At 38.7% G+C, this 46,973-nt stretch carries 39 protein-coding genes; 20 read left to right on the top strand and 19 right to left on the bottom strand.

Annotated elements, in window-relative coordinates; genetic code table 11:
• Positions 1-120 precede the first annotated feature (120 nt).
• Together B4N43_RS14435 and B4N43_RS14430 are read left to right on the top strand one after the other, a co-directional pair.
• On the top strand, positions 121-1,929 hold the full coding sequence (locus B4N43_RS14435) for a glycoside hydrolase family 2 protein (protein ID WP_286735408.1): 1,809 nt from the start codon (positions 121-123) through the stop codon (positions 1,927-1,929).
• A gap of 110 nt (positions 1,930-2,039) precedes the next feature.
• The gene (locus B4N43_RS14430) at positions 2,040-2,222 is read left to right on the top strand and encodes a DUF6496 domain-containing protein (RefSeq protein WP_145330741.1); all 183 of its coding nucleotides are present in this window, start codon (positions 2,040-2,042) and stop codon (positions 2,220-2,222) included.
• 51 nt (positions 2,223-2,273) lie between these two features.
• Here the strand turns inward: B4N43_RS14430 and B4N43_RS14425 are convergent, their stop codons facing one another.
• The 7 genes from B4N43_RS14425 to B4N43_RS14395 form a co-directional block, all read right to left on the bottom strand.
• Positions 2,274-2,681, bottom strand: coding sequence for a hypothetical protein (locus B4N43_RS14425; RefSeq protein ID WP_139145018.1), 408 nt, complete (start codon positions 2,679-2,681; stop codon positions 2,274-2,276).
• Between the two features lie 166 nt (positions 2,682-2,847).
• The gene (locus B4N43_RS14420) at positions 2,848-3,462 is read right to left on the bottom strand and encodes a DUF417 family protein (protein ID WP_286735407.1); all 615 of its coding nucleotides are present in this window, start codon (positions 3,460-3,462) and stop codon (positions 2,848-2,850) included.
• Positions 3,463-3,529: 67 nt separating this feature from the next.
• A complete protein-coding gene (locus B4N43_RS14415) occupies positions 3,530-4,369 on the bottom strand; it encodes a helix-turn-helix domain-containing protein (RefSeq protein ID WP_145330745.1) in 840 nt (279 codons plus the stop codon).
• Between the two features lie 32 nt (positions 4,370-4,401).
• Entirely contained in the window at positions 4,402-5,136 is a 735-nt protein-coding gene (locus tag B4N43_RS14410) for a YoaK family protein (protein ID WP_286735406.1), read from the bottom strand.
• Between the two features lie 49 nt (positions 5,137-5,185).
• Positions 5,186-5,998 (bottom strand): glycoside hydrolase family 16 protein, encoded by an 813-nt coding sequence (locus B4N43_RS14405; RefSeq protein ID WP_286735405.1) that lies wholly within the window; start codon positions 5,996-5,998, stop codon positions 5,186-5,188.
• 197 nt (positions 5,999-6,195) lie between these two features.
• Entirely contained in the window at positions 6,196-7,047 is an 852-nt protein-coding gene (locus tag B4N43_RS14400) for a universal stress protein (RefSeq protein ID WP_286735404.1), read from the bottom strand.
• 226 nt (positions 7,048-7,273) lie between these two features.
• Positions 7,274-8,299: an NAD(P)-dependent alcohol dehydrogenase gene (locus tag B4N43_RS14395; RefSeq protein ID WP_286735403.1), complete on the bottom strand. Its 1,026-nt coding sequence runs from the start codon at positions 8,297-8,299 to the stop codon at positions 7,274-7,276.
• A gap of 219 nt (positions 8,300-8,518) precedes the next feature.
• Between B4N43_RS14395 and B4N43_RS14390 the strand changes: the two genes are divergently transcribed.
• From B4N43_RS14390 to B4N43_RS14370, 5 genes are all read left to right on the top strand, one after another.
• Entirely contained in the window at positions 8,519-8,743 is a 225-nt protein-coding gene (locus B4N43_RS14390; RefSeq protein WP_286735402.1) for a YdeI/OmpD-associated family protein, read from the top strand.
• Positions 8,744-9,089: 346 nt separating this feature from the next.
• Positions 9,090-9,512, top strand: a complete 423-nt coding sequence (locus B4N43_RS14385; RefSeq protein ID WP_070566908.1) for a hypothetical protein — start codon at positions 9,090-9,092, stop codon at positions 9,510-9,512.
• Between the two features lie 105 nt (positions 9,513-9,617).
• Complete coding sequence (locus B4N43_RS14380; RefSeq protein ID WP_145330755.1) at positions 9,618-10,703, top strand: efflux RND transporter periplasmic adaptor subunit; 1,086 nt, start codon at positions 9,618-9,620, stop codon at positions 10,701-10,703.
• A 16-nt stretch (positions 10,704-10,719) separates the two neighbouring features.
• Entirely contained in the window at positions 10,720-13,881 is a 3,162-nt protein-coding gene (locus B4N43_RS14375) for an efflux RND transporter permease subunit (RefSeq protein WP_088162530.1), read from the top strand.
• Positions 13,874-15,313 carry a TolC family protein gene (locus tag B4N43_RS14370; RefSeq protein ID WP_145330757.1) on the top strand — a complete coding sequence of 480 codons (1,440 nt, stop codon included), beginning with the start codon at positions 13,874-13,876 and terminating at the stop codon, positions 15,311-15,313. Before B4N43_RS14375 ends, B4N43_RS14370 begins: the two co-directional genes overlap by 8 nt.
• A gap of 73 nt (positions 15,314-15,386) precedes the next feature.
• On the opposite strand, the gene B4N43_RS14365 is transcribed toward B4N43_RS14370, so the two are convergent.
• Positions 15,387-21,386 (bottom strand): alpha-2-macroglobulin family protein, encoded by a 6,000-nt coding sequence (locus B4N43_RS14365; RefSeq protein ID WP_286735401.1) that lies wholly within the window; start codon positions 21,384-21,386, stop codon positions 15,387-15,389.
• A 137-nt stretch (positions 21,387-21,523) separates the two neighbouring features.
• Complete coding sequence (locus B4N43_RS14360) at positions 21,524-22,096, bottom strand: hypothetical protein (protein WP_286735400.1); 573 nt, start codon at positions 22,094-22,096, stop codon at positions 21,524-21,526.
• A gap of 369 nt (positions 22,097-22,465) precedes the next feature.
• On the opposite strand from B4N43_RS14360, the gene B4N43_RS14355 reads away from it, so the two are divergent.
• A complete protein-coding gene (locus B4N43_RS14355; RefSeq protein ID WP_145330761.1) occupies positions 22,466-22,963 on the top strand; it encodes a DinB family protein in 498 nt (165 codons plus the stop codon).
• A 105-nt stretch (positions 22,964-23,068) separates the two neighbouring features.
• Here B4N43_RS14355 and B4N43_RS14350 read toward each other — a convergent pair whose 3' ends face one another.
• From B4N43_RS14350 to B4N43_RS14340, 3 genes are all read right to left on the bottom strand, one after another.
• A complete protein-coding gene (locus tag B4N43_RS14350; RefSeq protein ID WP_286735399.1) occupies positions 23,069-23,659 on the bottom strand; it encodes a dihydrofolate reductase family protein in 591 nt (196 codons plus the stop codon).
• A gap of 118 nt (positions 23,660-23,777) precedes the next feature.
• On the bottom strand, positions 23,778-25,847 hold the full coding sequence (locus B4N43_RS14345) for a M48 family metallopeptidase (protein WP_286735398.1): 2,070 nt from the start codon (positions 25,845-25,847) through the stop codon (positions 23,778-23,780).
• A 152-nt stretch (positions 25,848-25,999) separates the two neighbouring features.
• Positions 26,000-26,926 (bottom strand): 2-hydroxyacid dehydrogenase, encoded by a 927-nt coding sequence (locus B4N43_RS14340; RefSeq protein WP_145330767.1) that lies wholly within the window; start codon positions 26,924-26,926, stop codon positions 26,000-26,002.
• Positions 26,927-27,094: 168 nt separating this feature from the next.
• Between B4N43_RS14340 and B4N43_RS14335 the strand changes: the two genes are divergently transcribed.
• From B4N43_RS14335 to B4N43_RS14320, 4 genes are all read left to right on the top strand, one after another.
• Positions 27,095-28,633: an ArnT family glycosyltransferase gene (locus tag B4N43_RS14335; RefSeq protein ID WP_286735397.1), complete on the top strand. Its 1,539-nt coding sequence runs from the start codon at positions 27,095-27,097 to the stop codon at positions 28,631-28,633.
• A gap of 166 nt (positions 28,634-28,799) precedes the next feature.
• Positions 28,800-29,357: a hypothetical protein gene (locus B4N43_RS14330; RefSeq protein ID WP_145330772.1), complete on the top strand. Its 558-nt coding sequence runs from the start codon at positions 28,800-28,802 to the stop codon at positions 29,355-29,357.
• A gap of 138 nt (positions 29,358-29,495) precedes the next feature.
• Positions 29,496-30,350, top strand: a complete 855-nt coding sequence (locus tag B4N43_RS14325; protein WP_145330774.1) for an AraC family transcriptional regulator — start codon at positions 29,496-29,498, stop codon at positions 30,348-30,350.
• Positions 30,351-30,553: 203 nt separating this feature from the next.
• Complete coding sequence (locus B4N43_RS14320; RefSeq protein ID WP_145330776.1) at positions 30,554-30,955, top strand: hypothetical protein; 402 nt, start codon at positions 30,554-30,556, stop codon at positions 30,953-30,955.
• Between the two features lie 13 nt (positions 30,956-30,968).
• Here the strand turns inward: B4N43_RS14320 and B4N43_RS14315 are convergent, their stop codons facing one another.
• On the bottom strand, positions 30,969-31,760 hold the full coding sequence (locus tag B4N43_RS14315; protein WP_145330778.1) for an NIPSNAP family protein: 792 nt from the start codon (positions 31,758-31,760) through the stop codon (positions 30,969-30,971).
• A gap of 210 nt (positions 31,761-31,970) precedes the next feature.
• Here B4N43_RS14315 and B4N43_RS14310 point away from each other — a divergent pair, with 210 nt between their 5' ends.
• The 3 genes from B4N43_RS14310 (at position 31,971) to B4N43_RS14300 (ending at position 33,845) form a co-directional block, all read left to right on the top strand.
• Positions 31,971-32,330, top strand: coding sequence for a response regulator (locus tag B4N43_RS14310; protein WP_115050104.1), 360 nt, complete (start codon positions 31,971-31,973; stop codon positions 32,328-32,330).
• 287 nt (positions 32,331-32,617) lie between these two features.
• Complete coding sequence (locus B4N43_RS14305; protein WP_286735396.1) at positions 32,618-33,130, top strand: GNAT family N-acetyltransferase; 513 nt, start codon at positions 32,618-32,620, stop codon at positions 33,128-33,130.
• Positions 33,131-33,260: 130 nt separating this feature from the next.
• On the top strand, positions 33,261-33,845 hold the full coding sequence (locus B4N43_RS14300) for a hypothetical protein (RefSeq protein ID WP_145330782.1): 585 nt from the start codon (positions 33,261-33,263) through the stop codon (positions 33,843-33,845).
• A gap of 51 nt (positions 33,846-33,896) precedes the next feature.
• Here the strand turns inward: B4N43_RS14300 and B4N43_RS14295 are convergent, their stop codons facing one another.
• The 3 genes from B4N43_RS14295 to B4N43_RS14285 all read right to left on the bottom strand — a co-directional run bounded on the left by B4N43_RS14295 (position 33,897) and on the right by B4N43_RS14285 (position 37,652).
• Positions 33,897-35,729 (bottom strand): cytochrome-c peroxidase, encoded by a 1,833-nt coding sequence (locus B4N43_RS14295; RefSeq protein ID WP_286735395.1) that lies wholly within the window; start codon positions 35,727-35,729, stop codon positions 33,897-33,899.
• A 34-nt stretch (positions 35,730-35,763) separates the two neighbouring features.
• On the bottom strand, positions 35,764-37,110 hold the full coding sequence (acpA, locus tag B4N43_RS14290) for an acid phosphatase (protein WP_115050095.1): 1,347 nt from the start codon (positions 37,108-37,110) through the stop codon (positions 35,764-35,766).
• A 158-nt stretch (positions 37,111-37,268) separates the two neighbouring features.
• Complete coding sequence (locus tag B4N43_RS14285) at positions 37,269-37,652, bottom strand: winged helix-turn-helix transcriptional regulator (protein ID WP_145330786.1); 384 nt, start codon at positions 37,650-37,652, stop codon at positions 37,269-37,271.
• A gap of 308 nt (positions 37,653-37,960) precedes the next feature.
• On the opposite strand from B4N43_RS14285, the gene B4N43_RS14280 reads away from it, so the two are divergent.
• Positions 37,961-38,644 (top strand): YceI family protein, encoded by a 684-nt coding sequence (locus B4N43_RS14280; RefSeq protein ID WP_115050093.1) that lies wholly within the window; start codon positions 37,961-37,963, stop codon positions 38,642-38,644.
• Positions 38,645-38,702: 58 nt separating this feature from the next.
• Here the strand turns inward: B4N43_RS14280 and B4N43_RS14275 are convergent, their stop codons facing one another.
• Positions 38,703-39,380 (bottom strand): ATP-binding cassette domain-containing protein, encoded by a 678-nt coding sequence (locus tag B4N43_RS14275; RefSeq protein ID WP_286735394.1) that lies wholly within the window; start codon positions 39,378-39,380, stop codon positions 38,703-38,705.
• Between the two features lie 450 nt (positions 39,381-39,830).
• Entirely contained in the window at positions 39,831-41,561 is a 1,731-nt protein-coding gene (locus tag B4N43_RS14270) for a tetratricopeptide repeat protein (RefSeq protein WP_286735393.1), read from the bottom strand.
• A 280-nt stretch (positions 41,562-41,841) separates the two neighbouring features.
• Here B4N43_RS14270 and B4N43_RS14265 point away from each other — a divergent pair, with 280 nt between their 5' ends.
• Positions 41,842-42,333: a GNAT family N-acetyltransferase gene (locus B4N43_RS14265; protein WP_145330793.1), complete on the top strand. Its 492-nt coding sequence runs from the start codon at positions 41,842-41,844 to the stop codon at positions 42,331-42,333.
• A gap of 15 nt (positions 42,334-42,348) precedes the next feature.
• Here B4N43_RS14265 and B4N43_RS14260 read toward each other — a convergent pair whose 3' ends face one another.
• On the bottom strand, positions 42,349-43,878 hold the full coding sequence (locus tag B4N43_RS14260; RefSeq protein ID WP_286735392.1) for a DUF2931 family protein: 1,530 nt from the start codon (positions 43,876-43,878) through the stop codon (positions 42,349-42,351).
• A gap of 362 nt (positions 43,879-44,240) precedes the next feature.
• Between B4N43_RS14260 and B4N43_RS14255 the strand changes: the two genes are divergently transcribed.
• The 3 genes from B4N43_RS14255 (at position 44,241) to B4N43_RS14245 (ending at position 46,954) form a co-directional block, all read left to right on the top strand.
• Positions 44,241-44,816 carry a GNAT family N-acetyltransferase gene (locus B4N43_RS14255; RefSeq protein WP_286735391.1) on the top strand — a complete coding sequence of 192 codons (576 nt, stop codon included), beginning with the start codon at positions 44,241-44,243 and terminating at the stop codon, positions 44,814-44,816.
• 248 nt (positions 44,817-45,064) lie between these two features.
• Positions 45,065-46,228 (top strand): PepSY-associated TM helix domain-containing protein, encoded by a 1,164-nt coding sequence (locus B4N43_RS14250; protein ID WP_145330799.1) that lies wholly within the window; start codon positions 45,065-45,067, stop codon positions 46,226-46,228.
• 6 nt (positions 46,229-46,234) lie between these two features.
• Positions 46,235-46,954 carry a hypothetical protein gene (locus B4N43_RS14245; RefSeq protein WP_286735390.1) on the top strand — a complete coding sequence of 240 codons (720 nt, stop codon included), beginning with the start codon at positions 46,235-46,237 and terminating at the stop codon, positions 46,952-46,954.
• Positions 46,955-46,973 lie beyond the last annotated feature (19 nt).

Here is a 46,973-nt window from a genome sequence, read left to right as displayed (position 1 = left end):
ACCAACCAACCAACCAACCAAGCCCAATATCGAAAGCCCCAGTAGTAACATTTCGTTTATAATTCACTAAATCTTTTTAGTATACTTATATTCATATTCTGAAAAACCAAGAAGTATACCATGATAAAAACCAAAACCTCAATTTTTGTGCTGGCACTATCGCTCTTCGGTTGGCTTAATGCTTTGGCACAACAGCCACAGCTTTCAACCCCATGGACAGCAATAGCCAAGCAAACAGAAATCCCACTTTCCGAATATCCACGTCCCCAAATGGAAAGGAATGAATGGCTATGTCTCAACGGTAAATGGGATTATATAGGTGGAAAGGATGCTCCGAATGCACTAAATCCTGCTGTCCCCATTTCCTTTGACCACAACCGAGAAAGCATTCTTGTCCCCTATTGTCCAGAGTCCTATTTATCCGGAATACAACGCAAACAAGAAATTAATCTGTGGTATCGTAAAAATTTCGAGCTACCTAATCATTGGAAAGGGAAAGATATTATACTCCATTTTGGTGCAGTGGATCACGACGCGACCATATTTGTAAATGGGAAAAAAGCTGGTACTCATTCAGGTGGCTACGACTCCTTCTGGATCAACATCACTGAGTTTTTAAAGGCCGGTCCAAATAACATTGTCGTTGCAGCGCATGACAAGAACGAAGGTAAGTATCCTTCGGGTAAAAATGGACCTCGAGGCGACTATACATTTTCTTCTGGCATATGGCAAACTGTGTGGATGGAACCAGTAAGCAAAAACCATATACAGGGCATCAAATTGTTACCTCAAGTAGCAGAAAAACAACTAAAAATACAGGTCACTAGCACAGCGAAGGCAAAAGTTACGGCCATCGTTTCTTCAGAAGGAAAAGAAATTTCAAAAACGGTAATTCAGTCGGGCATGGAATTTAATATCCCGGTAGAAAATCCAAAACTTTGGTCTCCTGACTCCCCCTTTTTATACGATTTAAAATTAAGTATACATGGGAAGAATGGAGAAATCATCGACGAGGTTAAGAGTTATTTTGGTATGCGTGATATTAAACTTGGTAAGGTAAACGGAATTGTAAGGCCGCTATTGAATGATAAATTTGTGATGCAGCTCGGTCTTCTGGATCAGGGGTACTGGCCCGATGGTATTCTAACAGCACCTACGGAAGAAGCTCTCAAATATGACATCGAGTTTACCAAAAAAGCTGGCTATAACCTTATTCGTAAGCATATGAAAACCGAACCCCAACGGTTCTATTATTGGGCAGATAAAATGGGACTGCTCGTGTGGCAAGATATGCCCTGCCTTTGGTATCCCGATGAAGACACTACGATTTATCGAAAAGCATTTCGTGATGAATACAAGGCCATCATTGACGACCACTACAACTCCCCATCCATTATCGCCTGGGTTCCTTTTAACGAAAACTGGGGCGCTTTCGATGTACGCAATATTACCGACTGGACCAAACAATATGACCCTTCACGTTTAGTGAACGGTAATTCGGGATTTAACAACAATCCATCTTACCAAAAAGCTTATGGTGATCCCGGAAATGGAGATTTTGTTGACACCCATATCTATGTTGGCCCCAAGGGTGCCTCAGAACCTGATTCGAAACGGGCAGCTTCCCTTGGAGAGTTTGGTGGCGTAGGCTTATTTGTCCGCGGTCACATGTGGCCTGTCGAAAACAATGCCTATGCCTACGAACCCACTATAGAGGCACTCACAGACCGTTATATATTCCTAATGGATAATGTCGAACAATTGCTCCGATACAAAGGACTGAGTGTTGCTATTTATACGCAAACTACCGATGTGGAACATGAAGTCAATGGTCTATTGACTTACGACCGTAAAATACAAAAAATGGTTCTTGAAAGAATAAAAGCCGTCAACCAAGCCGTGATTAAAGCTGGAAATGAATTGAATTAGCGAATACAGATGTTCGCTATTTCGCTCTCAAAGAATTTTCAAACGATTCAACTGAAACAGCTGTTCTTTTTGCAGAAGTGTTTAATAACAGATCAAGGTGTAACACTATTATGGCAAAATATTCAGAAAAAGCATCTGAGAAAGTTGAAAAGACGATGCACGAAATGAAAGCGGGAAAATTAAAATCTGGTAGCGGAAAAAAGGTAACATCACGAAAACAGGCGATTGCCATCGGCCTCTCCGAAGCCAAAAAGGAAGGTGCCAAAGTACCCAAAAAAAATCCTAGCAAGTAAACTTGCTAGGATTTTCTCTTTAGCCCAAATTATGCTTTTTCATGCGGCAATCTACAGTAGAGATTTTTTCTTGTCTGTACCATCATAAGGATCTGACAAAACATTTTGACTATCCTCGACATCTATAAAATTTTGATTTACATCGACGGGTGTATAAATATGAACACTGCTTCCATTTCTTTTTTTGAGATAATATTGAATCTTTGTTGTATCAATATTGGTCACATCTGAAGCTGTCCATATCATTTTATGACCTGCACCATCAATCGTTATTACTGTATCATTGCCACGAGCGATGATACGCTGCAGTCCCAATTCTCCTTTTCGATCACCTTCTCTTGTCAACAAATGTGTGTTTCCATCTTTATCAATCATCCTGATCTGTTGATTATTGTTGCATCCAACTAAAAGGATGAAACTAAACAGAAGAAATGGAAGGGTCGTTCGTATTATTTTCATATCGTTCGTGGTATAACTCAATATAGTTTAACGACGAGACACAAAGATGCTGCCAAAATACAGCTGGCATCAAAGATACCTTCCAAAAGTTGGTGGATTTACCCTGAGTAGTTATCGCCTCCAGCAAACAACCTTCTGCTAATTCACATACAAAAACTACCTGTCTCTATTTTATATTCGTTTTTTTTATCAGACGGCTGGCACTTTCTGATGCAATGATCAATGCTGCTGCAAGCATAATTACATCTTTCAGTACTAATCTACCGGCCGCAGATAAATAAGGAAAACCATAATTAGGTGACGGGAAATCCCCATCTAGCTTCGGCACAAACACTTCTGGTGTTGTTATCAAGAAAGAAAGCGTAACCAATGACATAAGCACTGTAAACAATGCTCCAAAAACTCCGATTTTAGGATACCAGATACCTAAAAATATCATCAGACCAATTGAAACAATTACAAAGCCAAGTATATAAGAGAAAATATAGGTTCCATTTTCTTGGTGCCATGCAATATTTTTCTTTACGACACGACCCTCCGGGTTTTTAAACAACTGGTATTCCGGTATTAGCTCTCCGTTTTTATCCAACACCCGTTTTTCCGTATTATGATAAAAAAAACACATTGCCGGACTATTAATAACAAAAGGAACTATACCATCAGCTTCATATTGAAATGCTTTTAATCCTCCAATCCATGCCATCACAATAAAAATTGAAATTCTAGCAAAGTTTGTAAAGATATATTGTGACTTTGCCAATAGCTTTATTATTTTCTCCATAACGTAGTTTGTTTAATACCATGCAAAACTAAACAATGGCTTAAATCCACAACATGGACAAATAGATCTATAACATAGACTTTTCGGCAACAATTGATAAACCCACCCGCTTCCGAAATACCTTAGGAGATACGCCTACCATCTTCTTAAAAAATCTACTGAAATAAAACTCATCTTTGTACTGCAAATTGGCTGCTATTTCTTTAATACTTTTGGCCGTCAAATGGAGCTGTCTTTTACTTTCCAATACGAGGCGTTCCTGGATCAACTTTGATGGGGATTTTCCCCATTTCAATTTTATTTTTTTCGTAAAAACGGCTGGACTTAAACCGTAGTTCGCTGCATAAAAGGTAACTTCTTTATGCGCTTTATAATTCTTTTCCAAAAACTGCTCAAAGTCATCAATAATATCTCTATGAGCCCAAGACGGTTTTTGTACGTCGTTAAAAAGTAGCTTTTGTCTACTCGCTAGCGCTAAAATCAGCTGTAAATAGGTTCTGCTCAATGACTGATCATAGGATTCCGACGACATTTTGAGCTGATCTATTTTTCCCATGATCGTTGATATCTCATGATAAATAGCTGCTGAGAGCAACACATGAGGTTGCTGGTAGATGTTGTTGAATAGAATTCCATTACAGGCAACTTCATCTTTATGATATTCTATACAATAAAAATCGCCGTGAAATTTTAGCACACTAAAAGTACTTTTCAGCACCACATCCATCGTAAACAACTGATAGGGAGACAAAAACAAAACACTTTTAGGATCCGCATGGTATGTCACCAAATCAACCGAAAAACTCGTCGCTTTCTCAAATAAAAGAATGCAGTACAATGGTTCACTAATGTTGAATCTACCGGCAGATAATACTAATTTTTCAAACAGGATATGGGAATAGTTCATGTTATTAAGCTAAAATATGAATTTAATCGAACCTATTCATCCGGTCTTAAGCTTCGCTTCAAATGATAAAACTTAAGTAGAATATGGTCATACCATAAGGCAAATAAAAGCATACTAGCCGGTAACAATAATGTTTTCAGTTTAAAATATTGAAACATAAAACCGCCTATAACTCCCCCAATAAAAAAGTCTCCAATAATCATCAACTTAAGAAAAATACTTTTGTGTAATTTCACTTTCTCAGCAATTTCTCTATAAAAAAGCAACTGTGAAATTTCAATACCAAGATCAGTAAACAATCCGGTCAAATGCGTCGTTCTGACAACTGATTGTGACACCTTCGTTACCAGGGCATTCTGAAGTCCCATAGCAAAAAGAAGGGCAAATGAAATTATTGCTGGAAACATTGGTTCTGCATTAACGAAAGCTGGAAACAATCCAACGTTAATTAAGATAATAGACTCGATACAAATTGGAATAATATAGGCGTTATGTGATTTCTTTTTTGAGGCTAATTCTACGATAAAACCTGAAACAGACGCTCCCATTAAAAAGAAAGCAATGTATAACAAATAAATCAAAGCCATCTTGTAATTCATTAAAATCAACTGTTCTGAAAAAAATGCGAAGTGACCTGTGACATTTGTTGTTAAAGTGCCAACGGCAAGAACACCTGTAATATTAACCAGGCCTGCAACACAAGACAAAATAGAGACTAACTTTAAATTATGAATATAATTCCTTCCTCTCCCTTGATGCCTAAACATTTGAATTAATCTTTATAAATTAGAGAAAATAGATGAAAACAAGATTCATTTAAGGTTTCAGTAAATCATATACCCTGACATAATCCACCTCCATCTCTGCAGGAAATGTGCTACTATCGACGCCTTGCATACCGCCCCAATCTCCACCAACGGCCAGATTCAATAGTAAATGAAATCTTTTATCAAATGGCCACACGCCATTGCCTTTTCCTTCATTTGGAAAACTGTAGATCTGTACATCATCCACGAAACCACGAATATACTCAGGGGTCCAGTCTATCCGATAATTATGAAACTCCGATGTTGCCTGATCAATTCGTTTCATCACTCCTTTTTGAGTTCCAATGGAATGATTATAGTCCTTTGTATGAACGGTAATATGTATTGCATTCTCGTCATAACCGACATGCTCCATGATATCTATTTCTCCCGAATGTGGCCATCCTCCATAAACCCAATCTGTCGGCAACATCCAAGCAGCTGCCCACGTACCTTTCCCTTTCGGCACCTTGGCTCGGACTACAAATCGACCATATAGAAAATCGCCCTTGTTCTTACTGACCAGCCTGGCAGAAGTATAGTTCAACCCCTCATATTGTTCTTTTATTGCAGTAATACGTAAAACACCATTTGCCACACTTGCATTTTTCCTGTTTGCATCTGTATAGTATTGAAGTTCATGATTTCCCCAACCATTATGCAAGGAGCCTACATCATATCCCCATTTTTTTGCGTCCGGAAGACCATTGTAATCAAACTCATCACTCCAACTGGGCATTTCAGCAAACTTATATTCTCCTACATGTGTACTATCGGGACTTGCAGAAAGTATTGCGATCAAAGGAAGTATCCAAAGGCTCATTATGTTTATATTTTATACAATTATTGATAAAGCTAATGAAAAATATGAATAGATTACCTCACATCGGAGACGCAATTTAAAGCTCAGCTAGTAATCATAAAATCGCGGCTACTAACTTTAGTTTAATCAATTTCCCTTTACTAAACCGTGTACGATCAACCAATGGAAAGTGATAAACAGGAGGAGATTACCCGCAATTAATATAAATTACGCTTAAAAAAAGTAGGTACCGTCAGGTTGCGATAAATTGCTTTCGTAAGATTTCGGGAAAATATACTTTTGAAAAAACTTTTAGGACTGTACGACACAAGTAAAAGATCAATAGCTTCGATTTCCACCATGTAGTCGATACAACGTGGTATAGGCATATTGTAATCTAAACGATTGACCGCATTTTTTTCCACATAATCAATTTTATTAAACGAAAATTGGGCGGATAGCTTTTGTTTCCAGTTTTCAATATCTTCTTGTTTTGGAGAGATATACTTTTGTGTTACGTGCAACAGGCTGAGATTAAATTTCTCCGGTACACGTAAGATGAAACTGTCGAGTAGATCATATTCGGACGCTTTAAAATTGCTCAGTAATCCGATATTTTGTAACCTAAATTTTTGGAAAGTGATGGGTACTGCCAAGACACCGACTGGACTCTTTTTTATCAAGGCGAAGGTATTGCTTCCCAAGACAGCTTTTTGTATCATACCTTTACCTTTAGCTCCCATGACGATAAAATGGTATTCCTTTTCTTGTAGTAAGTTTAGTACCGTTTTTTCCAAGTCGCCGGCCAAACTTACGGTTTTACAGCGGAGATCAGAAAATTCATCGTCGATACGTATCTGCCAGTCCTTGAGCATGCTTTCAGCCTCTTCCTTCTGAGGCTTCAAAAACATATTCTCCATTTTCGCATGGACACTGTCTTTTATTGGGATGGTATAAGTATGCAGAAGTTCTACTGTCCAATTAAATTTTTTAGCCAGATTCGCCGCATATTGAACAGCAGTCCATGAGTTTTCAGAAAAATCGGTGAGTACGAGAATTGTTTTGTCCATAAATATTTTGCAGATAAATCAGCGCGGATTATTAGTATTACAACAGTAAAGAAGACAGAAGGTTTTTAATAATCAATCAAAAGAGAAACTTAAAAAAAAGGTTTTCAAACGGGGAGAATGAAAACCTTAAATAACCAATTATAAACCTAAATTATGATACAACAAAGATAAGCATCAAAAAAATAAAATCCAAAATAAACTACCAAAAAGATAGACTTTTTTTTTACTAAGGAATCAGTACAGCCCTTCCTTTGATCTTACCGCTGCGCATTCGATCATAAACTTCGTTAGCCTGATCAAGCTTAAACTGCTCAATTTCAATATGAATCTTCCTTTGCCTAGCCAAACCTACAACTTCCATAAGCTCAACCCGAGAGCCCCAATATGGGTTTGTCATACTCACACCAAAAGGAAGCCCCGACATATTGTACTGGTAGTGTCCCCCGCCTAATCCAACAATTGTCAGGTCACCATCCAAACCAACAACCTTTGTTCCTAGATCTATAGTCGATGTTGCGCCAACAAAATCAATCACTACTTTAGCTTTTTTAATGCCAGTAATCTTATTTATTTGTTCGGCTGCATTTGCATCTTTCGAATTAACCACATAGGCTGCGCCGAGTTCTTTAGCAAAGGCTAGTTTTTCTTCGGTGACATCACAGGCGATAATTGAACTCGCGCTTACTTCATTTAGTATTTGTAAGGCAACATGGCCCAAACCTCCAACTCCGATCACAACCACATACTCATCTGCTGTCAATTTGCCTATCGAACGTTTTATCGCCGAATAAGGAGTAAGTGCCGCATCCGTTAATGGCGCAGCAATGACTGGATCTAAGTCATAAATTGGGACCAGTAAACGCGAAGAAGGGACAAGCATATATTCCGCCATCCCACCATCTAGGCCTAGCCCACCACCATAAGCCATTTCAGACTGGTGATCACAATAATTTTCCTTTGATTGCTGACAGGGTTTACAGTGCCCACAGCCCCAAGGGCCATAGACCAGTACCGCGTCTCCTTTTTTATAGTCTTTTACATCCGATCCAACTTCTTCAATCCAGCCCGCATTTTCGTGTCCCAAGGTAAATACCGTACCTACAACGGTCCCCTCATCTATAATGTGGAGATCAGAATGACAAACACCTGCACCACCAATTTTTAGTAATACTTCATCGCCCTTAGGAACGGGCTTCACAAGATCATTCACAACGCGGACATCTTTATGCCCAAAAAAACGTACTGCTTTCATATTGAAAATTTTTTGTTGACTAATAGAACTACAAATAAGAACGATATATGTTTCAACGCATATGAAGACAGCGGCAACATGTAAGTCTTATTCCAAGAAAAAGTATTGCAATCCCCTGATCGTATTACCTAACGGGCAAGTCAAAAGTATTCATGCAATAAAGGCCGGCAACTCGAAGATATTTATGTATTTTCATCGGGAATCAAAGGATAAAAATACATGCTAAAAAAAGGTGAACATATTGAAGGCGTTCCTATGGAACTCCAACAATTGTTGGATACGGACGAAAAAGCCAATGCTTTTTTTGAAACACTTTCCAAATCATACAAACAAGGCTATTGTGATTGGGTTGGATCAGCAAAACAGGAACAAACCCGAAAAACAAGAGCTGAAAAAGCAATACAAATGCTACGAAATAATCAGAAAACGTTAAAAACCGTTTAGAATAGCCCAATTGGATATTAAGGTGGTTACTTATCAAAAAATACTGCAAGCCATTCTTACTCAATTGAAAGAATAGATTAAGCCAAACTAAAAAAACAACGAAAATCAACCCGAAAAACACCTGAAAACACAACCAATTAAAGAAAACTAAAGCTATTTAGGCCATATTTTTTAAAAATATCTCCTAAACGCAATTTCAAAAACGGAATTTAAGTAATTTTTACACAATTAACCACTAAAACACCGTCAGTTTAAACACTTTGTAACAATATTACATAAACTTTAAAATTTCCATACCTAAATCACTTGTATCATTTTTAAAGTTTAATTACATTTGCTTTCAAGGATGCAAGGAAAATTCCATCAATATCTGTTCGGCGTAGTTTGCGCAATACTTATCAGTTTTGGCTGGTATCATGTGCCAACACCAAATAATATTCCCTCCTGCAATCTTCACGCTGTCAATCACTTCAACAAGCAAGTAAAAAGCGAAGATTATGACACCAAAGTTATTCGCAAAACTAAACGTCCTCGACATGAAAAATTAAGGGCTTATTTTTCAGAAAATGATAATGAAAACGACGACACGGGAAGCGATTCCAATAGCCCTAACTTATTCGCACTTAAAGGAGATGGTTTTGGAAATCTAGTCTCTTATATCCATCCCGAATTTCACAATACACGCACAGCAGTTTCGCTTGCAAATTCCAACCAGCTTACTTCACGAAAAAACGCCCTATATATCCATTACAGTGTATTCAGGCTGTGATTTTTTAATAATTTCTTAAAAAAACATCAAAATAGCTTTCAAAACCATTTGGAAGCAGGTCACACTATTGTTCAATTTTTCGAAAATAATTAAAAAACTATTATCATGGTCATGAGAAGCTTTATGTATATAAGCCTGTGCCTTATTATTCTATCGACAAGCTGTCAGTCAGAAAAAAAAGACAAAAAAGAAGCTGCAGTTTTCAATGTCACTACTCCTTTGGTCAAAGATACAATTGTCAATAAAGATTATGTAGCCCAAATCCGTTCGATCAACCATATTGAATTGCGCGCACAGGAAAAAGGCTACATTCAATCGATATTTGTCGATGAAGGTCAATTTGTACAAAAAGGACAACCCCTCTTTAAAATCATGCCCAACCTCTATGAGTCCGATGTTAATCGTGCTAAAGCAGAGGTAAAATATGCTGAAATCGAATATCAGAACACCAAAAATCTGTCCGAAAAAGATATTGTCGCTCCGCAGGAAACTGAAATGGCAAAAGCAAAATATGAAAAAGCCAAAGCTGAGTTAGCCGCTATGAATACCCATCTCAAATTTACTGATATCGTAGCACCGTTTTCCGGAATCGTTGGTAAGCTTCATGTCCGTAAAGGAAGTCTTGTCGATGAAGGCGAGTTGATCACAGAGCTGTCCGATAACAGTAAAATGTGGGTTTACTTCAATGTACCCGAAGTCGAATACCTCAATCAAATGGACGCAAAACAAGACAATAACCCGCTGCATGTACGGTTAAACATGGCCAATGGAAAAGAATTCGGTCATGAGGGTATTGTTGAAACAATTGAATCAGACTTCAATAATGAAACTGGAAATATTGCCTACAGAGCGACTTTTCCAAATCCAAAGGGATTATTGCGTTATGGCGAGACAGGCAATATCGTCATTACATCGCCCTATAATAACGCGCTTATGATACCTCAGAAAGCTACATTCGAGGAGCTTGAAAAAAAATATGTTTACGTTATTACAAAAGATAATAAAGTAAAAGCAAGAGAAATAAAAGTTGCTGCAGAACTGCCGCATATCTATGTTGTTTCCTCCGGATTGGGCAAGGACGAAAAAATTCTGCTGAATGGACTTCGCATGGTACAGGAAAACCAGACTATTGAATCCAAATATCAGACTCCGGAGAAAGTCATGTCAAACTTAGATTTATATGCAGAGTAATTAAAAAAGCAGCATTATGTTTAAAAAAGTAATACATCGACCGGTATTTGCTATTGTCATATCGGTTGTAATCCTATTTATCGGAGGTTTGGCCATAAAGCAACTTCCTACTGAGCAATTTCCAAAAATCGCACCGACTACAGTGGCGGTCTCCATTGCCTATCCTGGTGCAAGCGCTGATGTACTTGTAAAATCCTCATTGATTACATTGGAGAATGCAATCAACGGTGTACAGGGAATGCGCTATATCGCAACCGATGCGACCAGTGCCGGTGAAGCAACCGTAAACGTCGTATTTGATCCGGGAACAGATCCTAACGATGCCGTAGTACTGGTCAAAACCCGGGTGGATCAAGTCATGCCACTATTGCCTGAACTTGTTCAAAAGGAAGGAGTCGTCGTCAATCCAATTCAGCCCAGTATGCTGATGTACGTGAATCTTTACAGTACAAATAAAAGCATGGATGAAAAGTTCTTGTACAACTATGCAACGGTAAATATCATTCCTGAAATCAATCGTATTCATGGCATCGCCAAATCACAAATCTTAGGTAGCCGTAGATATGCCATGCGCGTCTGGTTAAATCCCGATCGTATGCGCGCCTATAGCTTGTCAGTTGATGAAGTGATGAAAGCGATAGGAGAACAAAGTATCATCGGCCGTCCCGGTCGACTGGGACAAAGCTCGGGTATTGCAGCGCAATCCCTCGAATATGTCCTAACTTATAAAGGGCAATACAATACACCTGAAGAATACGACAATATTATCGTTCGCGCAAACGGCGACGGTGAAAACATCAAGTTAAAAGACGTAGCTAAAGTCGAATTGGGTAGTGAATTCTTTGACATCTATTCCAATTTAGACGGGCATCCCTCGGCTTCAATTGTGTTGAAACAGAATTATGGTAGTAATGCCAATGACGTTATTAAAGATGTGAAGGCAAAACTTGCTGAGATGAAAGGTAACTTTCCTCCAGGGATAGACTATAAAATCAGTTATGACGTATCCCAATTCTTGGATGCTTCTATCGAACAGGTGATGCATACCCTACGCGATGCTTTTATTTTAGTTGCCATTGTTGTGTTTATTTTCCTTGGCGATTGGCGTTCGACGTTGATTCCAATCATCGCCGTGCCCGTTTCGCTGATAGGTACATTCTTCGTCATCCAATGGTTCGGTATGTCGATCAACTTAGTGACCTTGTTTGCATTGGTGCTTGCTATCGGGATTGTCGTGGACAATGCCATTGTGGTCATTGAAGCAGTACATGCCAAAATGGAAGAAAGTGCCATATCGCCATACAGCGCTGTAAAAGAAGTCATGGGCGAAATCGCAGGTGCTATTATCGCTATTACAGCTGTTATGGTGGCCGTTTTTATCCCCATTTCATTTATGACAGGCCCTGTCGGAACATTTTACCGTCAGTTTTCAATTACCATGGCGAGTTCCATCGTGATATCTGCAGTAGTCGCATTAACCCTTACTCCTGTGCTTGCCGCGATGCTCCTGAAAAATAACCATGGTAAACCAAAAAAATCAAATGTATTCACTAAATCGCTCGACCTTTTTAACCGTACTTTTGATAAAATAACGGGCAAGTATGCCTCCTTACTTCGTAAAATTGCCAGCCGAAAAGTAATTACATGGGGTATCTTAATAGCATTCTGTGTCGGAATTTTCGTCATTAACAAAACGCTTCCAGGAGGTTTTATACCGAGCGAGGACCAAGGCACAATATATGCCATTATTCAGACTCCTCCAGGATCAACATTGGAACAGACCAATAAGCTTTCCAGAGAGCTCCAAAAGATCTGTCAAGGGGTAGATGGGGTAGAATCTGTCTCATCACTGGCGGGTTATGAAATCATGACGGAAGGCCGTGGATCGAATGCAGGAACCTGTCTTATCAACCTCAAAACCTGGGGTGAACGTGAACACTCCGTTAAAGAGATCATGGAAGAACTTGAAGAAAAATCAAAAAATCTAGGTGCAACGGTTGAATTCTTCGAACCTCCCGCTGTTCCAGGGTTTGGTTCTTCAGGAGGTTTCTCCATGCGCCTGCTGGACCTCAATAGGACCACCGATTACCAAGATTTCGATAAAGTAAATAAAGCATTTATCGCTAATCTAAAGAAACGTAAGGAACTCACCGGAGTCTTTACATTCTTTGCCGCCAATTACCCACAATACGAATTGGTATTTGACAATAACGCCGCCATGCAAAAAGGCGTTTCCATTGGTAAAGCCATGGACAACCTCAATATCCTTATCGGTAGTACCTATGAGCAGGGTTTTATCCGTTTCGGTCAGTTCTTCAAAGTCTATGTACAATCTTCACCAGAATTTAGAAGGCTACCTTCCGATATCATGAACCTTTACGTCAAAAACGATCATGACCAAATGGTTCCTTATTCGGCCTTTATGACCTTAAAAAAAACACAGGGACCAAACGAAATCACGCGCTACAACATGTACAATTCGGCCGCCATCCGTGGACTTCCGGCAAATGGGTATACAACGGCTGACGCTATTCAGGCAATCAACGAAACTGCACTTCAAACATTACCACATGGCTATAAAGTTGCCTGGGAGGGCTTGTCCTATGATGAGGCCCAACGTGGAAACGAAGCCGTTTATGTCTTTTTAGTCGTCTTAGTCTTCGTATATCTTGTACTTGCTGCACAGTACGAAAGCTTTATCATTCCGTTTGCGGTATTGTTGTCGCTACCAGTTGGTGTATTTGGATCATTCTTCCTATTAAAAGCTATGGGACTGGAAAATGACATCTATGCACAGGTCGGACTGATCATGATTATTGGTTTATTGGGTAAAAATGCGGTGCTTATCGTAGAATTTGCCGTGAAAAGGCGCCAAGCTGGCGATAGCATATTAGAAGCAGCTATTGAGGGCTCACGAGCACGTTTCAGACCTATCCTCATGACCTCATTTGCATTTATCGCTGGACTTGTACCACTTGTCTTTGCCAGTGGTGCCGGAGCTATCGGTAACCATACCATAGGTGCCTCAGCGCTGGGAGGTATGCTCGTCGGAACTATCTTTGGCGTTATTGTCATTCCCGGACTCTACTACATTTTTGCAAAATTGGCTGACGGAAGAAAAATGATCCAAGCCGAAGACGAATCACCATTAAGCGAAGACATGATACATTATGAATAAGAACAGATTATATCACTATACAGGTTTCGCATTTTTCTTGCTTAGTCTTGCAGCCTGCAAACCACTGGAAATAAAACAACGTGCCGAAAATAGAACCGTTCCCGGAAACTATGGGGATGCTGACAGCGACACCGTGAATACAGGAAAAATCAAATGGAACAGCTATTTCAGCGATCCCAATCTACAAGGACTGATCGGTCAGGCACTAGCAAACAACCAGGAGCTACATATTATGCTTCAGGAAATTGAAATAGCCAAAAATGAGGTAAGCGCCAAAAAAGGTGAATATCTACCTTCCGTAGGTGTAAAAGTTGGTGCGGGGGTCGACAAAGTAAGTCGCTACACAAACATTGGAGCGATGGAAAAGAATACAGAAATCGAACCCGGACGCGAAATGCCTGAACCGCTATTTGATTTTGGAGTTGGTGTACAGGCACAATGGGAAACAGATATCTGGGGTAAACTCCACAATGCGACCAAAGCGCAGCTGCAACGGTATTTTGCCAGCGTGGAAGGCAAAAACTTTATGGTAACTCACCTGATCGCTGAAATTGCAGATTCTTATTATGAACTCCTGGCGCTCGATAACGAACTTCTGGTTATCAATGAGAATGTAAAGATTCAAAACGATGCATTGGTCGTCGTAAATGACTTGAAGAAAAATGCGCGATCCAATAAACTTGCCGTCAAAAGATTTGAAGCCCAGATATTGAAAACCCAAGGTATGCAATATGATATCAAGCAGAAGATCACAGAAACAGAAAATAGAATAAACTACCTTGTTGGAAGATTCCCGCAGCCGGTTCAAAGGGATCAACAATCATTTGATAAGCTTGTTCCGCAAACCGTTTATGCCGGCATCCCGGCCGACCTCCTGGAAAATAGACCTGATATAAAGCAGGCTGAATATGAACTTGCAGCGTCCAAACTGGATATCAAATCGGCCAAAGCCCGCTTTTACCCTTCTTTGGACATTGCGGCGGGAGTAGGTTTTCAAGCTTTTGATCCGACTTATCTCATCAAACCGGAAGCCTTTCTCTCTTCCCTCGTTGGTGAACTCACCGCCCCTTTGATCAACAAACGGGCAATTAAAGCCGCGTATTATAGTGCAAATGCACGACAGGTTCAGGCTGTTTACCATTATGAACAGACTATATTGGCTGCTTATATTGAAGTTGCAAACCAGCTCTCCAAAATTAAAAATCTGGAGAATGGCCTACAAATTAAGACCAAGGAAGTCGATGCATTAAATGAGTCTATCGGTATTTCCAACGACCTTTTTAAATACGCCCGCGCAGATTATATGGAGGTTCTGCTGACACAACGCGATGCCCTGGAATCCAAATTTGAGCTCGTTGAGAAGAAGGTCAACCAACTCAAAGCAAGCGTAGCGATATACAGATCCCTAGGTGGTGGATGGGATCATCAATAGCACACTTTCAATTTTAGTTTTTATATGTTGGGGACTTATCATGTGATAAGTCCCTTTTTTTGTAAAAGCATATTTATTCCACCACGATTTCTTTCATTTTCTCGTTTCCATAGTATGTCGGGAAATACATTAATTCAGCCTTCGCTGGGTTGACTGTATAAGTCCCGGTATAACGAGGTAAAAGTTCGATCTCAAAGGTATGTGTACCTTTCCCCAGTTTGTTGCAAAAAATGACTACACGATCTTTGAAATGCTCCCGGTGCGCCTCGGTTCTATAGTATCCATTGGTTTTGGTTTCATAAGAACATCCCGCCGGTATAGGAACTTCGATCTGCACATACTCAGCTTCACCAGTTAAGGTTACGCTTGCTTCAAGTTTTACAGGATTCCCTTCCTTTAGCGCCGCTACCGTAGCACCATTGTCCTTAAATCGCGTTGCCACGGCAAGGCCCTTTTCTTTTTCTATGACAGGATTTGGATTCCAAAAATTTTGATAGGCTGTCACAAAAGCCGGCCCCGTCCCTTCTTTCCTCACTTTAATCTGTTCATCCGACTTAAAGCTTTGCGTATACGGAAATGTAGTGACACGTTTGCCATTGATGACCATAACCGGTGCCTGGAAAGACTCACCCTCTTTCAGTAAATCAGGAAGAATACTTCGTATGATACGCGAAGATTCGTAGATATTATACCATTGGTTTTGCTGCCGCTGCGCGAAAAAGTAATTACGGATATTTTCTAAATCCGAATCATGACCACCAATTGATTTTAAGACACCGTAAGCCAACAGTGTATTCTCGGTATTGGTTTCCGTAGGTCGCATAAAAAATCTACCTTTCTGATCTGTTGTAGTTCCAGAAGTCCAATAAAGCCCCCCTAAGACAGCCTTTGAGGAGTATTTAAGAACGGTATCTGCAGCATGTGAATCTTTAAGACCCAGTTTTGAAATCAATAGATATTTCAACAGTTTATCCTTAATGGTTTTACTTTTCAGTTTTGTATCAATTTCGAAGAAATAATCTTTGTAATCGGTTTTCGGATCTAGCCGGAGCAGATATATCAGGGAGCCAAACAAATTCTCTTTGGCCCCGTGAAGCTTATCTTTATCCAATAGAAGATCCAGCGAAGCCAAGCTGCTTTTCAACATGGTCTTTTCACGTTCTGCATAGATCTCCGTATCGATCTCAACCTGGTATCCTGCTTCTCGGGCATCCAACAGTACCCCGATCACATAGTTGCTGATCCAGGTCACAGTTTCACTTTTGTTCCACCAGCCCCAGCCCTGATTGGAATTTTTGTTTTTCTGTAACTCCTTCAAAAGATCCTTTATTTTCTTATCCTCTGTAAAGGGCTTTCCGATCAATTTTGTAAGCTCTTTTTTAGAAAGTAATGCACTCAATTTGGAAGCCATCTGCTCATTGCATAGAAATTTGTAACGATCGATCGATTCGATTTCCCGTTGTAAGAATTCCAGCGAATTTGCTTCGGCATGCAAGGTGATTTCCCCTAGTGCCGGAGAAGTTTTTAGCAAATACTCTGCGGTACTGTTAAGCACTTTAAAATCTCCTTCATGTTGTTCAAGCCCCTTTTCAAAAATCGGAATGCTACGTTTTTCACCATCAAAATATCCATTTGACAATCCGATCGAATAAGAAAGTTGGATGCTGTCCCCCTTATCGGCAATAACCGATATAGGATCCCGATAGGACTTCGCAATTTTCAACTTTGCCTCCTGCGTTGTTAGTCCATTATTGATGGTACGCGAGAGCTGTAAGCTGTCGCTAAGATAATTGACAACCCGTCCCATGGCAGAAAACTGATCACCCCTGATGGCAAATCGGGGAGTCGCCAAATGTGCCGAAACAGCTTTAAAAGATTTGACATTTAGCTCTTTTATGTCGGCGAAATTTTTACTTCCTTTAGCAATAAAGAATGTTCGCCAATTGGTAATATCATCCGGATAGGTCGCTTCAAAATTAGCTTTTCCCTGAGCATCGGTGGTTAGCTTTGGCTGCCAAAATGCATCATCGCGGAAGTTCACGCGCATCGTATTTCCAGATTCCAAATAGGGCATATCCACAGCACCTGTCGATGCCGCAGAAGCTCCAGCTTTCATCTGAACCATCACCACGCCGTTGGCGGCCCGAGCACCGTATAATCCCAGCATAGATTGATCTTTAATCACATTCAATGACGCGATAATCGATGGATCAAGACTTGAAATATCACCTTCAAAGGGGACTCCGTCTACTAAAATCAATGGTTTTTCATTGGGGGCCAGACTAGCAGCGCCACGAATACGAATCCCTGCTACAGCCCCCTGCAGCATAGCCGTAGTCACCCCATCCGTCCTAGCATTGATCGATTTCACTGCCGCAGTCAATGATTGCCTTTTTTGGACGCCATACCCCACAACAACCACTTCATCCAATTGATTTTCGCTTGGCTTTAACTCAACGAAATAATCTTTGCCACTGGAGACTTTGACTGTAGCTGTATTGTACCCTAAAGCAGCAATCTCAAGAACAGCATTTTTGTCATCGGAGAGCTCAAGTTCCAAACTACCGTCAAAGCTTGTGAAATATCGTTTTTTTGTATCCGAAACACTTACTTTAGCCCCAATTAATGGCGTATCACCATCATAAACTAAGATCCGGGCGACCTTATTATTATTTCTTTTCGCTCTAAAACCTTCCTGGTCTATTTTTAAGAACCGCGGATCAATCTCCTGCCCATGCCTTATAGAATCCTGCAATGGATTTTCCACGGTACGCACAATAATTTCATCGCGTACAAGTTTGTAAGCCAATCTCGCCGCTTGGGATGCATCGCTCCATTGAATAGAATCCAGTCTGAGATAATTCATCCCATTGGCTTTGAGTTTGATTGGTAAACTAAAAGAAGTTGAATCATCCTTTACAATATGCAAAGTAACATCGCCGACCGGAAGATCTCCAAAACTTCGATGCCCACCGTAAAACAGTCGAAAATACATTCTCTCCTCGACATTCGTCGGTTCAATAAAGATCAATGCAGGTCGAATGCCTTTTTGTGCAGCATCATTGCCCAAAATTAAATTCAATTTAAAAATAGCGTCTTTTTTTCCTTTCTTCACCGTAGCAAATTGTGCAAGTCCCGTGCTATTTTGCATCGTCTCTTGGAAAGTACGTTCTACGTTTGCCTTGATATCCTCCAAGGTCCATACCCTCTCCTGAAAATCTAACTTTGGCGTAAAATCATACAGATCAATCCGCAAAGGATTGCCATCCCAGCTTTTTTGTTTTTGGTAATTTCTATAGATACTGTATTGATAGCCTCCCTCAATTTCAAAACGTCCAATTTTCGCTGTGTCAACCATGAGCGTACCTATTTTGGACACACCGTTATACATTTCTGTCCTTGGAAATGGTCCCACCATCAGGGGTACGGGAACCTGTGTCCGCAACCGGTTATCGTAAACAGTTTTTCTTACGGGATTGAGGTAGTAGAGATCTCCCGCTGTCTGGATATATGCCGGCATCTCAATCAATGCATTATTATTGGGTAATTGCCAGGCTCCAAAATTGTTGGTTACTGTAATCAACTGGCGCTTCAATTCAGTCAATTCGTTAGTGTAGAGCTTACCACGTTCTTCTTTAGGTAAGCGGTAAACCAAAATCTGGCCTTTGCTAAATGCTTTGTCGGGGTAGGTAAAACCAATCGTATCCTGTGAGGCATTAAAGGAAACAATGACCTTTTTCCCCTTTTCAAGATAAAAGCCATTTACACGAATGTCGCGATCCTTGGTCCTAAATCTAAAATCATGCTGCCCCGGAGAAACTTCAAAAATAGTATTGTTATTTTGTTGGTCTTGTTTAGCATAAGTCAGTACACCGTCTATCCAGACTAAATGTATCCCCTGCACCGCACCATTTACTACGACATAGGGGGAAATCTGACTCTTGACAGCATCTAGAGGAAGAGACTCCTGATAATAATCTTTGGGATATAAAAACCGATAAAAAGCCATCGTATCCAACTGCATGTCTTTAGACCATTTTGCCCAATTTTGAAGAGCTACCTGATGAGCCTTCTCATCATCATCCAAACTAAAATTAAGATTTTGTGAGACTCTTGCCCTTCGCATCAGACCACCCATCGTAATATTTGGAGTGGTTGCTGACCTAAATTTTGAAGTAAAACCATAGGCCGTAATATCAACATCCTTCAACGGTTTACCATTCTTATCCGTAACCGAAAGTTCTACATCAGCCTTCTGCCCCGGATAAACTGTCGTCGCCGTGTTGACTGCCAAATTTAAATTCTTCTCCACATAGGGTAATTCTTCCTGGATAACTTTTGATTTTCCTCCAAAAAGATAGGTGATTTCCATGCTATACCCGTCTTTTCCGCGGGCTAAAAATGTACTATTTAATTCGGTATTGTAACCCGAAGCAATCGTACGACCAGCACGATGGACACGATACCAAAATGGAATCATAGCGGGATTATTGACATGCAATATCACCGAATCCGCAGTTCGATAAAACCGATAATTCAGTTGTGCCTGCTCTTGATCCTCTAGATATACACTTTTACTCAATCCATTCGACTTGACAACAATTTCTTCAGCCTGCCAGGGTATAGAAACCAAATTAGGTAAACTCAAATTTTCAGTCTTCAGCACTTCACGATGTTCACCTAATATCATTAGCTGAGCAGTTGTTGGCATCGCAACACCTTTTTCGAAATACTTCAGCTCTGCATGCCCGTCTTTTACAGTAATACGAATTTCTTTTTCGCTGTTGAGTATATTGAGGTCGAGACTTCGTTCAATTCTTTCATTATCTGAACTTAGATAAGTGCCAATAGCCCGAAATGTAAGACCAATGTCAGCCGGAAAAATTGAATCGGGTAATACAATTTCCTTTTCCGCCACATCTGCGAGCGAAACACTCGTTTGCCATAATGTATCTGGAATAAAATTGACCTTATTGGCTTTTACATCAAGCGTATAAAGTGGACTTGTCACAACACGCAAATCTACTTTCCCATCATATATGGGCATTTCATTTTCATTTAAAGCTTTTAGTTTCAGTCGTACACTGTCCCCTTTAGCATATTTCGTCTTTTCGGACGTCATATTAAAGCTTAGGCTTTTTAACTCATAGTCTTCATATCGGAAAGACTGTTGATGCAAGACGACTCTGGCTTTTGTAGATTCCAAAGAGATCCCATAATTTTTATCAAGGATGAGACCAAGCCCCTTCAAATCAAATGCAAAGTTGTACATTCCCGGACGATAGGGAGCAAGTCGAGCCAAAACGGTATCTTTGGCATATCCATATCCACCTGTCAGACGTACGGTAATAGAATCACGGTAAGGTTTCCATTTTTCTTCCTCAAGATAAGCTTTAAATTTAACCTGCTCATTTGGCTTATACATTGGCTTGTTAAAAACCATAAAGCTTTCTGTCCGTTCAGTTTCTTGTTTATGAAAGAACCTCTTAATCTTAAACTTTGTTCTAAGCCAGCTATTTTTGATCCCTTTCCATAATGGAACCCTGTCTTTGTAAGGCCAACTCCGTTCTACACTCAGGTAATGATAGACACCCTTATGTTCAATGCTGACGACATCGTCACTATTTGCATTGGCAGCTTTATAATAATGAAACTTCTTATCGAATGACATGCGACGTCCCTTCACTTTTAATTGGGCATCTTTTATAATCGTTCCCAAAGAATCGTATAGACAAATCGCAAAAATTTCTGCCGGAATAATCTTGACATATAGGTTATCACTAATCAATTCCTGATAAATGAGATCAGCTCCACTGGCGCGGACCTGGACATAATTACCAGGAGGTAAAGTCGGCTGTGGACTTCCGGTCTTATACTTGAGAAAAAAATCGCTGAGCATAGTTTCATCGAATTTCTTCTCTCCCAAGTGAATTTTTCTTAAAACTTCTGGGCTCAGTTTATAAATATAATAGTCAGAAGATCCACGCGGACTATTGAATAAGGTCGATTGCCCACAAAGGACCACAGAATACAGAACAGCTAAAAAGCAGACAACAATTGATTTCCATTTCATGTTTAAGATACTGGCTAAATTCTTTTAAAAATAGATAAATTTACCTAAAGCCAAGTACTAGATTTTTCCATCCGGCACTTCAACTTTCGTGCAGGGATGCGAAGAATATCAAAATTCCATAAACGGAGAAAAAAAAATTACAATTTCAATCTACCTTTGATTGAATCTACAACTTCAGTGTCCGAGGGAAAGTCACCAGCACCCGAACCGCTGGAACGATTGACCAAAGGCGGCTCCTCACCATATAGGGTATCGCGGGCGATGACTACCTTCTTTTCGAGATCTACATAGCTAATAATATAATTGCGCTGATAAGCTTTATCTTTTTGACCGACCTTATTGACGTACTCTCCTTTTTCCTGCATGTCCATCGCTATCATAACAATGCCTTTGACAGCATCACCGGGATAATTATCTACTGTTCCCAATGCCTCGTTCCATTTTTCCTTATAAGTTATTCCCAAATCACCGGCACCGCCATTTTCAAGAATTAGACAGCTCTTCCCCCAGTCTACTGCGGACAATTGTACTGGATATTTATAAATAGCGGTATGATCGCCAAAACCAGCTAAAATTCGGGAAGATAATTGTTCTGTTTTTTCCTGATCCGCCTCCATATTTCCCAGAAGACGGTAAGCCCATATACCGATACCAAGTACTGCAACCAATACCAGGCCTACAAAAGTGAATATTGCTTTCTTATTTCCCATCGTTCAATTTTATTTAATTAATTACCAATCAAATATACTTAGTCTATATGCTCATTTTCACCCTTTTTACAATTCGCTTGACCTGCTTTATTATTTGCAGCGCTTGCTTAAATAAACGTTATAAAAAAACAAATACTCGAACCTTTGCAGTCCAAGTTTTCAACAACATGAGATAATAAGAGCTGCCACTATTTTATTTTTATCATAAATGATGATTCATCCAATTCATACTGACACATAGCTGTCACATAGTGGTTATATCTTTGTTTAACCTTAGCAGGAAAACAAATACTAAACGAAAAAACAATTCCAGAGCAAAGGCTATTAGTAGGATAACTAATCGAATTTTAAATTATTACAGAAAAAAACATGGAAACATTACCACAATTAAAAGAAGAACTAGCGAATGAGTATCAAATTACAAAAAACTTCATTGCACTTTTCCCTGAAGGCAAGAATGAATATGTCCCACATGAAAAAAGCATGAAAATGATGCGTCTGGCAACCCACTTAGTCGAAGTTTTCGAATGGCCAAGTACCATTTTAAAGACTTCAGAACTTGACTTTGCCAAAAGTGCTTATGTGCCAACAAGTCTAGTGACTCGGGATGATCTCTTAAAAAAATTGGACGAAGATTACGAAGCCGGAAAAAATGCTTTAGAAACAGCTAAGGAGGAAGACTTAATTCCAAGCTGGACCATTAAAAATGATGGCCATAAACTGGCAAGCTGGAGCAAATACGGTGCTATTCGTCACTCATTAAACCAGATTACACATCACAGGGCACAATTAGGTGTTTACTATAGACTCAATGATATCCCGTTGCCAGCGAGTTATGGACCTTCTGCAGATTCGCAGAATTTTTAAGCCCTTAATAGAATATACAAGGTAAAGAATATCATAACACTTCTTCATGATATTCTTTATCTGGTATCAATACAGCTGGGTTATTTTACAGCTTTTGTAGTTTTTTTACACTGGACAATAGCTATGTGCAACCACACCCCCAGGAAAAACTTGAACATCCACAAGCTTTAGATCAAGACATTCAGAAAGTCTATTGAATATGGATAAGCCAGTTCCCAATGCGACCGGATGTGTAACTAGATGATATTCATCAATTAAGCCCGTTTCGATGAGGTTTCGCATAAACTCAGCACCTCCGTGTGCCAATAGTGGCTTCCCTGACTCCGCTTTTAATTCTTTAATTCCTTCAATGAGACCTGCATCAAAAACACGGGCATTCATCCAAGAGGAATTCGCAGGAAGCTTAGCATTGTGAGCAAAATCTTCTGTTTTGGGATGATAGCCCTTTTTTGTAAAGACAGCTTTAGGGATTTCATTCATTGCTGCCGCAAAAGGATTTGTTGAAGCAGGCCAATAGGAAGCCATTACTTCAAAGGTCTTTCGACCCATTAGATGAACGCCGGCAGATTCACAAATATTTAAAACCCATGCGCTAGAATGATCGTCGCCACTTTTAAACATCCAGTCAGTCTCTCCATTGATTCCTGCAACAAATCCATCGATAGAAATAGACATTTTCATTATTAATTTCCGCATAACAAAAAGTTTAATATTTAATAAAACAAATCCAATTCAAAACTGGGTTACTGTCTATCAAAAATAAACCATTTCAATCGACGTACAGCGGGGACAAACCGTCAATATACAAGGGCATTTACGACAGTTCTTTTTTCTGTCCTTTACCTTCCTCAAGGGTAAGCATAAAATTCAAATAGTGCTTTTTCTTCGCGAAATGCTGGTCATCCAATAACTTTTTATAGGCCGATATCGCATTAAAAAGGATTTGAAGATTATCCTCGTTATAATGATCTACATTAAAATATATTAAATCCCTGTTGATATACGTGTCCAATGAAGTAAGCAACGTATCATCCAATTCATCCTTGCTTCCGGGAAGTGCCAAAAGCGTTGCCAGTTTCTTTTTTAATTCTCCTTCCCTACGTTTGACGTCTTGCAACCTTGCCTCAATATCAGCGAAGGGCAAAGTCTGAAATATAAACCGGGTATTCTCCGTCATGTGAGCATAAAGTTCTTGTGCCTCCTCATAATTCTTGTCGAAAAAAGCAAAATCATCATATCTTCGTTCAAACTCTTCACACATCCCCTGCGTATCAGCCAAGTGTGCAAAATAATAATGGATCTGCTGGTTGTAGTCGGTAATTTTATGCTCCGTAGCTGCAATAGTGTCTTCAATTTTTTTTAGTAATTCGATAGCGTCTGCAGCTCGATATTTTATACCGTCATAGTCAAAGGACTTTAATTTTAATTCTCCTTTGCTGATTGCTTCAACGACATATTTGTCATTTTTTAGACTATTAAGTTCATACAGTGTATCAACTCTACTATCGGCAAACAACTCATCAAAAGTCGGCTTTGACTGTTCCTGAAAAATTGGAGTTTCACCTTTTCGCACAGGATGATTGTAGTCATAGAAATCATTGAATCTTTGATCAACAGCATACTTGTTCATTCGACTTTCAAAATCATCACTGAAAGACGTTATTTCTAACAGTGATGGGGGCTGTTGATACTGTAACTGCGCAAACAACTTATCCGAAATTTGGTTTGCTACGGCAGCACGATTAGCTAGTAATTCAATAGCAGGTGCGTTGTTGGCTTCTTGCTTGACAATATTAAGTTTCTGTAATGCTTTTACCCGATCTTCATCCGATGGATGAGACGACCATTGATCTTCAAGATTTAACTTCGATTTATCATATTTTTTTAAAGTCGCCAATTCGATCTGGGGAAAGCCATTTCGCACTTGATATCTATTGCGTTCCGCAAACAAGAGCATGACACAACGATGCTCTGGATAAATATTACGACTACGGATATTTTCAGAAAATTTGTTATCATAGAAAGTAAGTACATTATTTAGTGCATGGTTTGCAAACCCCAAACGTAAGAGCGAGTCAGCCAAAGCCTGGGAACCAGCAACATGTGCCGCAATTTCATCCGCATGAAATTCCATCTCTCTTGATAACGCCAAATAATTGAGATTTACATATTCATAAAGATGCTTCAAAATATGCTGAATCTGTTGAATAATAAACATCGATATACCAATAAAAATAGCAGAGTACCCACTGATGTTACCCCATTTACCAAACATATTATCCAGCGATTCATTCTTATACAGCATATTGTAGATAATCTGATTAACATGGTAAACATAGCTACCCACTTTCATGCTTTTTTGTGAGAAGTGGCCAAACTCGTGTGCAAGAATAGCCTTTAGTTCCTGTTGAGTAACTGCATTCACCATCCCCACACCAATCTGAAGATTTTTCTTAATGGGTAAAAACATGCTCCAAAAACTAGAGTCATAGAATACAGATGCATTGACATCATGCGATAGAAAAATTTTCTTTGGAAAGCTTGTGTCAACTTCCTTTACCACCTCATGAATAAGTGCGAATAACTGTGGTTCGTCGCTCTCATATATCTGTGTAAGATGCCCCGTATCAACTTTTGTTGACGCAAAAACAAATTTTAATAAAAAGAATAGTATAGTCAGACCTGTAGCGAGTAGGCCCAAACATAATACTGCGGTTAAAAACATGGGCTTGGCAGTGAACATCAATAGTCCCAATAAAGTAAAACCAACAGTAATACCTATTGCCAAGAGTAGCAGAATAACATAAGTAACCGCAAAAACAACAATAGATAAAATTGTTTTACGCGCGTGTTTTCTAAAGTTTGTAGATACTTGTACGTTCATAAACCGTTAATAAAGCAAGGATAATTGACTATATAAATCTAAAAAATAAAATCCATTTGCCTATAAGTTTACAAAAAATCAAAAACAAAAAAACATACCCAATTTACACATCAGAGTACATTATCATTAGCCCCTTAAAGGGGATATTATCATTAATAACCTTTTTCCAAAGAAACTTCATTCAGTAAAGCCTCCCCCCGAATCATTCGTTTATAATTGTCTACTACCTGTAAAACCGACGAACTGATATTGGTTCGACTTGCGACATGCGGTGTTATAAAAATAGAAGAACAGGACCAAAATGGATGATCTTTTGGCAGCGGTTCCAGGTGAAAGACATCGAGGTAAGCTTGGGCAATCTGCCCTTTATCAATAGCCTCCAGTAGCTCATTTTCAACGAGATGCCCACCTCTACCAACGTTTATGAGGACAGTTTCATTCGTACACAATTCAAAAAGATTACGATCCAGAATTCCTCTTGTGGCATCGGTCAGGGGTAAAATATTGACAACAAAATCACTATTTTCCACAGCCGCCCTAAGTCCTTCCTGTCCCGAGAAAGAAACTACCCCTGGAAGCGCTTTAGGGGAATTGGACCATCCTTTTACTAGAAACCCCAACTGAACCAGCCTCTCGGCAACATAGCCTCCAATCTCACCTAAGCCTAAAATTGTTACACTGGTTTCACCAATGGATTTATATACTAGTGGTTGCCAATGCTGTTGTTCCTTCGCTGTAGCATACATCGAAAAATTCTTCATTGCATGCATCAAACAGGTCAAAATATGCTCAAACATATCGCTTTTCAGCATTGGATCTATTATCCTACAGATATGGAGCGTTGAAGGAATCTTATTTGGGAATAAATGATCTATCCCCGCTCCTCCCGACTGAATAACTTTTAAATTAGGAAAATGAGTAAAGTAATTAGCATCAGGCTTCCAACAAAGTGCAAATTCTACCGCATCATAATTTTCTATTTCGGGATATATCTCCACCTTAACATCAGGTAAATGTTTAGTGATCTCGACCTTCCATTCTTCTGCCCTAGCAGTATTCAGCAGCAAAGCTATGCTCATAATCTCTTTTTTATACGAAAATAACATTTTAGAATGGGCCAGCATTTGATTTCTTCACAGAAATCTCCGATCCCCATAGATCCGCAGCAATAGATGATTATTAAAATAACTTAATTTGAATTTATTTTAATCGTAAATTGGCGGAAGACAACCATAATCAAACATTAGATGGCACTTAAACATCGATTTATCCTAATTGGTCTTATCCTGTTAAAATTCATCATTCAATATCAGTTGATTAGTCCGATTTACGAATTGCAGCGTGACGAATTTCTACATCTCGATCAGGCGAATCATTTGGCCTGGGGCTACCTCTCGGTTCCCCCTCTGACCTCCTGGACCTCCTATCTGATCAAAATAACCGGAAATTCCGAATTCTGGATCAAATTTTTCCCCGCATTGTACGGAGCCTTAACAATTCTAATTGTCTGGAAAACTATAGAAGCGTTGAAAGGAAACCTTTTTGCACTTGTATTTGGCAGTTGCTGCATCATGTTTTCCGTTCTCTTCCGTCTGAATGGCTTATATCAGCCAAATTCTTTGGATGTATTGTGCTGGACTTCCATATACTACCTCATTATACGATATTTGAACAGCCAACAATCGAAGTGGCTAATTTATATTGCTGTTGTATTTGCTATCGGTTTTTTGAATAAATATAACGTCGTATTTCTTATTCTAGGTTTAGTTCCAGCCCTTGCACTCGTGCCCGAACGGAAAGTGTTTACGGAACGAAAATTATATGGTAGTTTACTCATCGCCATACTTATCATCTTGCCGAATTTAATATGGCAGTATCAAAATAATTTTCCGGTATTCTCTCATTTTAAAGAGCTTCAGGCAACGCAACTCGTCCACGTCAATCGGTGGAGCTTTTTCCGTTCTCAGTTTTTGTTTTTCTTCGGGACTTTTCTTGTTATAATTTTCGGTTTATATGCCTTGTTGAAATATCCCCCATTTAAACCTTATCGCCTATTCTTCTGGTCATTTTTTATTACCATTGGTATTTTCTTATTGTTAAGAGCCAAGGATTATTATGCGATAGGTATTTATCCCATTTATTTTGCCTTCGGAGCGGTTTATATTGCATCACTACTGGAAAACAAAACTGGTAAAATTCTTAAGCCTATCTTCATCGTTTTAACAGGCATCTTGTTTCTACCGATCTACAACATTGCCTTTCCCAATCACAATCCATCGTACTTTATAGAACATCCTGAAAAATACCGTAAATATGGCATGTTAACTTGGGAAGATGGTGAAGAACACCCACTTCCACAAGACTTTGCCGATATGTTAGGTTGGAAAGAACTTGCCCACAAAGTAGATAGCGTTTATCGTCAGATCCCCCAACCTCAAAATACACTCGTTCTTTGCGACAATTATGGACAGGCAGGTGCTATAAATTACTATTCCAAACTGGGGATTAGGGCTGTTTCTTTCAATGCCGATTATATCAATTGGTTTGATCTGAGTAAAAAATACCGCAATTTGATCCGGGTCAAGAACCGTTGGGAGCGTGAAACTGAACTAAAAACAACCAGTCCCTTCTTTACACGATCAATGGCAGCAGACTCCATTACAAATAGCTATGCCCGGGAACATGGAACAACGATCTTCTCTTTTATCAATGCTAAAATTAATATCAATGAACGAGTCTCAAATGAAGTAGAATCAGAAAAAAGAGAAAAAAATCTTCCTTTATAAGTTAGTTATTTTTTACGCTTTTAAGGTTAACTGGGCGCTTCTTTTATCTGAAATATTTATTATCTTTAATATACTTAGCCAAAGCTTTCATCTTCGTCATGCTCGTCATATACCGTCAGCACCATAGCGACTACAGGGAGCTTAACACCATATTAATAGGATATTTATGCGATTTTTGAATTTTTTGAAGGGACAGGGTAATTTGAAACAAATCGACGTCAGCGAAGACGATGATTTTGTGGATTTGCAATTGAAAGTAACAAAATATTGGAAAGACGACGACGAACATCATATCATTCAGGCAAAGGGGCTTTGGGGTAGAGAGACGGTAGGTTTAGCAATTGCCTTTCGCCCGGATATGAAATTGGGAATTGTAGACTCTGAAGTTGATAAAAAAAGATTTTATCGTGAAGGGGTTAATTTTTATTCGATAGGTAAACTGAGCGACAATTTTACCAAAGCCTTAAATAGCCTGTTTCAAATAGAGAGTACTACATTTAAGATGCTTGATAGTGTCGGCTCCACCGCATTGATTGTCAGTGGTCGTCCAGAGCATTTTGACGAGGAATATATTAAAGCGAAAGTTTTCTTCGACGGTGCCAATGAAAAGAACCTCTATGCCGAGTGGTATGTCAATTTGGATTTAAAAAACAATATCCTGGAGCTTCGAGAAAAAGATCCCGAATACAGAAAAAACATACTCGCTATCTTGACAAATGCGTAAATTTGACGATGCTTTCCAATCCACTAATCGGCGTTGAAATACAGGAAGCCTTTTAGCAATAACAATTACTTAACAAGCACTATCTTTTTAAGACATGCAGTTGTTGGATCACCCATTACATATCAATTATCAAGAAAAATGCAGCAAAAAAGTAACACTATACCGCTAAATTCATTTCCGAATGATTTTAATTTAGGAATACTGATAAAAAAGAATGCTGTTAAAAATTTAGAACTAGCCCAAATAAGTCAGGCGCATCGCGATGATTTCTACCTGTTTTTTATACTCGAGGAGGGAAATGGAATCTTCGAAATAGATTTTCAGCAACACCAACTGGGTCCTTCTTCTGTCATGATCATTCAGCCCTATCAAGTGCATCGTGGCATCGCAATGGACTACAGTGTGTTTAGTGTCCTAATGATCAGTGTAGAAAACCTGAATTCGGATTACATCAATGCATTGAAAGATATTGATACGATTGCTCCAATCAACATTGACCAAGAAACATGCACTATCTTATCGAAAACGGTAGATATCTGTTTAAAGCTCAACGAAAGAAAACACGAAAAACTGTATCCTGCGTTAATGAAAGACAGCTGCAATACGATCGCAGCCCTAATTATTTCGCAGTATTTAGTACAATCAAAAAAAAGTGACGCACAGTCCAGAGCAGAGCATATTACAAAACAATTCAATGCGTTATTGGATAAAGATTTTATCACAAACAAACAGCCAAAAATATATGCCGAAAAATTAAAAATATCAACGGCTTATCTCAATGAATGTATCAAAAAAGCAACGGGAAAGCCCGTTACCTACCATATTCAGCAACGTATCGTATTGGAAGCAAAACGGCTGCTCTACCATTCAAGTAAATCCGTTAAGGAGGTTGCTGCCACACTCGGCTACGATGATTATCCTTATTTTTCGCGCTTATTTTCAAAAGTAACAGGTATGACAGCCCTTACATTTCGAAACAAAAACCTCGAATAGTCCAATACTTACCACCTTTTATCTCTTTTAAACCCCACTGGATTGATATTTCTTTGTAATATAAAATACAGTGAACCCAGTTCCTTAATTCATCAATATCAAAAGGCATAAAATCTTTTTTGAGGAATTGCAGATTTTCACTGGAATAAAACTACTGTAATCAACTGAATTCTAAAAGGTAAAGCAAATAAAAGAGAAAGCTAATGAGATATTTCATCGCCGAGCCTGTCGGGCAAGTTAAAAACGATTTATTTTTTGAGGTCGCCAATTTTCTTTGGGATAGTGGAAATGAGGTTTCCCTTGGAGAAAATATTATCTGCAATTGCCAAAAGATGCAACATGCAGATTACGACTATACCATCTCCCTCGTTCCGAACAATGAAGCTGTAGAATCACTTTTTAATACACATTATAAAATCATCAGCAAATATTTTGATCAAATTGACAGCGATGGCCCTATGCTTGTTTTAGCAAACACAGGCATCTATACCAATGCTCTGCCTTATCCGCATAAGATTTACAATTTTGAAAAATTAGATACACAGGCTTTGTCCAGCTTCTTTGACTGGTGCAAAAGATTTAATTTATTTGTTAGAAAAAAATAAATTAAATCGAATTCTAAATATCGGAATATGCCGTAGGAAACAATAGCACCTTTATACTTTTAGATACGTTATTCTGGTATTGAGGTAAATCCTGCATTGGTTTGTATAAAGGTCCAAAATCTTTCCAATGTGTATTCCTGTCTTCCATATTTTCGAAAGCTGTCAAATACATCAGGTTGGGCATCGTACTACCGGCAATTACTTGTCCATAGAAAACAGCATTAAAATTTAACTTATTAAAAATATCGATTTCACCGTTGTTAAACATGTCTATCTTATTCATTGACAGTTTCTCGGTTGCAGCCTCATAGCTCCGTAATTCGTAAATCCGCTTATTTTTCTCAGCAGACAATTTAGGCAGCTTTGCTTTAGGCATCGCAGCAAATGCTTTCATCAATATTGTCTCCACCCGCGTAAATGGTGGCCTGCTGTAATTTGCTTCCAGATAAACCTTACCCAGGTCCTGAAATCTTTGGTCTTTAGCCAAACGCAGTTCCAAATCGACCAATTGCCCCAGATCGGAAGCGCTAAGAAAAACATACACCAGTCTTTCTTTACCAGCAACATATTCAACAGGTTTAAAGACACCAACTTTCTCAAATCCCATCTGATGTACTGTAGGTAAATAGGCCATTTCAAGATATTGATCAATGGCTTTCTCCTGTTCATCAGTTTCATAATGATACACTTTCAACTGAAAATAGTCCTGATTTACTTTCTCAAACGCAGCTACATAGCTTCCCACAGCAACAAGCAATAAAACTAAGATGAAAGGTCGATATAGGTTAAAGGCATTCTTTTTCATGAGCAATAAGATGAAAATGGGTTATTGATTATACCATAAAGATAATACTAATTTTGAAAGTTCAAACTTCGGACGATTCGTCTCATGACAAAAAACTATCTTCCATTAAGCCTAAAAATGGGGATTTCTACTTACTAGAATCGGTATTTTACCCATGCTCCTGCTAAGGCTTTTTATTTAATTTAGCTCCACCTTTTTTAAAGCTGCAACATGTCAAATAAAACAATACTGATGTTGGACGATGATAAACATGTCCTTGAAATATGCACAATAATCCTCGAAACAAATGGCTATAATATGGCCGTCTCTGAAACTTCTCATGATATTATCGAGAAAGTAGAAGAGGTACATCCTGATTTAATTTTGATGGACAATTGGATACCCAAAATAGGCGGAGTAGAAGCCACACGGTTGCTCAAAAATCACCCCTTATATCGCAATATCCCTGTAATTTATCTATCCGCTAATACCGACATCGAAACACTAGCCCTGCAAGCGGGAGCAGACAGCTATCTCGCCAAGCCTTTTGATCTAGAAGATTTAGAAAATAGAATAGCTGAACTATTGTAGTTCTATTCTTATATTTCAGTACCATTACGGAAATGCTACTTGTGAAACTTATATTTTGATACCCTACTTGCGCATAAGGCCACATTGAAACGAATAGGATCATGTGTTATTTTAATACAATTGTGGCTTACTCAATTGCAGCCATATATTGGCATAGTTGTCGCGGCATAATCATCGGGAATCAGCAATTTGGAATGAATGCAATACCACATTTGAAGTATAAATAATAATACATACTTTCGCATTATAGTATTAGAAATAATCATTAAGACAGCATTAACTACGCTATGTTAGAGTCCGTTTTAACATTTCAATCAGGTTCATTCCATATACGTCAGCTGACAGAGCGCGAGTCCCCACTTTATAAAGCGATGCGTATCGAGTCAATTCAAACCGAACCTACGCTTTTTCGACGGAGCACTCCTCCTGAAATAGAACTATCTGATATGGATTGGGCAGAACGCATAAGATACCCACGCATTGTTTTTGGTCTTTTCGAAAGTGAAAAAATGATTGGGATAACCAGCATGCTGTTGCTGAATAAAGAAGAAGCCTACTTTGGTCAGTCTTTCATACAGCCACAGTATAGAAAATTAGGTCTATCGAGTCTTTTGTATAAAATAAGAATGGGGTGGGCCTCCGCGAATCAATTAAGAAAACTGACTATAAGCCATCGTGAAATAAATATAATTTCAAAAGCGGCTATCCAAAAAGCCGGTTTTCATTATAGTCATAAAGAACTTGTACAATGGCTCGATGGAACAAGTGGCTACTCCATGTATTATAGTCTATTCCTATAGTCAGTAAGGCAAACTAACTTGGTTGTTAATCAATTCCGAGAAACCAAGATGGGGTAAAATAATAGCTTTTCCATCCTGAATGCGTATATTGAATCGATTTATGTTTCATTTAATGCTGTGTTTATACTGGATGAAAAAACTAATCTTGAGCATATTCTTTTTAAGTAGTTTAGCCTTATATGGCCAAAAAAAGGTACCAAAAGACAGTTTTACAGCAAAAATTCAAGAGCTAGAAGGCGATATAAATCATGATGGTTATCCAGATAAAATTGTTCTTGCCATGGACACTTCAAATACAGCAACACCAATTAAAACGCAGGTATTTCTGTCCAAACCCAACGGAAAGCTACGATTGGCCCTCTCTTCAACGACGATGATCCAACCCCATTTTCCGCTGCCCAACTTCGCTATTGAAAATGGTCAGCTTCATATATTAGCCGATATCACAGATGGGCATGCCAACTATACTTTTCGTTGCAACAATGGAAATTTTGAATTGATCTACCTAGAAAAAGGAACCTGGGATGGAAAAAATACAACGACTGAAACCCAATTCAACTTGTTGACTGGAATAAAAACTGAACAGGTAAAAGCGCTAGGGTCCGAAGAGAATCTACAAGAAAGAAAAACTACGATAAGAATTAATCCCTTACCGTTACTGCAAGAGCTCAATCAATTTGATGCCCCCTCATTTAGGCTCAATAAAACTCCTTAGCCCAGCAAAAACAATCGATACTATTCTAAAAGAGATAGCCCACCAGCCATTTTATTGGCTTTCGAGACTTTCCATAAACGCAATAATATCTTTCATTTCCTTTTCACTCAGATGCAAATTTTCATCTGACAATGTCTGATTGGATAATTTGATTCCCAATCCTGCCCCTCCCCCATTATTATAAAATTCCATGACCTCATCCAAGGTCTGATAGATCCCATTGTGCATATAGGGAGCAGTTTTCTTTACATTCCGGACAGAAGGTATTTTAAAGGCATATTTATATGAATCAACACCAATGATATCATAGTACCCTAAATCTGAATCCAGCACAGAATCTTTCAGGGATTTTGGTACCCCCAGGACTTCTACTTCGCTCTGAATAAATTTGGGCGGTGTAACACCGTTGAATAAAGGTAGGAAATGACAGGTCGCACATTTTCCCTTGCCCGTAAATAAATTAAACCCATCCACTTCCGATTTGGACAATGCGTTCTTATCCCCACGCATATAATCATCAAATCGGCTATTGATTTTGGTCAGGCCACGAATATAAGAAGCAAGTGCATTGCTTACCTGCTCAGCTGAGATCGGGCCATCCGCTGTATTGAATGCTTTATTAAATAATGATCGATAGATTTTATCCGAAGAAACGTATTGAACGATATCCGTTACCGAGCCGTCCATTTCCTGCTTATTACCAATGACATCGTGTATCTGATCTTCCAACGTCAACGAACGCATATCATAGAAGTAGTTGGACTGTAATGCTGCATTGAGCAAAGTAGGCGTATTGCGTTTGAGCAAACGTCCCGAACCATGAATGTCCACTTGCAAGTTCAACCCATCTGTAAATGCGCGATCAGGATGATGGCATGAAGCGCAACTTCTCGTATGTGTCCCCGACAAAGCAACATCATAAAACAATTTCTCGCCCAATACGGCCTTTTCATTACTGAAGTGAAATTTAGGCCCCGGGCTAAAGGCATCTACATTAAATGCATTCAGATCAAACATCGTATTGACGTCTTGCCGAAGCATCCGATTGTATCTGATTTTAGGGCCCGGAAGATTACGTTGCAACTGTGCTATCTCCGTACTGATGTTGTTGGCAAATTGGGTAATGAATTGTGCCCTATCGAACGATTCAAATTCCGCGTGTTGTTGCAGGTATTTGATCGCCTCTGTAAGCATCAAAGCCAGCGTTTCTTTTCTACCTTCATATTGCAAAAGAATTTGCTGTAAACTGCCTAATGCAATGGAAGACTCGATCATACTATTTCGAGAAAGCGCATTATCAAAACCAGTAATTCCTAAGGAAATAATCCGAAACACCTCCAATTTCGTCGCATCTAAAATACGCCAGTCTTCCAATTGATGATCTTCAAAATAGGAAATCAAGTAATCCGTATTGGTTATCAAATATTCGATTTCACGAATTAGCTTTTGCCTATTGCTATTATCGAAAGTGGGATAGATAAGCTCTTCAATCACCTGCAATCCAATAGGCTCCACTCCTCTAGCCAAAGAGGGATCCAACAAATCCGCATTTTCAACTTCCTCCACCGGAGGTCCATTTAACCTTCTGGATAGATCTGCAGTAAAATACTCCGAAGCCCATTCAAACTTTTTAAAAAGTAGCCTTGTTTTCAAAAAGGCTCTTCTGAGCCGTAACGTATCCACTGTACCTCTCTGCACTTCGGCATTCAGTGTATCCTTGATATATGTCCTAAAAGAAAGCATCTGACCCAGTACTTCTTTCTGAATCAGATGCTCACGGGCATTGCCCTCTTTTTGTTTTGTATAAACAGGCTGCCCTGTAGTAAATCCGAGGGTAAATACTATTACAACCAATAAGATAAAAACGACAACCTTTGTACACATAGTTCAATTTCCTATCTCTCGATATAAAAACCGTCTATTTGAAAACGAGCGCATTTCTAAAGGGATTTGCCTTTCTATCTCTTTCAGCAAGAGGCTCTATTCCCCAGCGTTTTTCTATAAATGAAAGGATGCTCACTGTTTCATACGGCGTATGATCCACTACACCACGCTTAGCAAATGGTCCAATGACAATTGCCGGGATACGGCTACCAGGTCCCCAGCGGTCAACGACGGGTGGGTTAACGTGGTCAAAAAAACCTCCAAATTCATCGTAGGTCAAAATCACCAACGCATCTTTTGCATTCGGTCCCTCCAATACAGCATTGATCAAATTAACGGCAAGTTGTTCTGATGAATAGACCGCCGAACTTCCAGGATGCTCATCATTGCCTCCACCTGGTTTAACAAAAGATACACTAGGAAGCGTTCCTTCTTTTGCGGCTTTAATAAAATCGTTTTGATCCTTCATGTGTTTTCGCCCTTCCTTACCATCCTCATAATTAGCAAAATATAAAAAAGGCTCATGATTGTAAGCAAAATTATTTTTACGTTCGGCAACAGCATCATCCCAGCCTTCTGAATACCAAGCCCAACTTACATTTTTCGCTGTCAGGCGATCGCCAATGGTCGGCATGGTCTGAGAAGGTAATAGTTTGGAAGTATCAGATTTCGCGGGATAAGGTTTGTTGCGAGAAAGCACATGATTGATCGCATAACCGTCTGGCGTAACCACACCATCCTTAATCATCTTTCCATTTGCATCGAGTTTAGCAACCATTGAGCTTGGTGCATCAGGCCAAACAGGAATAGCTGCGGAAATCATATAAATATGATTTAAATAGGATCCGCCAAATACACTCTGAAAGAAATTATCACACAATGTATACGCTTTGGCAAACGGATACAAAGGTAGCTTCTCTGTATTGTAATAACCCATCGCTAAACCTTTGGAATCATTATAGAGTGCAAATTTATCCATTTTTCCACCATTGATCTGCAATTGATTATGATAAAAACGGTGTGTAACATCGGGCGTCGCCTTATCCGAAGGTACATACTGGTCTATATTAAAAAATTGATTGGGTAGATTGGTTGGAAAGGAATTATTACGTGGAATTTCGGGGAGGTATTGATAGGCTTTACCATTCTCGTCTACCTGTAAAAAATCCCCCTTTTTGACATTCGCTATGCCATTTGCTCCCTTGAATTCGCCATAAAGATTGTCAAAACTATGGTTTTCCATATAAATAACAACCACATGGTTAATCTTTTTGATCCCTTCATCAAAGGTAATCTCTTGGTGTCGGGCGTTTTTGGTAATTCCGCAACTGCTGATACTCAAAACTCCAAGAGACAAATAAAGTAAGTGTTGTAACCGCATCCTGTCTTCTTTTTAGTAGGTTAGACTGTAATTTCTAGAACAAACTTACAATTATTATCGTTTTCATAACCTATAATCAAAGGGATTTGCGACCAACGTATCAGGTTCTTTACAGGCATCCACCCTCTTATCACTAAAAACAAAGGCGTGTTTACATACTAGGTCGCAGCTTCCACTTCCTCATTCTTGGTATAAAGTTTACTCCTGTAGGTTATACCCCACTTGGTAATCTCATCGATGATTGGACCCAAAGTTTTTCCGCATTCGGTCAACTCATACTCTACCGTCAGGGGTTTGGTATTTAATACTGTTCTCCTGATCAGCTGGTTCATTTCCAAATCCTGCAGTTCTTTAGACAGCATCTTCGCACCTATCCCCTCAACTTCGCGCAGCAGTTCCATAAAGCGCAATTTTTCGACCAACAATAAGGTACCTATAATATGAAATTTCCATTTTCCTGCCAAAATCTCCATGGTATCGTTAATGGCCAACACGCGTGTTTTGCATGCACCTGACGACGTTAAAGTTGCTTCCTTTTTCATTTCACTATTTTTTATTCATGTATTGTCCACCCTCACAGGCTTCCTTATCCCTATACGATCAACGATAAATGAACACACAAGCAAAGCTTGGACCACTGACATGATTTCTTTATTCTTACAAAAATACGCATTTATAAAGTTACAGACCACTATCTTTTTGGAAAGTAGTTTCTTTAAGGAAACTGATACCAAAAATAAACTATCTATCATCTACCTTTGTATCGGCAACATCAGAAGGTGCAAATTGGCACAGTTGATGCTGCAAAATGTAAAGTGTAAATAACATATAAAAAATAAAACGATTAAAAATGAAAAAACAATTAATCTCGGGTTTAGCCCTTATCCTGTTGTTAGCTTCTTGTCAAAACACAAATGGCGACAAAGCAACAACAACAACTGCTCAGGAAGTAACTGAACAAAAAGGACAGACTTACACTGTTGAAGCAGATAAAAGCTCATTAAAATGGACTGGTTACCATAAAGGCGGTTTAAACCCAAGATATGGTGTTTTGAAAAGTGAAGGAACACTTTCAGCTGAAAATAACGCAGTTACTGGTGGTACTTTCACAATCGATGTCAATTCTATTCTGACAGATACAGCTTCTGTAGATCCTGCAACATCCGGTGGCAAAAAATCATCAGATTTGGATGCACATTTAAAAAGTGCTGATTTCTTTGACGTAGCAAAATATCCAACTGCAAAATTCGAAATCACCAAAGTTGGTCCATTCGATGCAGCGCAAGGAAAAAGTGTTGTTGCTGATGCGACAAATACGGTGAGTGGTAACTTAACCATCAAAGATAAAACGGTGAATGTAACTTTCCCTGCCAAAATCACGTTCAATGGTGACGAAGTAACATTCTATTCTAAATTTACGATCCAAAGACAAGATTGGGGTCTTTCTTACGGTACAGAAGGTAATCCACAAGATTGGATGATTGCACAAAATGTTGACATTGAACTTAATGTCACTGCAAAAAATGCGAAATAGTTTTCAATAGCGTTTAGTCGCTTATAGTAAATAGATTAATCGAGTAGGTTCTACTTGATTAATCTATTTGATTTAAATAACCTCCAAATACGAGCTCATCTTCATTCAGGACCCGGGTCAAGTGTGAATCTTTTAGGAGATATAATCGGTCACTTAAATCCATTACCTGCCTAAAATAATGATCTGATATCAATATTCCTTTTCGATGTTTTACTAGCTTAATATGTTCTTTAATGAGTTCAATATAAATAGGGCTAAGACCGACAAAGGGCTCATCAAGTAAAGTGATGGATTCTTTGGTATAAATGATCAATAGCGTTTCAAACAAACGAATCATGCCCAAAGATAGGCTACTCAATCGCCTATTTAAATTCTCTTGAATCAATGGGATCTCCAGTAAATTAACATCATCTATTTGAAAAAATTGAAGGGCTTCAGAAAGCAGCAAATTTCTAGGCAAAAAACCTTCCTGAGGGAGATAGGTAATCTCTCCTGTCTGGTAGCCTTTTTCAAATTTGACACCTTTGCAACGCATGAAAGCAAAATCAGCTTTAATACGTCCAAATATGACGTTCATCAGGGTAGATTTTCCACTACCATTTCTACCCAAAATTCCGACTACTTCATGCTGCGCACATGTCAAATAAAGCCCCGAAAGAATGCTCCCGCCACCACGACTAAACGATAAACTATCTATGTATAACAGCTCATTAGATAAATTTTCAGACTCCAACATAAAATTATAAATAACAAAAAGTCTATTACAGTAAGCCTTATCAGCAGACTTATGGGAGATATATGCAAATTTTTTAGAAATACTTCTTTCTTAGGAAGATGAAAAATATATTCGGCAATAAAAGAAATAATAGAACCAATGACTTTAAACCAAAAAATGAACATATAAAATGATATCATACCGATGGAATTCAGCATAAAACGTGGCGATTGCAAAAGAATGCAGCCTGTCACAAATAAATTAAAGAGGATAATGAATCTAAAAAATTTTATACTCAACCGTATCGTCTTGATGGAATTCAATGGGAAATATATTAGCTACTTTATAATTGGCGTTATCGTAATAAACAGGTTTTAAACGCTGAAATGAATATAGCCAAAAGAAATGACCCAACATTATTTTTAACATTCCTTAACTTCAGCGGATGCACCGAATAGCACCTCTATATCCTCACTCTTCAGTTTGCTCCAATTTTTTCTTCAATCGCTGTTTTGCCTTACGAACTGCTTCTACCGAAACACATAAAAGTTCACTCATACTCGCATTACTTAAATCCAATTTGAGCAGTGCTAATATCTTGAGGTCATTCTCGGTAACCTTTGGATAGGTTTGCCTCATTTGTGTCAGATAAGCTGGATAAACTTTGTTAAAAACATGTTTAAACTTTTGCCATCGCTCATCTGTCATAATGTGATATTGCAAAAGCGCATTTAAATTATCCGTAACTTGTGTCATATATGCCGGATCAGTTTCAGAAATCTTTACAAGCTCCGCTCTGAGCTGCTGAATAGTTGCATCGTTCTGACGGATCCTATCGGTAGTTTCAGTCAAAGAATTTCTTAGCATCAGTAGCTCCTGATCTAGCAATTGTTTTTCATAAGCAAGCGCAAGTTGGTCTCTCTCCAACAGTGTATTCCGCATCTTAATTTTAATTTTCGACTTATTGACTAACAATACAACTATGGCAAAAATCAAGATAAGAACAATGCCTATAAACTGATACATCCGTTTTGTCCGAATCCGTTTTTCTTCCGTCGCCTGGATAGTCCGATTGTATTTTTCAGATTCTCTTTGCCAGAGCATTTTCTGGATCTCTTTATCATTCATCCTTTTTTCCAACGAATCTTTCAGCATCAGATACAAATGCAATTGCTTTAGCTCATCCCCTCCACGTCCCAATCCCCGCATGATGTTGGATTTGGTTTTTGCTAATTCCATTTTATATTTTAAAAAATAGGGCTTATCTTCCATTAAACGCTCACTGGCCATCACATACTGCTCAGCCAATTTCCATTCTTTTCGTTCGATATACCAACTTGCTAAATTGAGATTTGCCCGCATTGCATCTCTACGCTCATTATAACGCACAGAGAGCTCAATATTTTTCTTGACCAACGCAATAGCTTTTTCCTTTTCACCTTTTCGCCATGCATGATCCGCTAGATTCCCTGAAATAATACCGATCCAAACCGAATCTTTTGCCAATTTAGCCTCATCCATTGCGCGATTCAAATAGGTAAAAGCTTGGTGATTGAGCGAGTCCTTTGCCAAATATACAGCAATTGAATTGATCAGATCGATACGTTCTCGTGAAGCCTGCTTGGTAAAAGGTAGAGCTTCTTCTAAATAAACAACAGCATTTGCCTGATCACCTATATAACTGTAGAAACTCGCCATAAATTGGTAATGCTTGACTACCAAGGGGATTTTTTTGATATTAACTTTAGATTTTAAATCATTCGCTCGTAGAAAGAACGGAAATGCTTCTTTTACCCGTCTATAGATAAAATTGTAATACCCTTCACGCGCACAACCCAACATTTCTAATTCAGCGTCTGGATGTACACGTAGCAACTGCTCAGCCAAACGATAATACCGTTCAGATGATAAATTTATACGATCAAACGCAATAGAGAAACCATCGGCCATACGCATATAATAGACCCATTTTAAAGCAACACTCCTTTTTTTGTCTGCCAATTCCAAAATTGGGGCCAAGGCATTTTTCAACTTTATCGTATCACCGTCAAACCTAATGGGCAACTGAAGGGCAGCTTCTAGTTGGACAACAGGGTTTTCCATAGCAGATATTTCCGCTACAGATTGCCCACGTACATGATTAAGGTTGCATGACAACACCAAAGAAACGAGTACAAAAAAATAAAATAAAATGGTTTTCATGCTTAAAAAAGGTGAATTTCAGCGCTCCGTCTCCCCTATTGGCATAACCGACAAATTAATTTTCAATAATTCTTAAAAATTAACACGAAAAATACTCCAAGAAAATGGTTAATACTGACATATTGCTCACAAATCGATACGTCTACTTGCGGTTATAAATATAATATTTATAACTTTAACATAATTATACATTTTTATTAAAATTTCGCCTTCTTTTGACAACACTGCAACCCACTAGATTTGGAATATCAGGTCTTTTATTTAACACTTTTCCCAAAAGATGAACAAAATTCAAACAAAAACAATAGGATTAACTCTCCGAAAAGGAATATTGCAAGATCTACAAGAAATATTAATCCTATTTTCTGGAACGATTGAGACTGTGTGTGCAGATGATTATAATAACGAGCAAATTGTAGCATGGATATCATCCATCAATAATCATGACCGTTGGCATCGGCTAATCGAAGATCAGTATTTTATTGTAGCTGTGCTCAATCAGAAGATTGTTGGTTTTGCCTCCTTATATCATGGCGATTATATTGACGTCTTGTATGTCCATAAAGATTTTCAACGCCAAGGAATTGCACAAAAACTTTATAATGCACTGGAAACCGAAGCTACCAAACATAAAAACACTTTTTTAACCGCAGACGTAAGCAAAACAGCAAAACCTTTTTTTGAAGCCAATGGATTTAAAGTTATCGCTGAGCAGATCCAAATACGAACTGAAGTCGAAATACCAAACTATAACATGAAAAAAGATCTTTAGATTTACTTCCGAATTTTAGAAATGCTCCCCATAGTCGATTACTTCAGTTTTCAAAATCAGCTTACTTTCAGTATCATTCCTTAATGTCGCTGTTGCTATTTTAGTCTTTGTATCAACATTGAACTCCAGCACAGCCCCAATGTTCTTTTTGTCATAAAAAAATGAGGCAAAGTTTTTAAAAGTCTCAATTTCATCAAACAAAAACCGCACAGCACATCGGTTATTATGCTGATCATACCATTTGATATAAACATCTTTGGGAATACCTCGAAATGCCATGTCCATATCCCGAAGCCCCTCATCAAAGACAAAACGCTCTGCATTATAAAATTCAAAGTCTGCGTCGAATGTTTTAATATCGGCAGACAGAACAAGTTTTGGCTGTAAAGAATACCGTGCGCGCAATTTATCCCAATAACCATAGGGAATAGGTTTATTTGCAATAGCTTGTTGAACATCCGAAGGAATAATCGATGTATCGGACAATACCTGTTCGCGCCATTTCTGATTAAAGATATTACCGTACGCTCCATTATCCTTGGATGTATCCGTAGCATGGATCACTACTTTTTCTGCTTGATAACGACCAATTTCGACCTGACGACGTCCTGTTCCAGTGGCCCATATCACAACTACACCCTCCGGAGCAAAGCCCAAAATAATCTTATTATAATGTTCATCAACAGTTTTCGTCGCCCCTTTTTCTTGGTATGGCGTACTGAATAACGTCCGCAATTTACCATAATCGATCGGACCGTTCATGCGATAAAAAACATCTTCAGCAAATGAATACCAAGTAATGTCCAATGCCTTAGGCAATGACATCACTTGCTCATATGTACCACCCCCAGCTTGCCCCCACACCGCATTATAGTTCACGATATTCCCCTCACTAAATGTAAACTCGTAATCCTCATCTTTCGGAAAGATAAAGCGCCCTTTATACAACTGAACGGGATAAGCTGTTGGATTACTCATCGCACAGAACCATTTATAGCGTCCTTCTCTGATATTATCTTCTTGCGTGAGGCGTTCTTCCCTGAGTTCATTAAACTCACGTATTGTCGTTGAGAACGCGAATATAATTGGTAGCAAAATAAGATATCCAAGGAAAGTCGGAACCAAATATTTCCAGGATTTTACGGCCCATGTAATAATCACGCCGCTAAAAAATGTCAGGAAAATACTGAGTGTTAAAATCAAGGGAAACATTTCCTTAATCACTCCCCCTAGATCTGCATAAAGCCGATGCTCGTATTCATCACCCAAGGTTGATAAAAAAAGAAGTACCGGAAGCAATAAAGAAAACAAGCAATAAAAAAGAAAACCATAGCCAAGTTCAAAAGCGAATTTTGGTTTCTCTAAGACCTTTAACTTTTTCCGAAAGAAATTAAAATGGAAATAAACCAAGGTGATAACAATAAAATAAGGCGAACAGCAAAATGCAGCATAAACCAAATTTAAATCTGCATTATGTACAAGTAGGCTCGCGATTAGGCTGATGATAGCAACCAAAAAAGCAGAAACTGTAGCTCTTAAAATCATTGTGATATGTTTTTAATCAAAAAATTCTGTTGATTTCGCCTAACCGATACCAACAGGTATCAAAAATAACAAGAAATGTTTTAGGAATATAAGCCGATCGATATTCAACTACATTGATCAAATATTCGACACAAAGCAGACAATATATTTTTTTCACAAGAATGTATTTAATTAACTTTTATCGGTTTTCGCCGGGATCGATATCCTGAGCCATTTCAAACACAGTCAATAAAGAGCCAGCTTTCCCCCCTCTCCAACAAGAGATCGTTCGTTATAGCAAATTTTCTTCGAAAACACTCCAATCAAAGGTCCTCTAAGGAAAGTCGATCAAGTTTACTAACTTCGTTTTTATTCTTCAAATCATGGATAAACATAATAAAATTAGAAAAGCCAAAGAAAGTGATTCGCATGTTGTACCTGAAATTATGCTCCAGGCGATGGGAGACATTATATTTCGTTTTATTCAAAAAGAAGATCCAACTGAGGCAGTACTTTTTCTAACCCAGCTTTTTAGGCAAAAAGGTAATCTCTATAGTTATGAGAATACATTTGTCGCAATTGACGATAATGAACGTATTGTAGGCTCTTTAACCGGGTACAATGCTGATCAGTTTGTTGAATTAAGACAGCCTATTTTGGATCACATGAAGGAGCAGTACAACAATAATTTGATTCCAGAAGCCGAAACAGCTGGTGACGAATTTTATATCGATTCAATTGCTGTTGCTCCCATTGCACGAGGTAAAGGTATCGGAACACAACTTTTACAGTATGCGATTACACATGCCAAGCAACATGGTTTTAAACAAGTTGGTCTGCTCGTTGACCTAAAGAATCCCAATGCGCAAAAGCTCTATGAAAGGATTGGTTTTAAGCTTGGTAAAAAAACTCCTTTCGCAGGAGGCGAATATTACCACATGTATATTTCCCTTGATTAAATACAGTGTTTAGCTTATTTATCGCCATTCAGGCCTTATAATCAGTCCACTTAAAACAAAATTCCGAATTAGGAAATACCGCAATCCGTGTGGTCAAAGATGTACCTCTTGACAGAAGACGTGAAGAAGTATTACGCTGATAATGAAGATTGGACGATTAACAACATGATCAAACTTTTTACGTTTATTTAGAATAATTACTGATAATACTGTATTTTTGCGCTGTTCATCCTATTGACAGCGCATCTATGACAAATAAAAGAGCTAAACAAAATATTCTAAAAAATATACTTGGAAAACTCCATCTTTATTTCGGCTTATTATTTGGTGTAATCTTTTTTGCTGTTTGCGTTACAGGAATGTTATTGAGTTTTGAAAAAGAGCTTACACCACTTTTATGGCCGAAAGAACAGAAGGTAACCGTACAAACCAATCGTCTTTCCCTTGCACATATTTCCCAAAAAGCCGAAGTCATATTTCCGGACAAAAAGTTGTTTCGCATCGAAATTCCAGCAGACCCTTCCCGTAGTGTCCGCATACAGTATGGGCAAAAAAAGACCGGATATTGGTATGCATATATGAATCCTTATACTGGAGAACTATTATCCAAAGGTCGGCAGAGTGACCGTTTTTTTCAAAAGACTTTAGATATCCATCGTTTTCTTCTCGTCGAAAAAATCGGAAGTACCCTAACGGGAATCTCAGCTCTAGCGGCTCTCTTTCTTGCCCTAAGTGGTATTTACCTTTGGTGGCCCAAAAATAAATCCATGCTCAGACAACGTGTAACGATGAAAATGGCAGCCTCTCTCAAAAGAAAGGTCTGGGATTTTCACGCAGTCGGCGGTTTCTACGCATCTTTGTTTTTAATTATTTTTACCTTAACAGGATTGACCTGGAGTTTCGATTGGTACAATAAACAATTCTATAAAGTATTGGGTTCAACCCAAAAATCAACAAAAGAGAAGATCAGCAACACCAACAAACTGGCTTTTTCAGATTACCTCGTGCTGGATACGATCTATCAGCAGCTAAACAACCTATATCCTACCTCAGGAAATATAATTGTCACATTTCCTGAAAAGAAGGATTTAGCTTTTGCCCTAACCAAGGAAAATTTTTCAAATTCAATATTACAGATCAACCAAGCGTTCTTTGACAGCAAATCCGGACAGTTACTTAAAAATAACCCCTTAGAAAAGTTACCATTGGCTCAGCAGGTTCAACGGATGATGAAACCCATCCATATGGGATCGATATTTGGACTACCCTCTAAAATTATTGCATTCTTAGCCGTTACACTAGCAGCGTCTCTCCCCATCACAGGGATATGGATATGGCTGAACAAAAGAAAGAAGAAGAAACCGTCAAAAAGCCAAAAGAAGAAAGCAATTCAACTTCAAACCATAGCATAGCCTACCATGCGTATTATCCTTATTTTTCTCATCTTTCTGATAAGTCGAGCAGAAAGCCAAGCCAGTGCCTTTTGGATGGAGGTGATACCAGCTGCTAAAAACAGTTCATTGGTAACAGTCCGCGTGTGTTACGGTTATATTGATGACCTTAGTGTAAGACATCGTACAAGTGGCACCGAATTCGAGTCCATAAAATTGTTTGACTTCAAAATACGAGCAACCTCAGGCCTAGAATCACCATTGTTATTGGTAAAAAAAGTGGATTGCTGGGAGGGGACATTTTCCGCCAAAGCAAACACATTTTATCAGGTTATTGGAATCAATACCAAGTTACCCGTCATCGTTAGAAATACAAAGGATTCCAGTAAAAACATCCGTTCCATTGAATATCTTTACGGTGAATATGGACGCTCCAGCACGCCGGGTACCTTACCTATCATAGCGGAAGGTCCATATATCCAACTCATACCACAAAAAGATTCTTATCAGATATTACCTTACATCTATGGTAAACACCCGACGAAAGAGTCTACTATCCGAATCTTTAACCCGGAGAATTGGGAGAAAAATATTCCAGTTGACACCGCTGCAAATATAGTTTTTCGGGCAACTCAAAAAGGTATGTATATGATCCGGCTAGATTGGTATGAAAATAGCCCCGGCGAGGATCGGGGTATTCCCTTTATGAGAATCAGACATCGGTGCAATTATTGTCTCAATCTGTAAATAGATAAAAAAAGAGAAG

The sequence above is a fragment of the Sphingobacterium sp. UBA1897 genome, from assembly GCF_002337775.1.
GTDB lineage: Bacteria > Bacteroidota > Bacteroidia > Sphingobacteriales > Sphingobacteriaceae > Sphingobacterium > Sphingobacterium siyangense.
Note: the sequence above shows the minus strand (reverse complement) of the source record. Positions and strands in the feature narration are given on the sequence as shown.

What these genes read in the sequence shown, in the direction of transcription:
- B4N43_RS14435 (WP_286735408.1), top strand. Translation starts at nt 121, where the DNA reads ATGATAAAAACCAAAACCTCAATTTTTGTGCTGGCACTATCGCTCTTC.
- B4N43_RS14430 (WP_145330741.1), top strand. Translation starts at nt 2,040, where the DNA reads ATGGCAAAATATTCAGAAAAAGCATCTGAGAAAGTTGAAAAGACGATG.
- B4N43_RS14425 (WP_139145018.1), bottom strand. Translation starts at nt 2,681, where the DNA reads ATGAAAATAATACGAACGACCCTTCCATTTCTTCTGTTTAGTTTCATC.
- B4N43_RS14420 (WP_286735407.1), bottom strand. Translation starts at nt 3,462, where the DNA reads ATGGAGAAAATAATAAAGCTATTGGCAAAGTCACAATATATCTTTACA.
- B4N43_RS14415 (WP_145330745.1), bottom strand. Translation starts at nt 4,369, where the DNA reads ATGAACTATTCCCATATCCTGTTTGAAAAATTAGTATTATCTGCCGGT.
- B4N43_RS14410 (WP_286735406.1), bottom strand. Translation starts at nt 5,136, where the DNA reads ATGTTTAGGCATCAAGGGAGAGGAAGGAATTATATTCATAATTTAAAG.
- B4N43_RS14405 (WP_286735405.1), bottom strand. Translation starts at nt 5,998, where the DNA reads ATGAGCCTTTGGATACTTCCTTTGATCGCAATACTTTCTGCAAGTCCC.
- B4N43_RS14400 (WP_286735404.1), bottom strand. Translation starts at nt 7,047, where the DNA reads ATGGACAAAACAATTCTCGTACTCACCGATTTTTCTGAAAACTCATGG.
- B4N43_RS14395 (WP_286735403.1), bottom strand. Translation starts at nt 8,299, where the DNA reads ATGAAAGCAGTACGTTTTTTTGGGCATAAAGATGTCCGCGTTGTGAAT.
- B4N43_RS14390 (WP_286735402.1), top strand. Translation starts at nt 8,519, where the DNA reads ATGCTAAAAAAAGGTGAACATATTGAAGGCGTTCCTATGGAACTCCAA.
- B4N43_RS14385 (WP_070566908.1), top strand. Translation starts at nt 9,090, where the DNA reads ATGCAAGGAAAATTCCATCAATATCTGTTCGGCGTAGTTTGCGCAATA.
- B4N43_RS14380 (WP_145330755.1), top strand. Translation starts at nt 9,618, where the DNA reads ATGGTCATGAGAAGCTTTATGTATATAAGCCTGTGCCTTATTATTCTA.
- B4N43_RS14375 (WP_088162530.1), top strand. Translation starts at nt 10,720, where the DNA reads ATGTTTAAAAAAGTAATACATCGACCGGTATTTGCTATTGTCATATCG.
- B4N43_RS14370 (WP_145330757.1), top strand. Translation starts at nt 13,874, where the DNA reads ATGAATAAGAACAGATTATATCACTATACAGGTTTCGCATTTTTCTTG.
- B4N43_RS14365 (WP_286735401.1), bottom strand. Translation starts at nt 21,386, where the DNA reads ATGAAATGGAAATCAATTGTTGTCTGCTTTTTAGCTGTTCTGTATTCT.
- B4N43_RS14360 (WP_286735400.1), bottom strand. Translation starts at nt 22,096, where the DNA reads ATGGGAAATAAGAAAGCAATATTCACTTTTGTAGGCCTGGTATTGGTT.
- B4N43_RS14355 (WP_145330761.1), top strand. Translation starts at nt 22,466, where the DNA reads ATGGAAACATTACCACAATTAAAAGAAGAACTAGCGAATGAGTATCAA.
- B4N43_RS14350 (WP_286735399.1), bottom strand. Translation starts at nt 23,659, where the DNA reads ATGCGGAAATTAATAATGAAAATGTCTATTTCTATCGATGGATTTGTT.
- B4N43_RS14345 (WP_286735398.1), bottom strand. Translation starts at nt 25,847, where the DNA reads ATGAACGTACAAGTATCTACAAACTTTAGAAAACACGCGCGTAAAACA.
- B4N43_RS14340 (WP_145330767.1), bottom strand. Translation starts at nt 26,926, where the DNA reads ATGAGCATAGCTTTGCTGCTGAATACTGCTAGGGCAGAAGAATGGAAG.
- B4N43_RS14335 (WP_286735397.1), top strand. Translation starts at nt 27,095, where the DNA reads ATGGCACTTAAACATCGATTTATCCTAATTGGTCTTATCCTGTTAAAA.
- B4N43_RS14330 (WP_145330772.1), top strand. Translation starts at nt 28,800, where the DNA reads ATGCGATTTTTGAATTTTTTGAAGGGACAGGGTAATTTGAAACAAATC.
- B4N43_RS14325 (WP_145330774.1), top strand. Translation starts at nt 29,496, where the DNA reads ATGCAGCAAAAAAGTAACACTATACCGCTAAATTCATTTCCGAATGAT.
- B4N43_RS14320 (WP_145330776.1), top strand. Translation starts at nt 30,554, where the DNA reads ATGAGATATTTCATCGCCGAGCCTGTCGGGCAAGTTAAAAACGATTTA.
- B4N43_RS14315 (WP_145330778.1), bottom strand. Translation starts at nt 31,760, where the DNA reads ATGAAAAAGAATGCCTTTAACCTATATCGACCTTTCATCTTAGTTTTA.
- B4N43_RS14310 (WP_115050104.1), top strand. Translation starts at nt 31,971, where the DNA reads ATGTCAAATAAAACAATACTGATGTTGGACGATGATAAACATGTCCTT.
- B4N43_RS14305 (WP_286735396.1), top strand. Translation starts at nt 32,618, where the DNA reads ATGTTAGAGTCCGTTTTAACATTTCAATCAGGTTCATTCCATATACGT.
- B4N43_RS14300 (WP_145330782.1), top strand. Translation starts at nt 33,261, where the DNA reads ATGAAAAAACTAATCTTGAGCATATTCTTTTTAAGTAGTTTAGCCTTA.
- B4N43_RS14295 (WP_286735395.1), bottom strand. Translation starts at nt 35,729, where the DNA reads ATGTGTACAAAGGTTGTCGTTTTTATCTTATTGGTTGTAATAGTATTT.
- acpA (WP_115050095.1), bottom strand. Translation starts at nt 37,110, where the DNA reads ATGCGGTTACAACACTTACTTTATTTGTCTCTTGGAGTTTTGAGTATC.
- B4N43_RS14285 (WP_145330786.1), bottom strand. Translation starts at nt 37,652, where the DNA reads ATGAAAAAGGAAGCAACTTTAACGTCGTCAGGTGCATGCAAAACACGC.
- B4N43_RS14280 (WP_115050093.1), top strand. Translation starts at nt 37,961, where the DNA reads ATGAAAAAACAATTAATCTCGGGTTTAGCCCTTATCCTGTTGTTAGCT.
- B4N43_RS14275 (WP_286735394.1), bottom strand. Translation starts at nt 39,380, where the DNA reads ATGTTGGAGTCTGAAAATTTATCTAATGAGCTGTTATACATAGATAGT.
- B4N43_RS14270 (WP_286735393.1), bottom strand. Translation starts at nt 41,561, where the DNA reads ATGAAAACCATTTTATTTTATTTTTTTGTACTCGTTTCTTTGGTGTTG.
- B4N43_RS14265 (WP_145330793.1), top strand. Translation starts at nt 41,842, where the DNA reads ATGAACAAAATTCAAACAAAAACAATAGGATTAACTCTCCGAAAAGGA.
- B4N43_RS14260 (WP_286735392.1), bottom strand. Translation starts at nt 43,878, where the DNA reads ATGATTTTAAGAGCTACAGTTTCTGCTTTTTTGGTTGCTATCATCAGC.
- B4N43_RS14255 (WP_286735391.1), top strand. Translation starts at nt 44,241, where the DNA reads ATGGATAAACATAATAAAATTAGAAAAGCCAAAGAAAGTGATTCGCAT.
- B4N43_RS14250 (WP_145330799.1), top strand. Translation starts at nt 45,065, where the DNA reads ATGACAAATAAAAGAGCTAAACAAAATATTCTAAAAAATATACTTGGA.
- B4N43_RS14245 (WP_286735390.1), top strand. Translation starts at nt 46,235, where the DNA reads ATGCGTATTATCCTTATTTTTCTCATCTTTCTGATAAGTCGAGCAGAA.